Consider the following 52914-nt stretch of genomic DNA (forward strand, 5'->3'; position numbering starts at 1 on the left):
ATGTCTATAGCAGTATTCTGTGAACGAACTCTATTTGGAATAGGTGAAACGAATTTTTAAAAGGCTATTAATCTGGAACTGAGAATCGTAATTTGTTTGGTATGGTAAAGGGTATTGGGTACTGTTTGGCCTTTATGTCAGTTTTTTTCTCGCGTTTAAAAAAATGACGAAAAGGGCAAGCTATTCATGAGGTGGTAAAGGTGTTTGGATTAGGCAAAAAACGTAGTAAATTTGGTAAGTGGTTAGACAAACAAGGAATTACACAAGGGGAATTGGAGAAGGCTGCTAAGTTGAGTAGGGGTACTATTTCAAAAGTGTGTAATGATAAAGAATACACACCTAAATTTTCGACTATATCCCAAATAACAAGGGGATTAAAGAAGTTAGGGAAAAACATAAATGAAAATGAATTTTGGATGTAGCTTCACTAAAACCGGTGGGGCTATTTTTATTTTTTTATAAAAATCTCTTCATAAAAGAACGTACATTCGTATATAATAAGAACTAACGTTCTGTTATTTAGGGGGAATAACGGTGTATGACTATTCAATATTGCCAAATCGAATTGTTTTATGTGTAGATCTTCGTTCGTTCTATGCCAGTGTATCGTGCATCAAAATGGGATTAGACCCACTTCATACTAAATTGGCTGTAGTTGGTGATGTGAATAGGAGTGGTTCAATTGTTTTGGCTGCAACTCCACCATTAAAAGCATTAGGCGTTAAGAAAATGGCGAGATTGTATGAGATACCACGTCGTAAAGATATCCTTGTGGTAAATCCAATTATGAGTACTTACATAAAATGTTCTAATTTCATTACTAAGTTGGCTCTACAATACGTGCCAATTGAGGATTTTCACCAATATTCCATCGATGAGTTCTTTATGGACATTACGGATAGTATTCATTTATTTGCTAATGATCCATATGAATTTGCATTGAAATTCAAACGAGAGATATATGCTAAGACGCGAATTGAATGCACGATAGGAATTGGTCCAAACCCTTTAATGAGTAAGGTTGCCTTAGATGTAGAAGCGAAGAAAACGAAAGATTGCATAGCATACTGGAAATACAAAGATGTACCCATAAAATTATGGCCAATACGACCGCTTAGTAAGTTTTGGGGGATTTCGGGTAAGACAGAAGCAAAGTTAAACCGAAAAGGCATTCACTCAATCGGAGACTTGGCGCAATATCCACTCAAATATTTAAAACAGAGCTTCGGGGTCATTGGCGAAGAACTACACTTACATAGCAACGGCATTGATTTTAGCCGAATATCAGAAAAATACGTTCCGGCAACAACTTCTATTGGTAAAAGCCAAATACTTATGCGTGATTACACCATAGAGGAATTCCCAATTATTCTACTGGAACATATCGAGGAAGTTTGTTATCGAATGCGAAGGCAAAACAAACTAGCTCAAACTATTCATTTTTCTATTGGTTACAGTAAAAATTACGCTGGCGGTTTCAGAAAAACTCACACTATGAACCGACCAACCAATTTGACAATGGATATATATAAGATTTGTACATACTTTTTACATGAGTTTTATACTGGGGAACCCATTAGAACTATCAATGTTTCTTTAACTAACTTAATCAATGAAGGCGAAGAACAAATCTCACTATTCGATAACGTAATACAACGCGAAAAAGAAATGAAACTAACTAAAGTAATGGACGAAATACGCACTAAATTCGGTAAGAACAGCATATTACGAGGGATTTCGTATACAAATAGTGCAACAGCAAGATACAGAAACACATTGCTAGGGGGACATAAAGCATGAACAACGCTAATATGCCAAAAGGACGAGGAATGGTTAAATGGACTCCATTCGCAGCGATGCCAGAACAATTCGCTGGTATCCGTGAGATTATTAAAGACAAGGCAAAAGTAGAACGCCCTACATTAACCCAGGAAGAGCAAGAACGTATTGAGAATATGCTTTTATGTTCGCTACTTTCTGAAGAAGAAATATTGATTACATATTATGAAGATGGTTTTTTACTTACTAGCTATATGACCGTCATTGATATTGATCCGTTAAATAAATCTATAATTTGTACGGATGCATTTTATAATAATATGACGTTGAAATTTATTGATATTATTGATGCAAAATGAAAAAAGGCCGTCCAACAGGACGGCTTTCGTTGTTTACTTTTTAATATACTCGTACCACCATTGCCTTTCATCCATCCAAGCTGTAATTTTATCTAGTTCGCCATTAGGTAGTATCTCAGTTTGTAAATACGCTAAACCAGTTAGTGGATCAGATACAACCTGACCTTTAGTTCCGCGCTCATTCATAGCATTTACGACTTCCTGGACTAGTGAAATACCAAATCCGCCAGATTTAACATATTGATAGCCGCCATTGGCAATAGCTTGTTCTGGTTGTTTTTCTCCAGTAAACCAAGATAATGATTTACTGCCAATCAATTGGTTCAAATCACACTTACCAATACCAGGTACATTACCTGTCTCTGTGTATTGCCAAATATCACATGGATAAGCTGGCTTGTTACCGCCATAACGAGGAATCCATACAAAGTCAGCTTTTACATTAGCCATGCCAAACGGAGCATACATATGATGGCCAACATATAAACCGACTTTCTTGGCTCCTAATCGGCGTAATTCATCAATAAAGGCTTGCGTACCCGCTCTCATATCATCCATTGTTTTTACTTCTACATCAGCAACCCAAACTGTGGCACTCTTGTCTCCGCGATTCCAAAAGTCCCTAGCTTCTATACGTGCATCATTTTCAGAAACGAAACGACAGAATGCATAATTCCCAAAAGGAATACCGTGTTGCTTCATGGCTTGTACATATCCTTTATATAATGGATCCACATAATTAGAACCGTCTTGTACACGAGCTATAATAAAATCAATGTGTTGTTTTGCTACAGGCCAATTAATATTACCATTCCATTTTGAAATATCTATAATGTGTCCCATTATTTATCCGCTCCTTTGTTTTGTTTATCGGCAAACCATTTACCTGCTGTAGGGTTAGATACAACACCTGCAGCAATCAAAATGTATAGAATCATATCTACATATTCCTGATATCTTCCTAAATTAAAATGAGGGACAGTATCCATTAATACCATCCCTAACAGTGCGAACAACGCTACCCATAATCCATAATTCTTGAATTTCTCTTGCATCATTATTTCCTCCGTTTCCTTGTATCAGAACGTTTTATTTTTGCTTCAATTTCACTTGCCACACTTTCCAGTAACCATGTTGGAATCCATTTATCCCAACCGACACGAACGCAATTAGCTGTGAAACTATTGAAAATATGATATGTTAAACCGCCTGTTACCATAAAAAAGAAGAAATCGGGTAACTTGAATGCGATATCAAACATGTGAGCTAAACATGGCAGTAAAAAAAGCACCACGGTACGCGCGATGCCTTCTACTCCATATGCTGATGAATATGATCCATCTAATTTAGATGCCTTACTTCCAGTAATCCAATCTAAAGTTACTACCATCATCAGAATACAAATCCATATTAAGTTAGATTTTCCGTATACAATACTTAAAAATGTTCCTAACCCTCCACCAACTAATGAACCAAGCTTAAATGTTGTAGAGTTGAAAACGTCAATTATATTAAGACTTCTGAAAATATCATGCACTCGCTCCAATTATTCACCTCCTTTTAAATATAAAAAAAGACCAGCTTACTGCTCTGTTTGCTTTGTATTTTCTGTTGTTGGTGTTTCATTCATCAATTTCCTTACCAATTCTTCTAGTGCCGCGATTCGGTTATCTTGATCCACCTCCTTAAGCTTTTGCTCTTCAAGTTCTTGCTTTAACATACCAATATCAAACTGCATATTGTCCATTTTCCAGTCTAGTTCTTGTACGGATTGTATTGTAATAGAAACTGAACTATATAATGTGATTGCATCTTTCTCAGGGGTGGTAAATACTCTATCGCTATCCTCGGCAATCATACCGTAGTTTACAGGTAAAATGTCAATCTCGCCCGCATTGTATTTTTCAACGTCTGCAATTAAATTATATTGCTTAATTTTTACACTGTTCACTTTTTCAAGCGCTGAGAAAGGTAAATCCTCTATATTAGTTTTAATCTTACGTGTAGACGTAGGTACGAACTCTAGCGCATACATTCTTCCTTGTGCTGATATATTCTCCGTAGCTCGCAGTGTTCTCAGTTTAATGTCTCGGAAAGCGTCACCTGTCGCACTTTTAATCTGTAATCCTTCACCAACATAATCAGGATGCCTTGCCATTCTAAACATAATCTGATTTGCAAAAGTAAAATCTACATCTCCTTGAGCAGTTGGAGCTAAGTCTTTAATTGTCATTGCAGGGATTGACCTATTATCACTTGTATAAAATTTAAAGTAGCCACGTTTAGCGATAAAGTCCATATCTTTAGAAGCGCTCAAGGTTACAAATCCTGTAATACTACTTGTGGAACTAGCAGTAAGAGAAATATTACCATTAGTGTTAGTTACGCTCATATCCCCTACAGAGTTAATTTGCATTGCTCCATCATATCTGTAGAAATTGATATAGGAAGATTTAATTACGTCATTTCCATTACGACCTGTAGCAATCCCAATCGAAGCCACTGAGTTAGTGAATACGTTTGAATTTATTGTAGTTTGGTCAATTACTAATGATCCATTTAACGTCCCTGTAGTCTCATAATCATTACCAAGAATTAAAGCGGACTGAACATTCCCATCTGTACGCTCAATGAATCCTAAATAACCTCTACTACGTCCACCACCGTATACAGTTAAATTCTGTGCATTTAAACGAATTTGATTGGCGCCTGAACCTGCAGGAGCGGTTTGAATTGTTACCCCTTGCAAAGTCTGCGCTTTAAGGTGTTTTGCTTCAATGTAACCATCAAGATAAATCTTACTCGCTTGAATCAACACAGATTGAGCTGTTTGGTTGATTGTAGAAGAAATTTCGTTATTTTTAACTCGTAAGTTAATTTCATCACTCATTAGAGATAACTTAGAAGAATGCGAATCTACTATAGCTTTACTTCCAAAACGTCCATCGGAATCTACTTTATTGTAAACATCATTACTCTCTGCCTTTAAGTCAATACGATTAGATTGCTGATTGATACTTGTTTCAAGAGTAGATACTTTAGAGTCGAACTCAGAAGTAGCCACTTTCTTTGCTATCTCTCCAACAAGTTGGTCATAGTTAGCGTAGTCTTTTGGGTTTTCCATGAAAGCACTAGGAATCTTCCCTTTTTGGAGTTGCGGTTGAGACATCCATAGTCTACCGTTACGGGTAATAGTTACAACACCTCGAACAGCATTATGAGCTGCAGCAGGTGCAGGTAAAGTTGCAGAAACAAACACCCATGAGTTATTAGCTAATATAGGGACTAGTTGTACAGCGCTATTTGTTACCAAAGTCCCACCATTGTAATAAGCTATTTGTATATAAGCTCCACCGTCTAGCAAGTCTTTATTATCTGTATAGAACCAGGATGAAAATACATAGTCCCCTGAATTAGCTTGACTGGGTGCATTTTGATACAAACTAGCAGGTGCATTTGCTGTTAATCCGGTAGTTTCTAATTTCACTGAGTTATATCCATCATGGTTGCGAGCCGACTCAGGCGTAGCTTTAAAATTTGTACCGTTCGCCCATATCCCCCATTTAGCGACACTAGGAGTTCTAGATGTGATTACTCCTGTAGAAGCGTTTATTACTCGATCTTCAAAGGCAGTATTAAATAGTAAGTTTGTGCTTCCTAATCCACCAACATATTCCTGCATTTGCGTATCAGACACTTTAGACTTGATTTGATTATTCAGCTGTGAGATATCGGTTGTGTTTTGCTGAATAATCTCCCCATGTTTCCCTTGTGTCTGGGATATCGTTGTAATGGTTTGAGAATTCGAATCTGCAGTCTGTTTAACTTGATTCAATGTAGATTGCATTGTATCTTGATCTTTTTTTACATTGGATACAGTAGTCGTAACACCCTCCACACTTTTCTCAATCTCCGTAGTTTTAGATTGAAAAGTCCCTTGTGTTACTCCGTCTTCTGGAGCAAGATTCCAAGCTTCAAGTAAGTCGCCAAATGTAACCATTATTCCTGTAAACGTTGCATCTACAGTAGTTGTATTAGCGGTTGCTATATTTACACGTACCTCTTTCAAAGTACCTGTATATTTAGTCGTATCAAATTTAACTGAAATTCGTTTCCAACCATTTGTTACCTCTTTTTGTGGAAAAATAGAATAATAGTATTGTTCTTTTCCATTTTGGTCATAAGTAAACCGCATGTACAAACGGGGATACTCAGATGTAGAGGTTACTGTTTTTACATCCACATAGCAGGAAGCAACCCCTTTTTTATTTATAAAAGGCTCTGTCTGTAAAAGCTGAGTGACAAAAGCGCTATTACTTGTTAATTGCAGACCTTTCTTAATTTCTGGAACATTTGGTAATGTAACATCGACAATTTTAGTAGTAACTGCATTTGTGATTCCAGTCCATCCGTTTTTATCATTTGAAAAATCCGAGTTAATTACATAGTTTCGAACATTAACTTCTCTTGTCTCTAAACTTGTAAGTTTTTCAGTGATTTTTCCTGCTTCCGCTTTAATTTCAGTTGTTGTTTTCTTTAGTTCGCTTGTTGTTTGCTGCACTTCCGAAATCGTCTCTTTTGTGCCTTCTACAGTTTGTTCGACTGTATTTAATTTACTGCTAATTTCAGTGTCGTTTTTAGTTAACGCTTCAATGGATTGTTTAAATCCATCTGAAGTTTGCTCTATTTGAGTCACTTTCTTATTAATATTACCTTGTTCGTTTTGCACTTCAGAAATTGTACGGCTAACCCCCTGCAAGCTTTCATTCACTTCATTGAATTGTCCTGTCGCCTGATTTTGTGCATCTTGAACCTTTTGATTCAATTCTGTTTTAGTATTTTCAATATCTTTTTGAACATCTTTAATACTTTGCTGCAATGGACCTGTATCCGGAGTAACCCTTTGCCATTGCCCATCTTTCCAAAGTTTCTGCACCTTATTTTCAGGATCAGAACTATCTATCCACAGAGTTTTCCCATCACGTAAATTCTCAGTAGGGGCTGTAGGTTGCTCGATAATATCAACCATATTCTGCTCCATATACTTTTGAGTAGCAGTTGCTAAATCTTTGGCAGTTTGAGATTCTTCGACAGCTTCATTCGCCTTATTTGCTGCATCATTTGCCTTTTCTTCTAAAGCAGCAAACCATTCTTTCGATACTTTATCGTTAATCATTGAAAGCATCTTTTGATACAGTTTTCGCAACGCTTCATCTTGGTCAACTATTTCCACATAGTTTCCGAATGTATGTTTATTTTGATGCTTATCCTTGTAGGAATTGTCTCCTGCAATAGCTCTTGCTTCCAGGTATAGAGTTGGCGTCATTCCTTCATCGATAATGCGTATTGTGTCGCCCTCACTTACATCCTCATGTTCATATCCAAATACGCTAGATATATCAATGGAATTCACTTCGTAAGTAACGATTGCAGATACGCGCTTTTTCAGTTCCGTTTTTGCTAATGTTAACAATCGGGCCGGAGTAAGTTCGTCTTTTTCAGACTCCGGCGTATAGAATCCGAATAGATGCTTTCCGTTCACATTCCAACGTTGAAATGCTGCGTCATCGACGATATATTGAGATCCGTTATTCACAGATTCAATAGTGATTAACTTGTCATTTCCATCTGCATCTTGTCCTATATAATACGGAACTAATGCCGTAATAATGTTCTCAGAGTTCTCTATACGTTTGATACCTACTAAATCCTTACCAAGAGTAACCTCTTTATTCGTTTCTCTACCACGCTTCTTAACAAGGTCAATGAATCTTCTTGGTTTTCCTGTTCCAATTTCAATTCTGTATTGGATCTCGATGTTGTCGAAGAGAGTTGCGATTTGCTGAACGAATTGTAAAGGGCTTATGAACTTTTCAATCTTAAAAGAACGCTTACCTTCCGCTTCGATAAGACCGATTTCCCACCCGGTACCTGTGATACCGAGTGCTAAATACTGTTCAGCGCTCCAACTTTTAATCTCCTGCGGTTTTATATACTTCTCTTTATCAAGTAAAATCCACTCACCTGATGCATAGACAGTAACATTGTGAGCTTCAGAGTCTTTTTCAATAGAAGTGATTACATAGGGAGTAATAACACCTGGGTTAGTTTCTTTTAATATCAAATTCTTTTGTTGGATATAATCTAGAAACGGAGAATCTTCTAATAGTTTGAAGTCCAGTATGTCAACATTATCTTTAATCTCCCAATGCCTTAGATCATCGAAATAATCTGCTGGCTGAATAGAAGCGATAATTTGTTTTGTTTTAAAGTCTACAATGTGTAAATCTCCGCTTACTTTCTGCATTATTTATATCTCTCCCTGTAAGTTAATGTAGCAGTCCCTATATTGCTAGGACGTACAATGATATTGTTGTCACCTCGCTTCACAATCGGGAATCGACTGAAAATATCTTTCAAACCTATTGCATTTGTACCGTTTATTGTTACTAATGATCTCTCTGTATCTATCTGAACTTTATCCCCTACATCAAAAATATAAGGGGTTTCATCAAGCGTTAATGTATTAATCTTCCAAAACTTCACATCTTCAATAAACGCTATTTCAGCAGGTGGATGTGGACCATAAGCGATACAACCTACAGCTACCTTCGTGACTGGTCTAGAAGTCATGGGGTTGCTATCGGATTCGTCTCTCCAGGCGCGGACAAAACTAGCATCATCTATTTCGGTATTTTTGCGATACTTAGCAAAATAGAAACTCCACTCTTTACCTCTACGCGCTACCGAAACATGCCCCCTGAAATTATTAAATGTATCAGAGTACATGCCCATTTCGTCAGTGATCCACTTTCTAGACCCTCCTGAATCAATAATCGATTGTGCCGTTGTCATTTCATGACTCATATATTCATCAGCCATCGCTAATTCAACTATTACATTATCATTAGCATCTAAAAGCATTACCACCGTTTTCCCCATTCTGCTCCAATGACCAGACTGAAAATACATTTGCACATCAAGTCTAAAGTCTTGAATAACACCACTCGTATTAGGGATAGTTCGTTTCATAAAGGGACCATGCCACTCAGTATCAGTTCCTGTTCCGTATGATTCAGGTGTAAAAGCATATCCTTGCCATACCTTCATATTTCCTGAACTTTTATAAATCCCTATTTGACCAGTTACAGCTGTCCAAGGTGTTAAACTAGTCATTTCGTCCCATATCAGGCGCTCATCTTGCTTTACCACACGAGTTTTAACTCCAGTAGGATAACCGAGCCTAAAATATTCATCATTATTCCATACATCCAAGAATGGGCTAGGGTTTGCTACTTTAATATCAATAACTGGATTCGTTTCTACTGTTCCTTTATTTTCAAAATTAGCTTTTAATTCTTGATTCTGTACTGACATAACTTTAGTTTGAACACCCCCTAATTTATATGGCATAGGGCAGACAAATGTAATCTTTCCTTTTCCTCTGAAAATTAATTCATCTATATCTGCTTCACCATCAATTACGGCCATGTATGTGCGATCTGGTTCATCATCAAAAATTAATTCACAAGGTTGATCTGTCACAAGCCAATCCGCTAAGTCTTCTTTCTTCTTTTGCATTTCGCTTTGGCTACCCGCCTTAATAATGACCGGAACTTCTATTGTTCTTACATTTGTATTTGTTTGTAGGAGATACCCTCCTGCTTTAGAAGGAACCTTTAAGATATCTCTCTCAACAGGAGACCATACCGGTCGGTTAAATCCCATTAAGATAAAAATGTAGTCTTTACGTATCCCATTAAAAGAAAAACTACCTGATGGCATTTAACTACCTCCTTCCTATATTTCATCTATAAAAAACACCTCCCTTAGTTAAAAGGAAGGTGTTACAGTTGGTTTAAATTGTGCCAGACGTTGTTTTCGTCTGTTATTTGTAGTTTCTACAGGTTGCGCTAATGCTTCTCCAACAACCTTTTTATCCAATACGATATACGTGTTACCTTGATCTCTTTGGTTATTATCTGGAGATGTTGTTTTAACTTGTTGCTCTTGTTTAGGTACTCTGTATATAACCTGTTGAGCTGTAGGGGTAACGTTAATCATATCGTTAACGAATCGCTTAGAACTAGCAAATGAAGATTGTAAAGCAGCACTATCGATATCACCGGATACAAGATCACCCATTTGTATATCTTCAGTGATGGCTTGGAAACCATCCATAACCGCCTCTGCAAGTGACTTAGCTTTATTAATAGCAAATTTAGCTTTATCGCCAATACCTAGTCCTAAACCTGTTGTTATAAATCCACCTTGTGCCTTCATAACACGGGAAGGAGAATGGATATCAAAGAAATTAGTGATTGTCTTTTTTATACTAGAGGCTACGTCGCCCATAACCTCTTTAGCATTTTGAAGTTTTGATTTGATACCATTGATTAAACCGTTCATGATATCTTTTCCGGCTCCTAACAAAAATGTTCCGGCGTCCTTAAAGCTATTCTTAATTGCCCCTAAAACTTCTACGACCAATGTAGAGGTAAGGCGTCCAATCGTCTTAAGAATACCTTCAATTAACGCTAGGAGCAGTTGCACGCCTACAACGATAATTTGAGGCAAGTTCTGTACGATTACCTTAGCAAATTCAACGATAAGTTTAAGAGCCATGACTACTAGTTTCGGTATTGATTGAGCGATACCATGGATAAGCATTTCTAATATCTGAATACCTTTTTCTAGGATTGTAGGCAAGTTGTCTACTATTCCTTTTGCTATCGTGATTATAAGTTTGATAGCCATGTCTAGCAATTGAGGGAGCATTTTAACAATCCCATCAATTAGTTTCATAAGAATGTCGATACCCGCTTGTAATATTTGTGGTAAGTGCTTAATAACCGAATCGAGAAACTTATTCATCATGTCGTATCCCATTTGCACCCACTGCGGAAACCTTTGAACAATCCCGTTAATTAATTCTGTTAAAATTTTAATTCCTGCTTCTAGGATTTTAGGCAACATGTTATTGATACCAGTTAAAAGATTCTCGATGATCTGTAAAGCCATTTCTAGTAGTTTAGGAAGGTTGTTAGCAATGCCTTCACATACTTTCATGATAATATCAAGCCCTGCATTTATAAGACTAGGAGCCATTGCGATAACAGCGGTCATGAGAGCATTCGTAGTATTAACGATAACGTCAATAGCCATTTGTACGATTATAGGCAAAGCTGTAACTAATCCGTCTACTAGCTTAGAAATGATATCAATACCAATCTGTATTATCGTAGGTAGCATTCCCACTATCGTTTCTGCAAACTTTAACAAGATGGAGCCTGCAGTCTCTAGAAAATTAGGGAACATATTATTAATACCTTCTACGATTGTAGGCAAGAAGCGCATAGCGGTTATAAGTAACCCTGGCAAGCCTCCTACCAAGAGTGTAATAAGTGTAGGCATAATAGTTGAGAAGATTTGTCCTAGTTGAGAAGTATCCCCTCCCATAGCAAGCCTGATAGCTTCAACAAAGTAACCAATACTAGTCTTAATTTGCTCGATAGCAGTACCGATTAAGATAGCAACGTTCTGGAAACCACCACTCATTGACGATAACCAATCGTTCATGATATCTCCTGTAAGTACAACTTGTAAAATGTATTGCCCCAAATTCAATAAATTCTGACCGAATTCCCCTATTACTGGGAAGGTAGCGATAAAGTTCGCTCTAAATTCAGCAAGAGCAATCCCCATCTGCTTGACACCCATTATCATATTTACAGGCAGTTTCATTAGCGACTCATTAGCGAAGTCACCCGTTCTCGCTACCTCTAGGAAGTACATACCCATGTCTTTCAAGGTAACGCCCATTCGTGCACCTTCAGCGACTGTACTAGATACCCAGTCAATTATTGTTTGACGAATATTAGCTACGCTCATGCCAATTTGCAAGGCGGTATTCTGGAACGGCTCTGGCAGATGAGTTACCCAGTCATTCAAATAATCGCCATCGATAGCGGTATACATTAAGTATTTCCCCATACTCATTACGTTCTGCCCAAATTCTTGAATGGCAGGGAACGTACCTATGATGCTCTCCCTCACGCTACTCATTGTTTGGCCAACCTTAAGTGCCGCCCCCTGAAAGCCCTCTGGTAAATGAGTTATCCAGTCATTCAAATAATCGCCATCAAGGGCCGTATAGTAGAGATATTTCCCCATGCTTACCATGTTTTGCCCAAACGATTGAATTACAGGTATTGATGATAGTATAGAAGTCCGTATATTCGCTACTGATTGACCTACTTTCTCTGCAGTGGCTTGGAATGGCTCCGGCAAATGTCCAACCCATTCATTCATTGCGTCCCCTGACTTAGCGGTCTCATATAAGTATTTCCCCATATTGATCATATTAAGGCCAAACTCTTTTGACTTCTGACCCGCTACATTTAACCCCTTCTGCATAGCTTTAATAGAGTTTTGTACTATATCAGATTTATAGGCATTATTAAGTAGCTCTTTTCCGTTATTTGCAAGGTTCTTACTGAAGTCTTTGATTGACTTAATGGTACCGTCTACAAATCCCTTAAATTTCTCGTTGGTTTTATAAAAGTGTGTGAATCCAACTGTTAACCCCGCTATAGCAGCTGCAAGTATCCACACAGGTGTTGACATCGTAGCAAATGCTGTAACAATAGGCATTATTATAGGCCGTAAAGCGAATAGAATCGCTCTCAATCCTCTAAAGTATCCAACACCAAGACCTAGAGGTAGCATAAGGGCCATCAATGCAGGAACTAACATGATGGTCCCTTGTATGAACCGTGCCATTGCAGGGTGGGCCTCGTTGAATGATATAGTCATTTCTGCAAGCTTTGTAACAAAATTAAAGACAGGCACCATAACAGCGGTAAATGCCTGCCTCATCGGCTCTAGGGCTTTCGTTAATTTCTCAATCATATCGTTGTAAGCTTTGGCATATTTAGGATCTAGCTCCATATTAGCCTTGTGCAGAGCGCCGTACATGAAGTAGGCAGACATTCCGACTCCCATCGCTAGGATAGGCATTCCCATCATGATTGAATTCAACCTCATTGTTTCATCTGTTAGTGTTTTCATACTTGCTTGTGGTCCGTGTAACTCTAACGCTATTTGCGCTGCTGATCCACTACGCGCAACTTTATCAAGGCTGTCAACTAATGCAAGCGCAGGTCTAGCGGTATTGTACAATGGATTTTTCATTTGATCTAAGTTTTTTGTGGTCTTAGATGCCAGAGAACTCATTGCATTCATGACACCCATAGTCTGAAGCATCCCCATCATCGCTAAACGATTGGCGTTTATTTGATCGTCTTGGGACTTCTTCATTGCCTTCCCTATTTCATTAGCTTGATTTATAAAATCTTGATTCGTCCCTTGAAATTCTTTAGAGGCTTGAGCCATCTTATAGAATCCGTAAGTAGCCTTAATTTGATCCTCTTTGAATGGAATCATCGCCATTTTCTGAGCGTGAAAACCTTCCATCATTTCAAACATCATGTTCTGAGCCTCTGCAGACATGTATTTAAACGAACCGCCCATGTCATGCATTAATCCGCCTATCTCATTACCGTATGCTCTGCGATACTTACTAGCGTAATACTCTGAGTCTCCTACCATCCCGTTCATTTCTCGGCCCATCGTATTACGCATATCACGAGCTGTGCGGTTCATATTGGAACCAATTCGCCCTAATTCGTTATTCACTCGTTGCACATCTCGTCTGATATTACCTGATTCTAACCTGGTTTCTATATCAACGCGTCCGTCAGCCATTTGAAGTCACCTGCCTCTTTTGCGCCTCTAATCTTTTTAGGTACGCCTTATACTCCATTTCTTCTCTAATGGCTTTAGCTTCCGGAAGTTCATACCGTTCTTTCATTTTCTTAATATGTTTTCGTTCTTCAGCGTTATACTTATCTTTCTTAGGTATTTCGCACGTTCGATAGTGTATCGCTGTACGCATCGGTGTCTTTTCGGACAGGTTATTAAATAAAGCTAAAAACTCTCCCCATTGCAGGATACCTTGTTGTTCAAATAAATTGATATTGTAGTCATACAAAAAAGACGCAAATATCATTTCTGCGTCTAACGTGAAATTAACGATAGGTATTTCTGGATAACATTCTTCGGTTAACGGATTATCTAACGCTTCCGTCATCTCATTGGTCTTCTTACCTGACATTAAATCAATATTCAATTTATCTTTAAACACATCGACGAGAAGTTTTTCCTTTTGTGATGGATTTAATTGCGCTAAAAGTGCATGATCGACAATAATCATATTTAATGCAATGTTAGGTTTTATCCGGTCTGGCACGTCATTATCATCAAAAAGCTCCATCATTTTTAAGACATTATCGAAGGACAGGTTTAACTCTATTGATTCTCCCGCCCATTCGTAAATGTCTCTATTTCTATCAGTAAGTTTGAACATTACTGATCACCTTACTTTTTAAGGTTAGCAAGATATTTAGATTGCGCTTTATCTGATTTTTTTATCATTTCCTCTGCGTATAAATCATTTAAGTAATGAACAAGACTTAGTAGATTACCAACAGAGCGACCAGCGATATCATATAACTCTTCGAAAGCACCTTCACCTAAGAAGACATCAACAACGTCCTTTGTTATTTCTTTTTGTTTAGCAGTTAATGCATCAATTTCTTTATCTGTAGCATTTTCGAAATCTGGTATGACTTTCTGTAGTTCTTTTGTAGATTTCTCGAAACGTTTTAATGCTTTTTGATATTTATTTAACGCATCATCATTAAATTCAACTTGATAAACCTTACCTGCTACATCTACTTCTTTATATGTTTTCTCAAAATTAAATTGAAATACTTGTGACATATAACCCACACTCCATTTTTATATTTTTATGAATCAGTTTATTAAAAGGTGGAGAGTCGCTTAACACGACTCATCCATACCTTAGGGAGTTGTTACTTCCCCAGCTTTAGTGAATGTTGGAATCCCATCGAATGAAATCGTAAATTCAATTTCACCTTTTGCGTTTGCATCTCCGCCTGGAGCTTTAATTTCTGATAAGGTTGCTCTACCTTCCCACTTGTCACCGTTCGGCTCTGTTACTTCAAAGTCAACTTTACGTTCAGGGCCGACTTTATTTAATTTACTGAAGATAAAGTCCTGTGCCGCATCCCCGTAGAAGCGGTGACCTCCAAATGAGTAAGCTAGCATGAATCCAGTAATATCACGTTCAGCAGCACCGCCACCGTCGTAGTAATACGTTTCTTCTGACTCTTCGTTGTTATCAGGATCTACAGATGTAATACCTTTTGCGATAGGTTCCATTTTTTTCGTACCTGTAGTTGCTGTATTAATTTTAAATTTGTACCCATGGTTTAATAAAAATGCCATTCGGTTATCCTCCTTTTTGTAGTTCAGTTGTAAATAAAGCTGTATATATTTGCTCGTTAGCCTCTGTTTTATCGACCCAATTAGGCTCCACATACTTTTCCATCGTAATGAGCTTGTAAGTAGTATCAATGCTATGGAAATTACGTTTGTGAAGGTTATGAAGCTCGTCCGCAATAGCATCGATGCTTGACATAGCCTCTAATCCATTAGGGCTTTTAACGAGTATTTGAAATTGTTTGCGTATCGTTTCGCCTTCGAAATACTGTTCACCTGGACCGGATGGGGTTATCCGTATAGCGATGCTCTTTCTTGGTGTGCTATTGGTCCCTACATCCAATACATTGGCTTTGATTGGTGCGTAAATAGTACTCGGAGGTAAAACGATGGTTAAATGTTTGATCACGCTTTCTATTAACCATTTCATGTGATCACCTACTATATGTTGTCTTCCATTGTTTGTTTGACGATTCTTTGCCAGTCTCCTATATGAGCAGACTTAGCAGCTTCAAACCATAAGCCCTGCGCATTAGGATTGACGTCTTTTGAGAAGTTGTACTGCGGATTGTAATACAAGCGCCTTGCATACGGCGTATCCCAACCAACATGTCCTTCGCCTGGTCTACTGTACCTGACGCCAGAACGTTTTAGCTCTGTGGTATCTTCGGGAGCATAATAATTACTGTCCTTTAGTACCTGCTGGTCTAATGCGAACTGAGCTTTTTCAACAGCCCCCATGACGTTAGACTCGACTTGAGAAGTATTTACTCGTACGTTAACCCTAATCAACGTAAGTACAACTCCGTATGGTGCGGTCTGTTCGGATTTGTTGTATAAAGTGGTTCAACCTCTTTAATGAACATTTCCTTTCCGTTCCATACAATCTTAGACTTCTCTTTGAAAATCTGATTAGGATGAGATGAGTTGAGAGAGTCATGGAATAGAATGGATTGGAATGTCACACTATCGCCTGTTGTAGCGTTGTACACCTTCTCATTCGGTTGCAGACGTACTCTTTCAATAACAATAGGCGCAGCATATGAAGCAGAACCACCTCCCCAAGTGTCATCCTCACCAATGTATTCATGATATTCAACAGTATGGATTAGCAAGTGCATTGGGATAGGGATAAGATTAATCATCGCGTCTCCACCCCACTGTAAAGTAAACCTGTAGGTTCAAGAAATTTGATTGCTCCGTGAGAGAAACTAGGATCAACAGTTGTCCCACCTTCAGACTTGCCACCTCTTAATAACCCATAACGGAACTTACCTACCTGCATAACAGGCGTCTCTACCATAACGTTACTTGAGGTTTCCCCGTATAAAGCGATGAATTCAGTTTGAGCAGCAGTTGCTTTCATTACTTGTTTCTTAATGAATGGAGCTACCTGATCAAAATCGATACCTTCCAACTTGTAATGGATTATTTGATCAATTACATCAGAGGCTCTTTTAATCATCCGTTTCAGCATCACATCGTCAGCGATAGGAGTCCCTTCGTATTCGTTTCTATAGTAATCTACATCAATATAAGGCATGTAATCACCTACTTCTTAGCAGTTGTTTTAAGCGCCTTTGATTCAGCTAATTTAGCCTCTAACTCCTCGATTTTATCAAGGGCTTGGTTATACTCCTGTACCGAAATGTTACGACCGCCAGTAGCACGTTTAATGATTTTGCCCTCATCGTTAATTTGATCGAAGCCGTCATTCAGATAGCTAGGTAAGAAGTCTTTATCAATGTTTAATACTTTGTTTAAACGTTTTACTTTTACCGTGTTACTCATTTACACCATTCCTTTCATAATAAGAAAAAGAGAAGCTATAAAAGCCTCTCTTACTCAGCAGTAATGTTGAATTTAACGCCGTCTACTTTAGCTCCTAAGATGAATACATCCCAGTATTTGCGCTCGTAGTAAAGGTATTTGCCACCAGTTGTTGCGCTTGGTTGGTCTAAGCTAACGAATTCATATTGCTGTGGAGCAACCATAGCTAGTGGGTGAATTAAGATCATGTTGATTTGTTTTGCAGTTGCATCAGGTACAGCGCCGTTCGTGAAGTTGTAAGCCGTTTTCATGCGTGTAGATGGTACAGTAACGATTGTCACATCATCTAGAGAGTACACGCCACGGTTAACAGCTTTCTCAGCAGTTCCACCAATATCAAATTGACGTTGTAAATCTTTAGCTGCCTTTGCGATTTTTTTAACAGCAGGTGTGATGTAAAGAATACGCCCATCTTGCGGCACTTCTGCTTCATCCTGCTCTAACATCATTTTATCGAATACTTCCAAGAAAGTTTCAGGAGTAAGCACAGTTGTGTCAGCTGTTTTACCTGCTCCAGTAAATTCAGCATATAATTTAGAAGCCATGTATTTGTCATGCTCTGGAACAGCTTCTTCGTCGTTGAATACACGAGTAATGTTAGCGATTGTTAGAGCCATGTTTGTTTCATCAACATCAACTGGATCTACTAATGTACGGAATTCGCGGTCATGCCCTAAAGTTTTTGGTTCGAAAGAATTATCAACACGACGAGTAGTGTTACCAACAACATCACGGTTAACATCAGTGTATCCGCCGACTTTGATACGTGGGATTTGAAGCGTTTTTGGTCCAGTCCATTTCACAATAGAGTTATTTGGTGTGTTGTATAAAGCACCAAAAGATAAGCCTTGAGAAAACTTTTGAACTAATACTTCTTGATATTGTGTTGCATAATTTAATGTAGCCATGTATAAAACATCTCCTTATTTTTAGTATTTTGGCAAAACAAAAAGCCATCTATAAAAGATGACTCATTAAAAACTATTGCTTTTTGACTCCAAACGCCGCGAACCATTTATCGGATTCTGACATTGTTGTTTGTTGGTGATTACCTTGTGAAAATGTAGGTTTCGGCTTTCCTGAATCTATTGGTGGCTGCTCCACTACATCTTTAAAGTGCGGGAAATCAGCTACAACTTGTGCAATAGCTTGCGTGATATCTACATCACCGGTTACTTTCGTCTTCGCAAGCGCGATAACAGCGTCTAAATTCTTCTCTTCTGTAATGCCTGCTTTAATTGCTGCGTTTTCAGCTTGAAGATTGAACAACGCGCCTTCTTGCTCTTTCACTTGGTTCTGATAGTTAGTAAGCTGCTCTTGCTGCTTCTCCTGATCAGTTTTAAGTGTTTCTTGGTGTGCTTTCCAATCAGTTAGTGTTTGTGTTAATTGTTCAACATTTTCTACACCTAACTGTTTTAAGAGCGCCGATTGTTGTTCTTCTTTTGCTGCCTCTAACTGTTCTTGTGTAAATGTCGCAGGAGCAGGAGGTTCAACTACTGGCGGTTCAATAGGTGGAGAAATTGGATTTACTGGCGGTGTTACACTTGGTTCACCTCCTTCCGGTGCAGGTGGTGTTAAATCATTAAAATACTGCATGTTTGTTAAACGTAAACGATATTTATTTTTCATATAAAACACTCCTATACTGTATATATTTTCTCTCTTTCAGGACGTCTTGTTCGACCTGTAGCTTTAATAAAGTCCCTCATGTTAGCTTGACGCTGCGCTACTTTTTGCTTCGCTAACTTCACGCCCTCTTTATCACCAAGCTCTTCTAATAGCATGACTTCACGTTTAGCCTTTTTGATATCCCTTTCAAGGTAACGCTGCCTCTGACTTTCTTTATATACGCGATCATTCTCAGCGTAATCTTGAGGTTCATTCCTTTTCGTTGACATCCCCTCAATATACGGGTATTTAATGTGCCGACAGTTAACGCCAAGTATTCCGGCAGGGTCTCCATAAGAGGTTGTGGACCATGCAGGATACTTTTTACTTTTACCACTCATTGAAAAAATGCGCCCTTGATAAGGTGCGCATTTCGGCGATTCTCTTATAATTTTCCATCTTATAAGTCTGGACTATATCATCACTTTAAATAATAAAGTGTCGTGCGCTTCGAACGGTGATTAAATCCGCCCTACGCCTTTCGGCTAGTCTCTACACTTTCATGTACCTTCCATCTGTAACCATAGGCAGTTCTTGTTTCGCTTTTTCCAGCTTTTCTGATGGTTGCATAATCTGCTTTTATATATTTTGTGTTCCCTTTAATCCATCTAGCTGCGTCTGCTAAACTTTCAAATGTCATTATCGTCTTTAATGTATGTTTGTCTAACATAGTGATAGATTTCATTCTTGGCTTACTAGACTTCCTCATCTTCTCTACACACTCATCACGGAATTTTTCATTACTTTTCATCATTTCTACGTAAATAGCATTAGCTTTTTTTAAATCCTTTTTATTCTGTTCCTTGTATTCTTCGTTTAGAAACCTTTTCTTTTGATTTTCACTACGTTTCTTTCGAAAATCCGGTTCATCCCAAGATTTTCTTAACGACTCCAAAAGTTCTTCTCTTTTTTCTTCCCAAAGTTTCTTTGAGGCTGAAGATATTTTATCTTTGAACTCTTCTGATTGGAAAATTTTCATTAACTTTTCTTTGTAATCTTTATTTTTCCACAATTCTTTTGTTATATGACGCTGTTTTTCTCTATGTTCCTCTGTCCTATGATTGATTGTCATATTTTCGATTGCCTTTTTCATAATTTCATCATCTAACAAAGGATTCCTTGTGTTTAGAGTTTGATTGTAACCGTGATTCGTACTGTCATATAGCAAAATGTAGAAGTACTCTTTATGCTCTAATTCTTCCTTAGAGCAATATTCTAAAACCTCAAAAGAAAAGTTATCTATTCCGTATTTTTTAAAAGCTAAGTAGAGAGGGTAAGAATGATTTCCGTTCATACATCTGTGATTTTCCCAACGTTTTGGGATATTAATACTTTGACCGATATAACATTTTCCGTTTAACTTATTTGTTATTTTATAAATACCTATAGTTTCCGTCATAATATCACCTCTATAGGAATATTATAACATTTTACCTTGTAAGGTAACACACTTAGCACGGGATTGACCTTTTTTGGGGAGGTGTCCCCCGTTAGCAGTAATATTAATTACCACACCCAATAATCAATTGGTTCACACGATTTATAGCGCGCCCGTATGTTAACGCGCTCCCATATGGCTACTTGTTTCAACCAAATCAACACCGTAATCCTTCATTCTTTCGTCCTGCATTTCATTAGCTACGTTATTGCTAGTTGAACGGCATACCATATTTACATAAGCCTCTGTACTCCATTTGCGTCCCGATTTATCAATGAAAGCAGGAATACCTTTATCAGACCATTTTGTAACAACTTGTCGTACTGCTTGCTGCTGCGTTATGGTACCGGTGATTAACTTTCCAACAACTTGATTCAGTGCATCTCTGTAAATTTGTTGAGCAAAACTTAACATCGTCGTATTGACGAGGTTTAAGGTACTGAGCGCTTGATTTACGTATGCATTCAGAATACCGATTAAAGCAGCGTTAGTGGTAATTGGTGGCGCTACTTCTAATAAACCTAACTTCACAGCTTGATTGTAGATATCTTCATGATCAGCAATAGCAGCAGAACCAGCAGCTTTGAGCATTGCTCTTACTTCCTTTACTGTTTTACCGCTATGCTTCGCAAGAGTCTCTAATTGTTGTTTATCTAAGGTACCTAACTTATTCAGTTGCACCATGCGCCAGTGTTGATATTGGTCGCCATTTTCAGCTGTTAACAATAAGTCCATGTCTCTTTTTAGCAATCTAGCCATATTTAAAAGCAGCTCTTCTTCTATTGCATTGTAAATATCAACTACGAATAAAGAAAGCTGCTGTGATTTTTCTGGAGGTAAAGCCATTTATTAATCACCTCCGTTATTTTGCTGTTGCGGATTCCCTTCTAAATTAAAGAAGTCTACGTTCTCAGGCATAGCCATTCGGTTTTCTTCTGTTATCTGTTTTAGAAGTTGCTGTGCCTCTTCTTCAGAAATGCCGTGAACCTTCATAAGAGCTTTCACTCGGCTTGTTAATTGATTAGTTACGAGTAGAATCTGTTTGTTAATTTCAGCTGTCTGATCTTCTGCGATAGAATCATCAAACGTTACAGTTACTTCGTAATCTTCATTAGTGCTGAATGTTCCATATAAAGCGGCGATATCAACAATAACGTCTACTAAGTCCCTAATACAATCTTCTAATATCGTTTCGTGAGATTGTTTCGTTTTGAATGTCTTAGAATTCTCGCTAACAACCTCTGTTGCTGTTTTGACCCCTTGACCATCGAAACTAAATGCTCCGGCAGAGAATCCAGTTTGCATTGCCAAGTAATTTAATAGGGCATTAATAGCAGCGGTATGCTCTTCCACTCTCAACTCGACTGAAATGTCCTGGATTTGCTGAGTGTCTTCTAGTTTCATAGCCTCATATACTTCGTCACTGGAATCAAAGTAACGATGTTGAGCACCTGTGATTGGATCGACAACATGTTTGATAGCAGAAGCAGGTACAATAATACGCTTCTTGCCTAACACGAATTCTCTTTGGAAACTATCGAATGCAATATCAAGAGATCTCAATACATCTAAAGAATTACCATATATCGAGATGCCCAACGGAGAATATAAATCCAGGTTATTAGCTGTATTTGGTCTGAAGTAGACGAACGTAGGGCGAGATAAGTTATCTATCCTAACCTCTTCTTCTAAGTTCTCATACAGTTCTTTCAACCCAGTTTTAACGCCTAATTCACCTTTATTACGGCTTACATACAGTTCATTTTTGATTACGTGCTGCTTCTGCCCTTCTTCGCCATGTTCGAGTAAATGCCATTCTAAAAGCGTGTAATATTTACCTGCCTTTGTAGACTCATTAATAAACACACCTTCTGTTACCTTATTGTTATCCCATGATACAGGCACGAAACAATCAGCAGTAACAAATGATAATTTTATCTCGCCATCGTGGTACACCTTGATTACCATTCCGCCAAGAGCTAACATGTATTCCAAGTATCTTTGGAACTCTCTATTGAAGTTATTATCATCTAAAACATTCTTAATCTCTTTAAATAACTGTTCATCAGAGATATTAATAGAGCATTTCTCATTGAAGATAAGAGAAGACATCTCTTGCGTAATGACTTTCGCCATATTGAGCGATGCCATTTTACGCTGCTTCTGCCCTTCAATCGTTTGGTATTTCAAGTTATGCCATTCAGCGAAATGACCGCTATAGATAGCCTTCCAAACGTCTATCTGCTTGTACGATTCCTCATCTATGACAACCTTCCGATTATCGGTAACTTTCTTAATACCGGAAATTAAGCCCATTTTGTACAGCAGCTCCTTTCCTTTATTGATTAACCATGTAAACACTATTTATCACCTACTTTACATAGTTGTTATAGAAGTAGTTCCCTGCGTAGCGTGTTTCATCTAATGTATGGTTGTAATTATCGATTGGCGTTCCATTGTCTTGGCGTACGTACATGCCTATCTCTTTTAAGAAATGGTAATGATCGTACTCGTCACACTCTACAAGGTAGAACTGCTCATTCGTAATCAAGTTTTGAAGCCTTTCAATCCCTACTTCCAATCCTTTAGCAGAACCACTAACATCATGAGCATTATTATCCGCTCCGGTTGTATTGATCCCTAATAAATGAAACTCTTCTCTCAATGACTTACAAGCCGGATCCACAAATACCTCCGTATAACGCATTTCAAAGCGTTTCACACACCATTCCATAAACACTTTAATTTCTTTTGCGTATACAGACATTGCTTTAACTTGCCCTGTCTCAGCTCCACTGTGATAGTAGTTAGCTACACGGAACAACCTAAATTTATTTTGGAATCTCGATACAATGTAGCAGCTGCAACTTGTAGCATCACTTTGCCCACCGTCAGCAGTAAAGAACATTTCGTATCGATCACCTAAAACAACATGTTGGATGTTTTTCTCCATGTTAAACATAGAGTAAATAACACCTTGTGGCATTACACGTTTACCGTACCAATCTCGTTCCAATAGATACGGATTCTTAGAGAGAACCTCATGTATTTCCTGCTTACGTTGTTCAGACAATATAGGATTATCATTAGGAGTCCAGTGCGTCCAACGTGTATTCTGCACATCAAATACTTCCGATATAACGGGATGATTAGGAGCAGGAGGGTTTAAATCTGCTAAATGATAACGGTCCTGCGCTGCAAAGGTACGACGGAAACATTCTTGTATCATACCCATGTTTAATAAGTTGATTTCACAGAAGACTACACTTCCAAGTGACATACCTGTAATTGCGCCAACACTGTTACTTTTACCGCCGCCCTTGTAATAGACGCGTTTCACTCCTTTTGGCGTGTGTATTTCAAGGTGCGAACCTAATTCGTTGTGCTTAATCTCTGCTAGATTACCGAATATGTGTTGTAATCCAGTGCCGTCACCGTCTATAAATAAACGCTGTGCTTGCTCCTGGTTATAAGCGACAATTAAATGATTTGTATCTCTGGTCCACGACAAATAATCAGCATAGCGAAAATGCCCTGCTGTTGTTTTACCTGATCTGGGTGTTCCTTCTAATACATCGAATGTGTAATTGTATGGTCTATAGATAACTTCCAATTGTTTAGGGGAAAACTTAATCGCTGTTTTGTTCATATTGTTTACGCCCCTCTATTAATGCATCTAACAATGAAGTATCTTTCGTTTGACCTTTAAGTTTAGCAGCACGAATTTTAGCAAATTCAGTATCAGCTTTAACTTTCTCGATCTGTACCTTTTGCATTTCTTGGTTCATCTTGTGGCGCTCTTCCTCAATTTGCTTCTTGAAGTTGTCAGGAACTAAATCGAAGTACTGAGATAGTTTATCCAGAGCTTTCATCTTATCGGCAAGCTTAACTGACACGCCATCTTTTCCTTGTTTAACTTCAGTAATAATAGAACCATCTACCAAATCCGCCTCTTGTAAATCAACAAAGTTCATCATTCTAGTGAATTGATTCCCTTCATCATCTTGAAACTCAACTTCCCTTTGCCCAAAAGTCACGTAGTTAGTAATATCAGCAAAAGCAATCTTAATGTACTCTTTCAGCACATCCATTGCTTCAACGAACACATTCTCAACTAGCTCACCTTTAAGCTCTTTTATATAGGAAGAAACTCGGTCACGCCTTAACAATCGACTAGCCTGTACGTGAGCACCATCTTTGGAGTAACCTGCCTTCAATGCAGCTTGTGTACCATTGAAGTATTTCACGTAATACAAACAAAAGAGCCGTTCCTTTTCGGTCAGCTCTTCATCCTCTAAAATCTCTTTTAGTTTTTCTTTCGTTTTAGGATTTTTAACATTAGTAACGCTCCTTTTCGCAATAGTAACGTTACCATTCATTTGCTCATCCCATTTATCTTGTGATTTCCACTTTCTGATTTGTGAAGGCTTGAGGTTTAACTCAGCTGCAATATCAATTAATGGCTTCTCACCTTTACTTGCTTTGTATATTTCAAATGCTTTATCTCTGTCTGGGCTACGTTGTCGTGCCACGACCACCACCTCACGATAATCTCTTTTAGTATTTTATTTATTCTTTTAAAAACTCATTAATTGTTTTATCCAACACACTGATAAGAGCCTCTCTACATTGTTTTGGCGTCATATCATCATTTAGCTCATTATGTAAATCCACAGCCTTTTCTAATTTCTGTGGATCAATGTATTGTTTCACTATTTCCAATCCAATAACATTGTTAATTAAGTGACCGACAACCACTGTTTGTTCTTGTTTATTTAGCTTCATTTGTTTAACTCCTCTCTATGATAATCCCTAATTTAGTATTGAAATTCTCTAAAACACGATGTATTATATTTTCGGGTCTTGCTCCATAAATCATTATCAGGAGAATCTGCAGATTTGCAGGTTCTCTTTGTCAAATAAAAACATCCATTATATGAACACTTCATGTTATTATGGTAAAGCTGTATTAATTCAGATTGATATGTAGGTGAGACTAATGGAAAATAAAGAACATGAACAAAAATACGATCTAAGCAAGGTATACACATATGCTGAGCATCCCGACAAAATCAGCGGTCGCTGTGATAATTGTGGAAATACCGCATTCAAAAGTTCCGTTAAAGATTTCATCTATTTAAGAGAATGCCGTAAATGCGGCATGAAGAAAAGTATCTAGCCCATGTAGGGCTTTTTTCTTTATAAAATAAAAAAGCAGCATATTCGCTACTGCAATTGCTCAACTATTTCATTAAATAACTGTTGCCCTTTTTCGGGATATCTTTCTAATCCACCATCAGCAAAGTATTCACCTTCACTATTTATCATCTCAATTAGTACTTCACCCTTCTCCCAAACTTGCAAAGAGAATGCTACACATGATTCAAATTCTTTTAACGCTTCTTCTCTGTCTGATGTAGCTAACATAATATCCGTATCAGCATGGTCCCATATCATAACTGTATAGATCAGCACGAAATCACCTCAAAAGAATCTTATTTTTAAAAATCCATAACGAAATTCGTTGTATGCATGGGAAATGAAATAATATTCATAATTAGTTTACATAATTATTCCTATCGGAAGTCATGAAATCGGGAAATGACCGTGGTTGAGCGATTCTTGTTTTTACCCTTTATACAAGTTTTATACAACGTTGATTTTACGCCATTTTCAGCACCTAATCACCGTTATTTCCTGCATAAACTTCACCTTGTTAACTATCTGTATTTTTGTTCAATCAGGTCACGGGATAGCTACTTTATATATGAGACCATTTTAAAGGAGAGGTTACTATGAAAATAGAAATCAAAGATAAACTAAGCATTACTGTTTCGCCTGAATTCATAGCATCTACTGGCAAATTAATCACAGCTATCAGTCAATTAATCGCCGCGCTCCACCTAGCAGGAATCATTTGATTCTTGCTTTTCTTTTTTTGTTCGTAGTGTTCGTTTGTTTTGTTAATAGACTTTACACCGGCCCAAATAGAAAGCGAACATAAAAAAGTAATACAAATTAATGTTGTCACTGTAATAATTACAAATCCATTCATCCCTTCACCCCTAACAAGTAGTCCTAGCTCTAATAAGCATCGGCTTACGGTTCAATACCTGCGATTTAATCGATGAAACGACCTCTTCAAAGATTGGGCACAATATAAACTCTACATATATCAACATTACCTCATCCCTTTTCTTTCATCTCTTTCAATTGTTCCATTTCTTTTCGCAATGATAATTCAATTTCACGATTCCTTTCCCGTTCATTTCTCTTTTCTAACCAAGAGCAGAATACAATTCCGAGCAAAGAACCCACACAACAACCAATCAAGAAATCTAACCAATGCAATTCCTCACTCCTTCTCCCTAAATGCAACACGTTTGCGCTTATCTTTCCTTAACAACAAACAAGACGCCACCCAGATCACGGCAGCGCCTGCTATAATTGCTATTGGTTTAATCATTTATATTCGTGTTCCTCTACATATCGCTTTGGTAATTTCATTTACATCTGTAGTGGTTTTAATTACTGGACTGAAGTTAAATGTCTGAACAGGTTTATTCCCAAACCTCTCCATAATCTTCTCTAATTTTTCAAACGCTTCTACACACTCATTAGCTGCAGCAGTTAATTCTTTAATATTTTCATTCGCTTCTTTTGTATCAACATCTACCTTTAATGACAATCCATTCTTTTGCTCACTCATCATTATCCTCCTAACCAAATGTCCATTTTATTCAAATTTATATGCGGATAAGGATTTGCACCTTACATGACAATGATTATAGTGTCAGTTTATTAAACCTGTTAACAAAGTTCATTGTCAGAGTGATGACACCGCACTCCACACTGTTACATGTGTTCGTCTACCTATTCCGCCACCGCATAAATGTTTAATGTGTAATTTCTATATAACAAAGAAAAAAGCACCCGTTATGGATGCTTTTAATTATTAATTTCAGCGTATCTTTCTATGTATCCGCATTCTAAACACATATGATCATAAGCAGCATGTTGAACAATAGAACCATTTTTCATATAGAAAAAATCATTCTTCTGATCACCTTTAACCATACCGCCTTTACACTTTGTGCATATTTTACGAGGTTCATGTTCTTTATCAGAATCAAAACCTTCTAAATATCTTTTGGTTAAACTCATATTCTTCCACCACCTTTATCCTATTATAACAAAAAGAAACCGCTACAATAGTAACGGCACTTTTACGGCTTATAAAAATATTAAAGGGGATGGGAGAAATAATTCACGTTCGAAACATAAGGGGATATGTTTGTGTGAATCAAAGATTAAGATTACTCTCAACCTTCTCCAAGCCACCGCATCAACTAGTATGGCTACACGCCCTGTGTTCAGTGACTGGGAGAAGAGCGAGAATTCATCTTCTCAACTTTATAGTCCTCTTCTCGTTTATACTCCGTAGAGTTGGCCAATACTTCAGCTTTCGCCTTTGCAAGCCAATATCGAATTATAAAGGATTTATATCAAGACGTATGTGTTTCTTCCGACGCCTTGTTTGAACCAATATACTAGAGGGACGGAAGGGTAATGTTTCCGCTGTATTGGCTCAAACAAAGAGCGGAACTCTTTGCCCTCGTTTTGGTCATTAATAAGAATCGTGAGTAATTACTAATGTACGAGATCACGTATACTGTTTTAGATTTTTAGAACGGCATTCATTCAATCATGAAAACCATCCCCATTCTTAGAAATCAACATAACAGGAATATTGAATTTTATATCAATATTCAATACAGAAGGTGGATTCTGTATTGATGAATTGATACAAATTAGAAACAGTATGACGAATGCGAGTTATCTCACACCCGCCACACTGGAATATGTCATTGTAATACATTCATTGGTCTTTTCGTCTTTTGCGGGTTCGTACCGCCTTGCCCGCCCTACTATGCGGTATACGTTACCGTGACATTCTCGCATAAGAACGTTTCACTTATAGGTGTACTAATCCTCTTCGATATGCGGTTGTCAAAGGGCTTGTACCTATAATTTACCGTTATTTTCATTTGCAAAAACTCCCCAAAAAATATGCTATTTCTCTGCGTTTTCTCTGCCATTTTCAAATGATTCCTAATGTAGTAGCGATCAGTTTAATTGCACTCTTCTTCTTCTCGTAAAAGTATGAGTTCTTCATCATCAATTCATTTTGTACGAATGAATCTTTAACTGGCTTGTTATCTAAGAACTTCATAGTAATGATATTTCTTTCATCTTCATCCAGGATGTTATGTAATGCCTTTTCAATTTGTTGTACCTTCATCCTACTCGTTACCCTTGAATCACGTAATTCAGGGAATAAACTGATCCCTTCTTGCTCCACTTCATTACTAAACCGCATCTTAAGTGCTCTGTATTCCTTTAATACACTTACTACTTCCTTTTGTACTTTCTTATCATCGATATCCGGTAATAATGTTAATTGTCTCTCCATGAAGGAATCCCCCTATTTCGAATTTGTCTTTTTACATTCACATCAGGTACGTGAAATTTTACTATCTCTTTGTTGAATAAGGGAACGATGACTACAATACAGCCCCCACCACACTGTTAGTCATGGTTCCGCTATCCATTAAGCTGTCTTTTGCCCAACTGTTATTCCGCTACTAAACCTCCACCCGTCATTTAAATGGTCCATTAACTCCTGATACGTAAATACATCGAATACCGTAACGCACTGATTATCTCCAAACCCTGATTCTTTTCGGAACAACATATACTCTCTTGTACCTTCGTATCTTTTTATAACGCTCACCCCTTAATTTCTTTTATAAACACTTCAACACGCGGTTTCTCTGAATACCATTTACTCACCTTTAGATCCACTACCTGGCTGTCATCATGCCATATCACTTTGTTAAGTGCATCCTTCACTCCTTTTACATAATTATCAACGTCAGGTTTTGTTGTAGGTCTCAGCAACCCTTCTTCTGCTGCTAATGCTTTCTTTTTGGAGAAGGATTTGAGAGAAGGCTTGTACACCTTCACCTCAAGTTGTAGCGGTCCTTCTAGCAAACTTGCAGGAGCAAACTTTGCTGCAATTGCACTAACATATCGTTTAAAGTCCCTGGACTTCTTTGGATCGTACATTCTAACTTTCCCATGAACCGTGCTTGCCCTAGGTCTACCTTGGGCCACAGGTTCTGTCATTATAGTGAATTGAATCATTACTTCTAGTAACCTCACTTTCTATTAAAAGGATTATTTTGTTGAGTTTTCTCTTTCTTTTCTAATTTCTTCCCACGCTTCAGGATCTTCACTTCTCAAATCACCGAATCCAATTTCTTCATCTTGGTTCATATATTTATTCCAATACTTGTTGCACGTTTCGCACCAGTAAGTAGAATTGAATCCATCATCATCTACGCTTTTTACAACCTGTAACGTTTCTCCCTTTTCGAACTTTCTAGCACATCCCCAACAATGTCTTTCTTTACGAATTTTTACATCTTTGCAATTAAGAACTGCCATTTCCCTCTATCCCCCTGAATAAAACTCAATATTCCGTCAATACTGTAGACAACCCATTTCGATCCATATTCCATGAGTGGAGCAGTTAGCTTTTGCTAGCTGCTCTTTTTTATATCAGCTTTTTCCTTACAATTCTCGCAATACACCATATCTCCAATAACAATTGCAGTTTCTTCATATTGTGGATTTCCACATTGACACTCCCACCACCAACCATCAGCAAGATAAGCTTGCTTTGGTATCTGATGTTCGCTACCATATCCATCAGCCCATTTTGCTCTTCTAACTTCTACCGCAATGAAGTCTATATCAAATTCACACATTCCCCACTGCCTAGCTTGTCCAGCTGTCTGAGCAAAGGATATTCGCGAATACTCTCCATCACTGACTTGATATGCTTTCATATCCATTCCTTTACCTCCCACCGAATTTAGTTTCATATTTTAATTGACTAATTATAAATTCAATCGCTTGTTTTCTTGGTAGACCTGTATTTTTAATAAATTCTTCTAATATTTCTTTAAGCTTTTCTTCCTTATCCATTTCTATATTCCCCTTTTCTACAAAATGAAATTTTTATACTACTCTTCCTCATAACCCATTCTCTCGCCGATAAACCTTGCTATATTAACAGTTAATCCGTTGCCAGCCTGTGCATACAATTGATTCGATGATGTCACTTCTTTTGCTCGATCAAAGTACTCATCCGGTATGCCCTGTAATCTCCATGATTCTCTTTCCGTGAGCCAATATAACTTTCCATCACGTAAAGTAACTTGCTCCCTGGACCTCAATAATGTTTGGGCCACACCATGACCTACGCGGCCCCTTCTTGTTTTAGATTTTGGATTCGATATATTGATAGCGTCACCAACAACACCGATGTCATATCCTTGCTTAGTAGCTTGTCTTACTTTCACATATTCTTTCGTTACTTCTAAAATGCAGCTGTTCTTTTCTGTATCAACTAAATATTCGTCTGACACCTGATCCTCTAAGATATCCTGCAATGAATATTCTTTTCCTTCTTTGAGGGATTCCAACCTCTGTTGAGGTGATAACATCCCATTCCGCATCATACCCGACTCCATCCATTTCAGCGAGAATACGGGCAAAGTCCCATCCTTTATTGACTGATAATGTGTTATCAACGTTTTCAAAGAGCAGGTAGGCAGGTTTCTTATGTTCAGGTACTTCTTTGATGAGCCGGATAACTTCTGTAAATAGTCCTGATCGTTCTCCATTAAGTCCTTTTTGTTTTCCGTTTTTTGATATATCGGTACAAGGAAACCCTGCTGTCCAAATATCAGCCCTCGGAATAGTAGTTCCTTTTGCGTTTCTGATATCATGTTCCGTCCACTCCCCTTCTGTATCGTGCATTGCTTCGTATGTTTCCCTTGCCGCTTTATCCCATTCGCAGAAACCAATACAGGTATGTCCGGCTTGTTCTAATCCAATTCTCATCATGCCCACACCGGCGAATAAATCTATAAAAGTAAGACTCATATCACCATCTCCGTTCTATACCAATTTGGTTGTGATAAAATGGACATTGCTTTTAGTAACATATCCGTTGAGAAATGTCCGAAGTGACAATCTTGCTGTTTAATTCCTAATAAAATTGCTAACCTTCTATATGCTTCATTTCTGTTCAATATCTTGGTTTTCCAAATGACATCGAATAAATCATGACAAGCTTTTTTAAGTATTTTCATTTCCCTATTCGCCATTATTCCTAAAGGTCTTGTTGTGCCATTATGAGTACCTACACTCGCCTTACACTTCCTACATAAGTAACACTTTCCATTACCGTATTCTTTTCCGTATAGTTCCTTATTAGATGTAAATACTACTTCATTCCCGCAAAACGGACATTTCTTTGGTATCTCCATTTCTTCCCCCATCTTCCTATTAAAATAACGCTTTGGTTTAAATGTTGAGCCAACCTTCGTACTCTCGGATTAATTTTTGTAAAGCTTCTTTTGTCATATGTGGTGCAAGCTCTTTATTTACAAACCTTATAAAATCCATAGGCTGTATATCGTAACCGCCACCAACGCCTTCCTCGGAACATAACCATTTTTCAGCCGCTTCATCTGCCATGTTGACTAACTCTGCTTTTGTTCTAGACATACTTACACCTCCTTTTCCACAAAATTCAAATTTTGTCTTACTTTACGCCCGTAGATCCGAACCCACCTTTTCCACGCTCACTATCCGATAGCTCGTCCACCTCAACAAAATGAGCCGTTACTACTGGTGCTATGACGCCTTGAGCAATCCTTGTTCCTTTTTCGATAACACTTGCCGATACAAACTCTTGCTTTTCTTTATCAAATCTTACTCCTAGATCCTTAGACATAATATGATCGACTATTACCCCAACCTCGCCACGGTATCCGCTATCCACCGTTCCAAGAACAACTCTTAACTTTGTATTACGCGTCATACCGCTACGCGGGCGCACCTGCAATTCATATCCTGGTGGAATCTCAAATGCCAATCCAGTTGGTACAACCTTCGTTTCACCCGGCCAGATAATCGTGTCCTCTGCTGCTACAAGATCAAAGCCACTATCGCCAGGTTTAGCGTACTTTGGTAAATCCACATCTTTTAATCTCTTAATCTTCACTCGTAAATTCATTTCATTACGCTCCTTTTAATGAACTTTCAATCCGTTCCTTACGTAAAACCAAATCCTCTAAATTACCTTCTGTTTTCTTTCTCTCAAGCCCTAACATATTTAAATGTAGTTTCATGTTGCTTATATCTGAATTAACACTTTCTAATTCTGATTCGAGTTGAATTCTCGTTTCTTTCTTCATGCAATCCCTCCTACAGTCCTAAGTGCTCCATGATCTTGCCAATGTTCTCATCGAAACCTCGATACACGTTTCCACCTATAATGAAAGTTGGTAAAGTATTAGATTCATAAACTTTAGTCAACACTTGTCTATGCATTGGAACTTCATCAACATTTAATTCTTCAATATCAACCTCAACTGGACAATTTTTCAACATTTCCTTCGCTCGCTTACATTTACCGCAATTATCACCTGTATACATAACGATCTTATTTGCCATTCTCTTCAGTCTCCTTCGCTTCTGCTAATAGTTTAGTAATTTCAAACGTCCCATGCTCTGTATATTTCATTGTTCTTCCTCCTTGTATTTAGATAAGATAGTTGTTAATGCAATTGCCGTTCCTTCATTCGCGATCCATTGCCCTTTGTAATACCCAGAAAGTCCTAAATCCTCGTTATCATAAGCTATATCAGCTTTCTTTCTGTTCTCCACTGCTGATTGTTGTAAGTGTTCTATATACTCTTCAATCGCTTCTCTCATTCACTCCATCTCCTTTAATTAATTCGAATAGTTCCTGTTCACTCATTTCATAAAGCTGACGTCCTGTTTTTTCTTCTTTGTAAATACCCTTATGCAATAGGACGTCTATGAAGATTTGTTTCCTGTCCATATTCCCTCCGTTACGCTTGCCTTCTTAAATTTAGAGATTTTCCCTTTCTATAAAAGTCATTATCAGCATTTGCTCTTTTAAGTGTTTCCTCTAATGTAAGTAACGGTGTTGTTATTGCCGTTTCGTTATCCCATTTACGTTTTTTTCTTCCTAACAACGCATGATAGTTAATCCCATTAGATTCCGCTATTTTTATTTCTTCTTCTGTAAACGGTCTTTTTTCTCTTCGTAATTGAAGCGAAAGTTTTTGCATTTCTCTTTTGCTCATTAATGGAGCAGTTGCCGCTTCTAATGGTGTCATTCCTTTTTCTCTTCGCTTCCTGTATGTTCTCGCTGAAATTCCATGTTTTGTAGCAATTTCTTTATATTCTTTCCAACCCGTTTCTTTTGTTTTTCTTACCGGTTCTGTAATCGCTCTTTCTTTTTTCCAACGATACCCGTATACCCTTTGTTTCAAAGTCGCTTCGCTAATCCCATTTGCTTCTGCTTTTTCAAAATCTGCTGGAGTGAGGTAAAAATCACTCATAGCTAACTCCCCTTTCTAATCCAATGCCATTATTTCTTCCCTTGTCCGCTCAGAATGTTTTATCTTAATCTTCTGAATACCCTTACCATGCTCTTTCACTGCCGCGCCCCATGCTTCGCTTTCTGTATTCACATCAAACCAATCTATTTTTTGTCGCTCATCCTGATCGTAAAAGTGAACTTCGTACGTTATAGCGCTATGCTGCAAGAACTTATCAGCTGTACTTGTTGCTGCATAATCGAAACTTCCCACAACATCCTCTAGTGTTAGTTGTTTCATGCTCCCAACCCCATCGGACGAGATTTAATAATATTTTTGTCTGCCTGATCCATAATCAAAGCGGCAATTTCTAATTGATGTCTTCCCAACTCTTTTGCGATTTCAAGGATTCCTTTGCCTTCCTTCCACATTTCTTGAAATCGAATCACTTCGCTCTCATCAAATACTAGGTCCAACTCTTCTAAAGCAATATACAAGTTACGACGCGATTTCTTCATGTACTTCCTCTGTTGCAACGCCATTGTGTAATTTTCCTTTTCCAAATCCGTTCCAAGTCTTGGCATCCCATTTCCCCTCCAGTTGTAATTGATGAATTTCTCTTAGCTCCGCCATAACGGCATGACGCCTTCTATCCACTTCTTCAGGACTGCGATTCCCTGCTTCGCAAATACATGACCCAAACTGATACATGCCCGTTCCAATATCGTTCTGAATAACTCCCGTTCCGTTACATGCACACATCTTAATTCCCCCTTTTAAAATGGCAATGCTTTTCTTCTGTAATCCTTTGTATCTTTGAAAACCAGCGCTTTAAAATTATTGAAGATACGCGATACAATCCGTTCATCGTATGCGCCCTCTAGACGCTCTCCTGTAAGGTTTGTCGTAAAGATAGTAGATTTACCTTGCCTTCCGTCGAAAACATCGAATAGCACCCTATTAATGAAGTTTGTTGCTTTTGTATTGGCATCTAATGCGCCTAACTCAGCTCCTAAATCATCGACTATTAATACTTCTGCTTTTACTAAACTTCTTATAATTGCATCTTCAGTTAATGTAGAATCTTTACTAAACGTACTTTTAATCTTCCGTAGCAACTCGCCGACTGTAACAAAGACAACTGACTTCCCTGCTCCTGCAAGTTGATCCGCTATAGCGTAAGCAAGGTGTGTTTTCCCTGCCCCGCAATTTCCTGCCATAATCGTGTTAAACACTTTTCCATTGAGATAATCTGTTGCGATGACCTTTGCAAGTTCCAAGTTCTTTGCTCCTTCATCGCTAGTAGGTTTGTAATTATCAAAGTTCGCTTTCTTAATGTTGCTATCAGCAATCATGCTTTGTTGATGGAACATGAACTTTTTCTCATTTGCTTTATCCGCATCGTATTTCGCTTGCTCTTGTTGCTGTAGCTTCTTACTTTCGTTTTCAAGGAAGCAACGAGGGCAAACAACTTGTCCACCGAACTTCATCTTATTCATGCCGTGCGTATCGCACACATCAGAATCCATAGTCATATTCACCTTTTTGGCTATATCGGTTGGTATTGCTGCCGCCGCTCTCTGCATTGTTCTTCGCTCCCTTTTTAGATTTCATCTGAATAGTTAATTGGTCGAACTTTTCACGTAACTTTTTAGGAGATAAGATATTACCTTGCCAGAATGGATCTGCTTGGCACCAATCAATAACATCTTTAATCTCTTGCGGTTCTCTGTTATCACGTTCTCGCATTAATCTAAAGTCATTTGCCCAATTATCGAAGTTAGGTTCTTTTTGTTTAGGATTGTTACCCTTAATTTTTTCAAACAAATACTTAGCCCCGTTGGTGTCGCAAGTTTCAAACTTGTGACGAGAAGGTTTTTCCTTTGTAGTAATCTTTGTTGTAGTCTCTGTAGTAATCTCTGTTAAAGAATTAACCCTTTCGGTAAGTTCCATTTCACCCAAAGGGGGATTTGGATTTTCCCCAAAGGTCAAAATGGATTTTACCCTTTGGGTAACTTCGGAAATATTCAATTTAATATGATTAGTAGGAGCACCATTGAACTTGAATTTTTGAACTTCTACAAGCCCCTTACTTATAAGGATCTTAATCGCCCTGTCATATTGTTTAGGTGTAATTCGAATCTCGTCTTTCCAATCTTCGCGGCTCTTTGCTAACCAAAACTCGCCATTCTTTTTAACTCGCAGCTTACTCTTACCTTGTTCATTCGGCATGTACCAATAAACAATCTGCCCTAGTAAAATACCTGCGATTAAATCTTCAGTTATATCTACATAAGCGAGTCGCACCATATATCCGCTTCTTGCAAATGTTTCTAGTTGAAATATGTTGCTACTCATTTAGTTCACCTTCTTCATTTCCGTTTCATAGAAGCAATCCGTTTCGTCTATTTCACCTGTTCTATGAACACTTTCTGTATTTACAACTCTTCTTGCTGGATAAACGCATTCGTAACCTTTTTTAGACCATTCGTATATTTTGAATCCGATTTCCGTTTTGGTTTCACCACGAACATATTTGTTCTCTTTCGTCTTACTCGGAATAATGAAGCTATATCGTTTGGATCTGTACACTGTTTTCATTACGCATTCTCCCTTTCGCATACCGCTATATCGCCTTGAATTTTAATGATTTTATATCCTGGGTAGCGATCAGGAGTAATGTACTCAATCGCCTTTGCTTTTGCTTCTTTTTCATTTCGTGCGCCCTTCCATACCCACGCCGGAAGGACGACTTTCGATTGGCTTTTATCTAACATAGGTTTTTCACTCCTTATCCTGCTTGGCTATACTGTTTTTCCCATCCCATTAGTACTTCAATTGCTTTTGATGCAACCTGCGAACTAATCTCGCTTAGGTTGTCAGTTCCGATATTCCCTTTCAAAGTATCTTCAATCGTTTGTTTATCAGCTTTCGCTAAAACTGAAATGTGTGCTATTTTCGCATGTATCATTTTCATTTGTTTCTCTGATGCTTTATTAGCTTGTCCGTTGCTTTGCTGCGGTTTATTTTGACTGTTATTGTTATTAGGTTGCTTTCCTTTTGGATTTTTCGCATCAGCATCGTCTTCGTCAGTTGGTATTCCAAAAAATTTAAGCAAGAAATATCTCTCGGAATAAGTTAGCGCTGATCCATACGCTTTAGAAACGTCGTCCTGTTGCCCGAAGAATTTCCAAGGTATTGTTTCTCGCTCTTCAGGGTTTTCAGCATTTATCCATTCGTAGAATCCGTCACCTTCGATAACAAAATCTGTTATCTCTCTTCCTTTTTGGTTTTTATAGCTGTACTGCCAAGTTTTATGCTCGCCCATTTTAGGCATTAGGATGACCTGTAACTCATCCATGTTCTTTTTAATTTTGTGGAGTATTTGAGAACCCGTTACGTAGTCATATCCGTAACTTTTCCCGTTTTTTTTGAATACATCTATGTCTTTGCGAATTGCGACTAACTTTTGCCAAAGGTTCATCGAATCCTCACTCCTTCAGATTGTTTCAACGTAATTCCATCCCACTGCATTCCATCTTTAACCGCTGCAAGTAATAACTTCTTATCAACTTTAGGCGGCTGGGGAATCATGTATTCCGGTGGTACAACAGCATCTTCTGCGATATCTAAGCTTGCAGGGTTCTTTTGAATACCTACTGTTACGATTGTTCCTTTAATGCGTTTTAAATCAGTTGCTACCATTTGTTGATACAAGTAATCTTTTAGTCCCTTGCAATTGTTTTCTATTGCCTTTCTTCGTTCTGCTAGGCGCTTTTCTTCTGCTTTGATAGCATCCACATCAGCTTCAAGGTTACGGATTACTAAAGCTGTGTTTTGTACTTTATCCTGGATACTTTCCTCAATTGCTTGTAGCGTATCTGCTAATGCTGATGGATCTACACCATCTTCAATCATCATTTGTAACTCTCTATAATTAGAAGTAAGTTCATATAATTTCATTTTCATATCCTCCTAGAACGGCATTTCGCCATGTGGTTTATTTGTTAAAACTGTGATTACATAATCGAGATCTAACTTTCTTATACTGTCTTTCTCTTTATCAGACATTTGTTTTAAGGTTTCGATTGCACGTTCTACTTGTTTATCTTTAATTTCAACCACATCGCTCACCCCATCCGATCGTTTTTCCGCAATCCACACAATAGTCATATTGTGGTTCCATGACCGCTTCCCCTGGGATATATCCGTAATGTGTATCAATGTTTTTATGCTTACAGTTAGCTTGCTTTTCTTTCTTTTTTTGTTCTAAAACCACTGAGCAATACTGTTCTTCATGTATTTTCGCTCCATGTTTCGTTAATAGACGCTTACCGCAATGGTCACATTGATATAGCGTTTGATTAGTAATAATCTTCATTTCCACATTCCTCCTTATTTACTTGGAAGAAACGACTGTGATATAATAGTGGTACATAATAATTTAGTCGTTTCACGGACCATTCGATTAGGCGTAGTCGAATGGTTTTCTTTTGTTTTGATGCTTTCACGCATCGGAATATCCAGGAACCTGTTTGTTAGGTGGGGGATACCATTAGATTCCTGAATATTCCGACAAGCGAAGGCTTGTCTATATTTGTAAAATAGTTGTATAATTATCCCATAAGGTTGGTGACTCGACCTTATACCCTTATACAATGAGCCACGAGCCTTCACAACTCTTGGCTCTTTCCTTATTTAGCTAGAGTTATAAACTCCTTATGCATTTCCTCAACCTTATCTGCGCTGTTATGTATCCCTCTAGCTCGTAAATCACGTATCATTTTGATGATGTTTACTTTCTCTTCTTTGTCCCGCTGCTGTTTATCCATCCATTTCATCCTTCATGATTCTTTTATCTATCCGATCCATCAAATAAATGAATCCTGCAATCCCGATAACTACCACCAATACCATGAAGTGTGAGAATGTACTTTCTTCCATCATTTAAACCGCCTCCCTATCCATTTCTGGAATGATTCCGCGTTTCGTTAGAAGTTCGTGAATGAAGAGTCTTCCTTTTTGCGTCCAACGAGTATTCATTTTTACTGATCTGCTACCATCTGAATGTGTAACATCGACCGTTTTCGATTTTGTGTAGCCTTGATTGCGATAGTTGGCATATAGTAACCATTGGTCATTCAATTTGTATTGAATCTTTTCTTTGTTTAAGATTTTGTTTAAGTTCTGTGCAGATAATCCATAATCAGCTGCTATTTGCGAGACTGTTACTGTATCCTTCGATTGAAGAATTTGGTCTAGGTATGTAATCTTTGATGCGTTTTCTGCAATCTGTTGTGTTAACATGAGATTCTTTTGTTCAGCAACCTGTCTCGCTTGTTGTTCCTGCTTGAGCTTTGATGCAAGACCGATAATTAAGTCTGGATCTTGAAGTAGAGCATTGATTGTATTTGGTGTCATGTATGCTCCATGTTTTCTAATAGAAGGAAGCACTTCGATTGCTAACCAATCTTGAAAAGCCTCTGCGATTTCGTTACTTGTTTTGAAAGCTAGCTTGTACACTAAAGGTTCTGGAATTAAATCTCCTTTCGCCACTTGTGGCGAATTCTTAGGAAGATAAGAATTAACCCTATTCCATCTCACATACTTTCTTCCGTTTTTGACATCAACTATCCCTAAACTCTTAGCAACTTGTTCTACATCGAACAACACTTCGCCATTTTCGAATTTTGCTGATACCTCAAAAATTTCATTTTTAAAATTTTGTAGTTGACTCATAATATCACTCCTTTTTATTTGTTCGAAAAAATCGAACTTAATATTTAAAAAAATATCTATTTTAATGTTATTAAGTTCGATTTATTCAACCTTTTTAAAAAGTTCTTCCACAGGTACTGAAAATACTCTAGAAATAGCAAAGGCTGCTTCTTTTCCGGGTGATTTAGTACCCTTAACATATTCACAAACCGTGCTTTTAGAGCGTTTTATCTCTTTAGCTAGTTGTATTTGTCTCATTTCGTTTTCATCAAGCAAAGCCGACAATTTTTTGTTATCAAAAATCATTTTCCTGTTCACCTCGCTTACAAGTAATACTATATCAAAAAGTTCGAAAAAAGTGAACTATTTTTTAAAAGTTTTTTATTTATTTTATTTCTATTAATCACACTATTAGAATTTATAATCTCAGAAAAGTTTGCTCTGAGCGAACTTTTATAATAAAATGAACTTAATTACTGTAACACTACTACAGTAATACTATGATATTAGTAAATTTACTTATTAACTGTACGAATATACGTTTCAATTTAATTATAAAGGGTGGATTAATTATGCGTGGGGATAGGGTAAAACAATTAAGGAAAGAAATGAAGTGGACGCAAGAAGAATTAGGAAATCGCGTTGATTTAAAGAAATCGACAATATCAGAGATAGAAAATAATAAAAAGGACGCTGGCAGAAAAGCTATTACAAAAATTGCTACAGTTCTAAATTGTACAACTGATTATTTATTAGGACTATCTGATGATCCTCAACTAAGTGGCGATCAATATTCTGATTTACGTAAGAAATTCGATGTATTACTTGAAAAATTAGAACAAAAACCTAAACACGAACAAGAGATGCTATATAAAATGATGCAAGCAGCTCTTGGTTCAGATGATTAAATGATTGTCAGCGAAATGCTAACAATCATTTTTTTTGTCCATAATGTGTAACTCTATATTAGAAACTTCTTGTTTCTTGTTCTCATCACTTGTGATTTCTCCCATTACAAGTGTCTTCCATAATACTTCAGCTAAGTTCTCTTTTTTCATCCCTAAAACCCCCAGTTTTATCTATGTAGTTTGTGAATAATTCACATTCTTTCTCTTTTTGTTTTTTTTACTAAAAACAGAAAATCCCCATAACGCACGAAATGCGACCATCTTTTTCAAGACGATCGCATTTCTATAATTATATATATTTTACCAGCCTACACCAGGATCAGACATCATAACAATATTTTCTTGTGGCGCAGCTGTCGGCTTTTTATCTTTGTCTGTAACTGGAGAAAATAGTAATGCTCCGGCTACTACTAGAGTTGGGATAATAGCTAAAATCTTTTTCATTAGACTTCACCTCTCATAAGTATATTATACCATTTTTTCAAATGAGACCCAACTCTTTTTTTGGAAATCTAGCATAAAATAGCGAGTTTTTTTCCTCAAATTTTCGTAGCCCTTGCTTTATAATTTCTCGGTCATTTTTAGCCATTCCTAAGTACACTAACTGAAACGACGATAACTTACCATTCTGTTTTTCGATATCAGCTAATGTTTCAATTGCCCTGTCATAATTTCCTGTTCTAAATTCAAAAAATGCACGTTCTCCATCTTCCATAATTCCTAATGTACCTAAATCGCGATTGTGATAAATTTTCAAAAACTGTATCGTTTTAATGATTGCTTGTTTCTTTTTAACGACTTCTTGATTGATATTGTTGTTTAGTATTTCTAAAGCTGCATTAAATAATGCCAATGATTGTTCGTAATCATCAAATATAAAAGATTCAGCTTTTAACCATAGTGCTCTTGCTTTATTTAACACTAAATGCGGTTCATCTTCACATAATTTAAGTAACTTATCACAAAGCTCCCTTGTTTCTTGGAGTTGATCACTCGTCAAATGGATAGCGGCACGTCCTTCTTTGATACGAACTCTATAACATTTCTTTATAAATTTATTTTTGATTCGAGATACCTTTTTCGCTAATTTACCCATACGTTTTTCTAACAATCTATAATCCCCTAATTGATATGAAGTGTAACAAAGCAGTATATCAATTAGTATTTGCATCTCCGGATTCTGGTTATTTTCTTTCATATCCTCAAGAGATTCATGATATTCCAATAAATCAATTTCACCTTGTGATTTTAGGTGAATCAGTTCGTACACAGACGCCCACTCTGTATTTTCATCTGTATCAGAAGACTTTTCTTTTTCAACTAAAGATGCAGCTAAGTCGATTTCACCTCTTAAAGTTAAATACTCTAATGCCTCTCGTGCATTCTCTGGTTTAGCAACATCTAAATACATTTCTAACATTCTACGTCGTGTTCCGTGATCTTCATATAACAAGACAAGCGTTTTGGTAAGATAGCATAAACTAATCTCTCTTTCACCACGAAATACATCTGAAACACCACTAACACTAATTCCCCAAACTTTTGATAATTTAGTATACGTGATTTTTCGTGACGCTAATCCAGTATCTAATTTAACGATCAGCTTATTTAAGACTTTAGCTTTTTTCTGTTTTAACAAAAGCGCTTTTTCTTCTTTGCTAATTTTTAAAGTATCATGCATGGTATTTGCTCCCCTTTTTTCGGAACAAAAGACACGTTGTACCCTGTTTTTTACATTTAAGGAAAACGCGTCACTATATCTAAGATGTGTGTTATAATTATGTATGAGACTTATGACAAGTGTTCCCCTAGGCACATTAGGGCGGACGGTGTAAGGGTGTTGGTAGCACCACTTGCACAGTCATGGGTCTTTTTTACGTCCGTTTATTTTAATGTTTTCATAATACCACATTTTTCCCAAAATTCAGTCGTGTAGTTATCAGACAATTGTTGAGAAAGTTGAGAAACCGCTGTATACCAACGTTTTTAAGCGGTGTAAAAATAAAATATGCAAATATGCATGGAACGTATAAAAGACTTCACATGCATATTTTACCACAAAAACACGAACTTTTGTTCTATTTTCTTTTTTAAAAAAGAAACTTATACTACCATTTTATCATTAAAGGTAGTTAACCGACCATAAATAGTAGTATAGTTGTTTAGTATTTATACTTTAAACTATGAGACACTTTGGACAGATTCTAAAAAAACTAAGGAAGTCACGCGGCTTAACTCAAGAGCAACTTTCCCACAAGTTAAACTTGAGCAGGAGCCAAATCAAGAATTGGGAAACTGATCGATACCAACCAGATATAGATACTTTGGTTATTATCGCATCCTTCTTCAATGTCTCGGTAGACGTACTTATCGGCTTCAAGAGCGATTTTGAAGATGAACCACTACAAGAACTATTATCTAATGTTCAAGCAACGTATACGGCGTTAAATGAACATCAGAGAGAACGTTTTTGCAAGCAAGTTTCCGTATTAATCGATATGCTTGAGGATAATCAAGATATATTCTGATTTAAGTACATTGTAGAAGAAATGTTTTCCAATGGAAAGAGGTAAAATTTTACATAATTTTACCAATCCTACCAAGAGAGCCATTCGGTTCTCTTTTTTTATTTTCATTCGACAAAATATGACAATATACAAATAATTTGTTTGCTAACATGAGATGAGAAATTTTACGTTTTAGCTTATATAACTAATACATAATGGGGGTAACACAATGAAACGCACATTACTTACAGCATTAACATGTAGCGCATTACTTATGGGACTATCTGCTTGTGGTTCAAATGATAAGACTACAACTGAATCAAAATCATCTGAGCCAACTTACAAAAAAGAAGAGACAAAACCTAAAGAAAAATTCGCCTTTCAAGATATGACTACAGATCAATACCTAAAAAACTACAACAAGATTAAAGATGAGTTAGCTGGCCAAGGCATTCAGGTACTGCCTTTTAACCTTGAACTTGAAGAAAGTACTAATACTCATCGATTTTATTACACAAAAGAAGAAGACTATGCTAAAACAGATACCAAGTGGGTTAGTGTGAACTTAAGAAGAGACGGCAAGACAATTGACAGTATGTTATATAATGGAGCGCCAGACCTTAACACTATTAAAGCTATGATCAAAGCTACGGGGGTAACATGGTCAGAGAAACTAGAAAAAATGGTCGAAGGAAAAGAATCTAATAAAGATAGTGAGAACATGATGGTTGACGGTGTAAGAATTTCTATTTTCGGAAGTCCTACAGATATCAATGTTTCAATAGATGCACCACCAAGTGCTTAATATAAGTACCTAACAGCATACGAAAGTATGATTTTTCTCAATGTCTAAAACAACTTAACATGGTAAAATAATATTGGATGGGATTCCAATACATATTATTAAAATTAAAGTGGTTCAAGTCGGAGGAAGGCACCTTAGGGTGTCTTTTCTTTTAATAAAAAGACGCATAAAGCGTCTTGAACTTGCTATTTTACTATTAAATACTTGCTTGTTGTCGTGCTTCTTTATCTAATAAATCTTGAGAAACAACAGCCCATCGTCCATTAGATAATTCAAAGACAGCTTCATCACAATCTTCTACCATATAACCCATTACAGTTTGTCCATCCTTTAATTCTTCTGTAGTAACTCTGCCCATTTTTAATAATGTCTCAATAATTGCTTCCTTATCTTGATCATCAATAAAATAATAATTAAAAATAGCTTCATCATTTTCAAATAACATTATTTCTTCCCAATCTAATATATTAACATCACATTCAAAATAATTAGAAATCACTGCGATATCGTCTTCTGTAAAACCTTTTTCTTTAAGTTCTATCTCTAATAGCATATTCATTCAATCCCCATTTCCATTAATTTATCTAATACTAGGATAACACCTTCATATCAACTTTTGTTGACGAGTTAACAAACTTACCTAAATAAATTTCACGTACTATATCTGTTGTGTAAAACCAAATTCAGTAATAAGGCCTATTCTACCATTCGTCCCCTTATCCTCTAACCAAATAAGTTATAATTTCTTTATTTATTCCTCTATCTTAGTGAGTAAGTCCCCCAGGTCTTAAACAATCTCATGTTTTTCTGCTTTTCTTCGTATTTAAGCTTGACTGAAGGCCTTGAAGGTTTTTATCATGTGGGAACGATTATGGAATACGGCTGGAAGGCAGATTTATCCCCTACTTTGAAAGATCACAAAAAAAGTAATCAATCAAAATAGATGGATAAGCGTCTTGTTTTCGCCATGCGGTCACTTATAAGGTATCCGTATGTATAGACCCTGTTCACTCAGCGATTTTCACCGCATACATCCTTTTCCTATGGCTTGTCCTTGTAATATCGTCCCTACACGACAAACTGAATGTACTCCCTAGCACCTTGATGCTAACGATAACCACCCGAACCTTTTAGAGAATCGTCCCTGGGCAAGTTCTCGCCCTCCCTCACCAGAAGAACAGGATTCCAATGAGGGGTGCTGTTTTTGTAGGCGCATACTCTGTACCCCCTGCACGACCAACAGCTAGCCACGCACGTAACACGTTCCCTCTATATAGAAGCACGGGATTACGGCTTATCAGTTTTTATTTACGTGGTTTCAGGCAATTCCACGCGAACAAAAACAAAAAGGCATCCCAAATTCCTAAATGGCCTGTAGATCCACAAGACTTCTAGGTTTAGAGATGCCCGTTATATATCTTTTGGACTATAAATTAATCAAAACTAGTATTTACTAGTTGATATTTATCCAAACAATAGATAAAATGGGTATATCAAAGAAGCCTCGTGAAAAGGCATAGTTGTTTAAGGTTAGTGGTGGTACACTTCTTAAACGTTAACACTGTCGGTTAATACAGTTAATTTCTAGCCAAGTGGTGGTACACTTGCTAGAGCTAGTCATTCCCGCTAAAGGTTGGTAGCCATTAGCATATGGGAGTGGCTTTTTGTTTTGTGTTCATATTTAATTGTTTTTTTATATCTTTCAATCTTCATGATTTTCGTTTATGTAAAATATCAAATTATGTTTTGTTTTGTAGAATGTTGCTTGTTGTGTACTACGTTACAACAAGCATTATCCTTTGTAAACAGCGAATTTGCACACTTTCTGAATAATATCCCTATTTCCCTATTTCCCTATTTCCACTTATAGATATAGGGATATTTCCCCTTTTCCCTATATCTATATTTCCCTATTTTTATTATTTTTGCGTCTACTATCTCCTCTACAAAAATTCAGATTTATTACTTAAATTCTTCTACTTCATACAACTGAAAAATCTTTTAATATCAACGTTTCTGTTATTAATTACTAACTCTATGATTCTATTGCATAACCCTAATATCATTGTTATAATTTCTTTAAAGATATAGAAATATCCCTATTTCTATAGTTAGAAATATCCCTATTTCCCTATTTCTATTTTTCCCTATTTCTATAAAGGGATATAGGGAAATTTCAAAAACTATAACTGGAGTGTTAAAAATGGCTATTACAATTACGGTAGGTAATTACAAAGGTGGAGTCGGTAAAACCACAAATGCTGTATTGAACTCTTATGAATTTGCTAAAAAGGGCAAGCGTACATTACTTGTTGACCTGGATCCACAAAGTAACGCAACAAAATCTTTAATGCTAACAAAGTCGATCCTTAATCCTGATGAAATCGTTACTGTTGAAAAGACATTAATGAAAGGTATACAAGAGGGGAACTTAGATGGCTTAGAAGTAGAAATTACAGATAACTTATATTTAATTCCTTCTTACGTTGATTTCCAGGACTTCGCAAAATTCCTTTATAAAAATTGTTCTTCGGAAGCTGAGGAAGATTATTACTTTAGAGGATTGCTTGAAAAGATAAAGCATAAATACGACTACATATTTATCGATGTTCCTCCAATGTCATTAGAAGTTACAAAGAACGCCGTTGTAGCTTCTGATTATGTTCTAATCGCTCTACAAACACAAGAACGTTCTCTTACTGGTGCTGAGAATTATGTTAATGAGCTTATCAAGTTAAAAGAGCAATATGACCTTGATATTGAAGTAGTTGGTATTCTTCCCGTCCTATTAAAAAACAACGGTAAGGTTGACGAATATATCATGGAGAACGCTCGTGAAATTTTTGGTGAAGAAAACCTATTCAAAAACATCGTCCCTCAAATGGAGCGTATTAAACGATTTGATGTTAATGGTATTACTGAAAAAGATAGACATGATATGAATGTAATTGAACTATACGAAACAATTAGTGATGAATTATTATCTCGTATTGATATGTTTGAAAAAATGAAGGTTGGTGTGTAAAATGGCGAGAACTCCTGGTTTACTAGGTAGAAAGAAAAGTAACTTTGAACCTACTGAGCCTTATGTACCAGAGCAAGGACAAGATACAGTGGAAAATAACGAGGTTCCAGTTACTCCTTCTCAACCTAAGACTGAAGAAAAACAAGTAACTCGAAAAGAAAAAAGAAACGAAAAAGCTGAATCAAAAAAGAAGTTTAAAAATCAGCAAGGTAGCATTAAAATTTCTAATCAATCAAAAGAAGAATTAGAAGTATTAATGAAACTTACAAACACAAAATTCGCTTATGAAATCATTGATTTACTTATAGACCGCTATGTAGAAAATGAGCTAACACCTGAACAGAAAAGGAAATTCAAGTTGTTAACAGAGATTTAAAAATATAGAAATATCCCTATTTCTATAAAGGGATATTTCTATATTTTCGTCTTCCCTTCTATATAACAAGCGAAGTAGTTTTATCAGTTTAAGATAAAAAAACTAAATAGGAGTGGTGTACCTGTGGAAAATAAGAGTAATTCTTTTGTAGTGACTTTGACGCCTATTACCGAAAGTTCAGATTCAACTATTCAAAGTAATCATACTGACATAGAAAAGGAAAAGCTCTTTGAAAAACCTAAGAGAAAACTTACTACGAAAGAGTTGCCGAAATCTTTCCGTGTCTCATTAGAAACACATACAGCAATTTCAACACTCGCTACAATTGAAGATATGAAAATTTATGAAGTAATAAATATGTTAATCGAAGAAAAAGTTGCCGCATTACCTGCACCAAAACAAACTCTAGTAAGAAATGCTGTAAAACAAGTACTTGAAGTAAAGAAAAATCAAGAATAGGTATGAGTTAATAAAATTATTTCTGCAAGAAAATAAGTCCTACTTTTTGTAGGGCTTATTTTTTATAGTTAAGTTCTCCTCATAACCACCACTAGCTCGTTTACAAAACTTTCCTTATTGGTAGTTGATAAATATTGGCTTATTTGTCTTATAAGTTAAATTGAAAACAATTAGATTCTAAAATATTTCAGTTCTTTTTGTATGATATTCAAAGCAAATCCCTCTCGTTCTCGAAAGGGGTTATTTGATTCGTTCGAAGATAAGCTCAAAATATTGCGCGTATCCTGCGATTGATGGTGCAAAGATTTGAACAAATTTCCAACCGTCTTCAGCATGTTCGGCAATAATACGCTTATAATCTTCTTTAGGTTCCCCTTTCCAGTTATTAACTTCGACTTTCACGAATTTGTAATCGTACATATCCTTTCCCCCTTTTCCTAATTGTACCATTCCGAAGAATCGATTTGTTATGATTTTTGGATGTATATGGTATTCGCATTTAGTTAATATAACGTAACATTATCGGTAGCAACAAAAAAGGTGAATCCCTACTTTCAAGAGGAATCCACTCTTTCTATTTCTACAACTCTATTTTTATACGTTCCTCTTCTTGCTCTTACCAGTACCTCCACCATTGGCTTATTTACATACTTTTCGTTATTGGAAGTTACTTTTCAAGTATTAATAGACGGTCAAGTTCAGTTTTGTGATAACTCCACACGCTCAAAGTGTTCAACTGTTGGAAATGGATCATAAAAGTGATGCAATAATGCTTTCCACTCTTGATATTGTTCAGATTGACGAAATCCTATTGTGTGGTCTTCTAAAGTTTCCCATCGCACAATGAGCAAATATTTTCCTTTCTGCTCCATACAACGTTGTAATTCATGATTTATGTATCCTTGCATGGAAGAGATGATTGAAGATGCTTGCTTAAATACTGATTCATACTCCGTTTCCATACCGTCTTTTATTTGCAACATGACTGCTTCTAAAATCATTTTGAAGTCCTCCTCTTCTTGACCTCACCAGAACCGCCACCACGGCTTTTTCTTCTCTTTCGCTGCAGCAACCTCATCCCGAAATTCCTGCATCATTCTCTTCGTTTCCTGCATCTCACGAAGTGTCTTCATAAGTGTCTCATCCCGCGCTTCCAATCGCTTTTCCACTCGCTCATTATGCGCTTCTACACTCGCTTTGATTTCCTCGTTACTCTGCTTTGCCTGCTCACTCAATCGCTTCTCCATCGCTAACATGCTCTGATTCATTTCTTGCGCCATAACGCTGTACTGTTCCTGTAGTTGCTGTTTAATATGGAATGGCACTAAATCCGTTTCCTCAACCTCTTCTTGAATCAGATCCGGATTAACTTTCTCTATTTGCTGCGCTATCATCTTCGCTGCCTTCTCTAGCGTCATACCGTCATGCTTACTCAGCTCAATTAATTTCTCAATCACCATAATGTCACTGTCTGTGTATTGGCGTCTGCCACGATTATCTTTCTTTACTGCGAATCCTTCACGTGACAATACTTCCATGTACTTTCTAAGGGTGCTATCACTTATTCCTAGTCGTTTGTATACTTCACTAGCAGAATAAACAATTTCGTCCGTCATAGCGTCACAACACCTCCTAATGAGAGTATTCCATGAGGGGTGAAAAATTCCTGCGAGTGACTTTCAATTAATGAACAAACGCCTTGGTGTGATATAATAAAAATAAGAAAATTAAGAGAAATTATGAGAGAAAAGAGGAAAAGCAATGGCAGTAACAGGGGAATGCGCTTTATGTAAAAGAGAGTCTGAACTTAAACTTAGTCATATTATTCCTAAGTTTATATTTCGTGCGTTGAAAAGGGATTCTTTTACAGGGAAATTAAGATTATCTTCAGAACCAAATAGATCTATACAAGATGGTGAGAAAATGCATCTTTTGTGTGGAGAATGCGAGCAAATTTTTAGCGACTCAGAGAGAAGGTTTTCTAACGGGATATATGTACCGTTTAAAAACGATGGTTTTAATAATACACTAAGGTACGATGGAGATTGGCTGTGTAGATTTATCACTTCTGTTAATTGGCGAATTCTTTATTTAGATATTAAGTGGTTAGAAGAAGATACAAGCCGCATTGACGAAACGAAATTATCTTTACTAAAGAAAACCGAAAAAATAATGCGTGAGTATTTATTAAAACAACGTATGAATATAGATTATATAGAAAATCATATCTTCTTCTTTGATACGGTTGAACAGGCTGTTGGTGTCACAAATCCTCATGCGACCATGCAAGGTAGCGTTTTTGGATATAGCGTAGGGAAAGACGATAGTTACTATGTGTTTACTAATTTAGCAGGAATTTGGATTGTAACTATTATTCAAAAACACCCAAAAGAGAAATGGCGTAATACTTTTGTGAAAAATGAACCAGGTAGATTAAGACCCCCTCAAAACATTGAAAGCCCAGTTACTTCAGAGATTGAGCATATAGAAGGGTTAAGAAATCAATTTACAGAGGGCTTATCAGAAAAACAACAGAAACAGATAGAAGATAAGATTTTAAATGATATAGAAGGGTTTATGAAGAGCAATAGTTATAAAAGAATTATGATGGACCGAAAACTAAAATAAAAAAGCCCTGATATAGGGCTTTTGATTCTATATTGCACATTAAATTCATAACATGTATATTGTCTGTTACCCTTGTAACTCTTCCTAGCATTGGCTTTACAAACTGGGTGTGCTGTTTAGTTAAGGAAGAGTTACTATTAGATTGCTTTAGCAATCTCAACAAGCAACCTCATAAACAACGGAATCATTTGAACTACAATATAACCAATCCCTGCACGACTTATTAGCGAGAATCCGCGCTCCTGGCTACCTACCATAATAAACAAACCACCGCATAACGCTACAACGGATGCAATTGGATAGGATACTGCCTTAATCAAGAAGATAACTGGCTCAAATGCATTTACAATGCGATTATATAATTGACCGTCTATATAATTTTTAATTGCTCCATCATTGGAATGTACGTCTTTAAATACTTCATTTACATCTGGATTATTACCATCAGCAAATACATGAGGAATATCTATAATTTGACTGAATATAATAGCACTGCCGATCACTATACTTATTCGCGCCGCCACGGGTGCGTATTTTTTTGCTTTCTTTTTGAACAAGCCCCACTTTTTCTTCGCGCCATAGTTACCATCCATAAAATCCTTGATGCTCATTGTCTCTGCTGCCATATGGACCATCTCCCTATTTTTAGTGGAAATCAGTAACCGTAAATATATTGCAATCCAATCCTTCGCAAAGCTTCTGGAGTTGTTTTCTGCGGTATTCCGTCGTGGTGTACCAGATAAATTTAGGAGGCTTATCAAATACATTGCATTCAATTAATTTGCGATACTTCTGCATCTTGATACGATTCGCGCTCATCTTTTGCTCATGATCCACCTCTACAATGTGATAACGGCCATTATCCGTGAATAGTGCATCTGCAATTATAGAAACGATACCTTTAACATTCATTTTCACTTCTTGTTTCCACGTTTTCGGACATTCGTAAGCAATGTAGATATCATTTCGCATGATGTAGTGGCGGAACTGATTAGAACGCTTGAGTATCTTCTTACTTCCGATACGTTCGCGCCCTTCCTTGTTGAGATAGTACACTTTCTCTCCATCCCTAAAGCTAGAAACATATTCTTCAAGAGATTTCATTACACGGGAAGCATTTCTGTCACCCCCAAGATCATGAAGTACCTGGATTTGTTTTCTACTAAGAAAGCCGAGTTTCTTCAAGCTCAAGAGTATACTTTCTGTTCTCGCTTCCTTCATGGCTAGTTTTTGCATCTTCATGCTCCTTCCTCGCTCTTATGTTGATATGTGGCTTTATGATGTTATCAATCTGCTTATTATCGATATAGACAGTCTGTAAGACCTTCTTTTCGTTCGTTTGATATATAGCCCTCCCTTTTATGTTGGGAAGACTCTCTGCACCGCCCTCATCTAATACGGCACGGCTCCCTGCCTCTGTTTGTAATCTAAAGCAAACACGAGCACCAATATTTTGACGCAGTTGTGACGGCATAGCGCTATTCGTCGGATATTGGGTTGCATATATTAAACGGAATCCAGCCGCCCTGCCACGACGACCAATATCAACAATAATGTCCTGGCACTCCTGGTATGGCGCTATATCGGCTGCTTCATCTACGATTACAAAATACCGTACTGGATCCCCGGCTTCTTTTATATCTTCGTATCCTTTTTCTAGTAAGTATTCGTTTCTAGCATTCAGTTTATCTTGCAATTCCTTTAGAGTCTTAAGGGCTTCCTCTGGATTCTTCGCAATTGATTCGACTTGGTTTAAGAATCGGTAACGGTTGAAAGAGAGACCACCCTTCAAATCTATAAGGAATAGCTTTATATTTTCTGATTGGTTGCGTACCAAGGATGTAATGATGAGCTTTAGTACATTAGATTTACCCATATCCGTCATGCCGGCCGAAATCATGTGTGATAACTGGTCAAAGTCGTGTTTTACTAATCCGCCCCTTGTATAACCAATAGGCACTTCCCATCCTCTGCACTGCCTCATCATATCTTCTTCAAACTTCACAAAATTAGGAATCCCTTTCTCGTAAACACGTATTTTTAACAAACCATCATAAGACAGCTCAATTTCCTTTCTAACGAGTTTTTTCTTGTTTATGATGTTTTGTATTTGCTTTAAGATATCTTTTCGCAGTCGAAGAGATTTGAAGTCTTGTAGTTTAAAATCATAAACTTTGCTCTTGTGGTTTAATCCATCCTCTAAATGTTGTATTTTTTGTTCAAAATCGGAGAAGCTAAGACCAAGCGGAATCCTATACGCATATTCAACTCCCCAATCATTCCTTGTCTTACGGAGTAGCTGTATAGTCCTGGTCTCTTTCCCTTCTTTTACTTTTAATCCGCAGTTAGCGCATATTCTTTGAATCTTGGAGGCATCATTTGTCGCTCCTTTTTGATGCATTTTTGATAGAAAGACTACACCACCAACTGCAGCTGAACTTACTAACTCAAATATCAATGTTCAAACACCACCCTTCTTTATGTATTCTGCAAGAATAGTCCCTGAAGATTAGAAGAGATAAAAACAGCTATGAATCATTGAAAATACTATTTTTTTTC

At 37.1% G+C, this 52914-nt stretch carries 76 protein-coding genes and 3 pseudogenes; 11 read left to right on the forward strand and 68 right to left on the reverse strand.

Features of this window, described 5'->3' with window-relative positions; all coding sequences use genetic code 11:
- The first annotated feature begins 200 nt into the window (after positions 1 to 200).
- From ACZ76X_RS27915 to ACZ76X_RS27925, 3 genes are all read left to right on the forward strand, one after another.
- Entirely contained in the window at positions 201 to 422 is a 222-nt protein-coding gene (locus ACZ76X_RS27915) for a helix-turn-helix domain-containing protein (RefSeq protein WP_000467326.1), read from the forward strand.
- Positions 423 to 534: 112 nt separating this feature from the next.
- The gene (locus tag ACZ76X_RS27920; protein ID WP_479852350.1) at positions 535 to 1800 is read left to right on the forward strand and encodes a Y-family DNA polymerase; all 1266 of its coding nucleotides are present in this window, start codon (positions 535 to 537) and stop codon (positions 1798 to 1800) included.
- Positions 1797 to 2138: a YolD-like family protein gene (locus tag ACZ76X_RS27925; RefSeq protein WP_479852351.1), complete on the forward strand. Its 342-nt coding sequence runs from the start codon at positions 1797 to 1799 to the stop codon at positions 2136 to 2138. Before ACZ76X_RS27920 ends, ACZ76X_RS27925 begins: the two co-directional genes overlap by 4 nt.
- Positions 2139 to 2171: 33 nt before the next feature.
- Here the strand turns inward: ACZ76X_RS27925 and ACZ76X_RS27930 are convergent, their stop codons facing one another.
- From ACZ76X_RS27930 to ACZ76X_RS28040, 23 genes and pseudogenes are all read right to left on the reverse strand, one after another.
- A complete protein-coding gene (locus tag ACZ76X_RS27930; protein ID WP_479852352.1) occupies positions 2172 to 2981 on the reverse strand; it encodes a GH25 family lysozyme in 810 nt (269 codons plus the stop codon).
- On the reverse strand, positions 2981 to 3193 hold the full coding sequence (locus ACZ76X_RS27935) for a hypothetical protein (RefSeq protein ID WP_098413398.1): 213 nt from the start codon (positions 3191 to 3193) through the stop codon (positions 2981 to 2983). Before ACZ76X_RS27935 ends, ACZ76X_RS27930 begins: the two co-directional genes overlap by 1 nt.
- 2 nt (positions 3194 to 3195) lie before the next feature.
- A complete protein-coding gene (locus ACZ76X_RS27940; RefSeq protein ID WP_098235000.1) occupies positions 3196 to 3684 on the reverse strand; it encodes a phage holin family protein in 489 nt (162 codons plus the stop codon).
- Between the two features lie 36 nt (positions 3685 to 3720).
- Positions 3721 to 8445: a phage tail spike protein gene (locus ACZ76X_RS27945; RefSeq protein ID WP_479852353.1), complete on the reverse strand. Its 4725-nt coding sequence runs from the start codon at positions 8443 to 8445 to the stop codon at positions 3721 to 3723.
- The gene (locus ACZ76X_RS27950; RefSeq protein ID WP_479852354.1) at positions 8445 to 9923 is read right to left on the reverse strand and encodes a distal tail protein Dit; all 1479 of its coding nucleotides are present in this window, start codon (positions 9921 to 9923) and stop codon (positions 8445 to 8447) included. Before ACZ76X_RS27950 ends, ACZ76X_RS27945 begins: the two co-directional genes overlap by 1 nt.
- Positions 9924 to 9971: 48 nt before the next feature.
- The gene (locus ACZ76X_RS27955; protein ID WP_479852355.1) at positions 9972 to 13904 is read right to left on the reverse strand and encodes a phage tail protein; all 3933 of its coding nucleotides are present in this window, start codon (positions 13902 to 13904) and stop codon (positions 9972 to 9974) included.
- On the reverse strand, positions 13897 to 14565 hold the full coding sequence (locus ACZ76X_RS27960) for a Gp15 family bacteriophage protein (RefSeq protein ID WP_479852356.1): 669 nt from the start codon (positions 14563 to 14565) through the stop codon (positions 13897 to 13899). The genes ACZ76X_RS27955 and ACZ76X_RS27960 overlap by 8 nt, the downstream gene beginning before the upstream one ends.
- Before the next feature lie 11 nt (positions 14566 to 14576).
- Positions 14577 to 14981: a hypothetical protein gene (locus tag ACZ76X_RS27965; RefSeq protein ID WP_322364950.1), complete on the reverse strand. Its 405-nt coding sequence runs from the start codon at positions 14979 to 14981 to the stop codon at positions 14577 to 14579.
- 81 nt (positions 14982 to 15062) lie between these two features.
- Positions 15063 to 15509, reverse strand: coding sequence for a phage tail tube protein (locus ACZ76X_RS27970; protein WP_479852357.1), 447 nt, complete (start codon positions 15507 to 15509; stop codon positions 15063 to 15065).
- Positions 15510 to 15513: 4 nt separating this feature from the next.
- Entirely contained in the window at positions 15514 to 15933 is a 420-nt protein-coding gene (locus tag ACZ76X_RS27975; protein WP_479852358.1) for a minor capsid protein, read from the reverse strand.
- Between the two features lie 11 nt (positions 15934 to 15944).
- Complete coding sequence (locus tag ACZ76X_RS27980) at positions 15945 to 16295, reverse strand: minor capsid protein (RefSeq protein ID WP_479852359.1); 351 nt, start codon at positions 16293 to 16295, stop codon at positions 15945 to 15947.
- Positions 16292 to 16648 carry a putative minor capsid protein gene (locus tag ACZ76X_RS27985; RefSeq protein ID WP_479852360.1) on the reverse strand — a complete coding sequence of 119 codons (357 nt, stop codon included), beginning with the start codon at positions 16646 to 16648 and terminating at the stop codon, positions 16292 to 16294. The genes ACZ76X_RS27980 and ACZ76X_RS27985 overlap by 4 nt, the downstream gene beginning before the upstream one ends.
- The gene (locus ACZ76X_RS27990; protein ID WP_479852361.1) at positions 16645 to 17046 is read right to left on the reverse strand and encodes a head-tail connector protein; all 402 of its coding nucleotides are present in this window, start codon (positions 17044 to 17046) and stop codon (positions 16645 to 16647) included. Before ACZ76X_RS27990 ends, ACZ76X_RS27985 begins: the two co-directional genes overlap by 4 nt.
- Positions 17047 to 17054: 8 nt before the next feature.
- Positions 17055 to 17294 carry a hypothetical protein gene (locus tag ACZ76X_RS27995; protein WP_479852362.1) on the reverse strand — a complete coding sequence of 80 codons (240 nt, stop codon included), beginning with the start codon at positions 17292 to 17294 and terminating at the stop codon, positions 17055 to 17057.
- A 50-nt stretch (positions 17295 to 17344) separates the two neighbouring features.
- On the reverse strand, positions 17345 to 18241 hold the full coding sequence (locus ACZ76X_RS28000) for a capsid protein (RefSeq protein ID WP_479852363.1): 897 nt from the start codon (positions 18239 to 18241) through the stop codon (positions 17345 to 17347).
- Between the two features lie 73 nt (positions 18242 to 18314).
- Positions 18315 to 18962 (reverse strand): hypothetical protein, encoded by a 648-nt coding sequence (locus ACZ76X_RS28005; protein WP_479852364.1) that lies wholly within the window; start codon positions 18960 to 18962, stop codon positions 18315 to 18317.
- 11 nt (positions 18963 to 18973) lie between these two features.
- A pseudogene (locus ACZ76X_RS28010) lies at positions 18974 to 19378 on the reverse strand (phage minor capsid protein); the annotation flags it as partial.
- Between the two features lie 95 nt (positions 19379 to 19473).
- Positions 19474 to 20400 (reverse strand): GIY-YIG nuclease family protein, encoded by a 927-nt coding sequence (locus ACZ76X_RS28015; protein ID WP_479852365.1) that lies wholly within the window; start codon positions 20398 to 20400, stop codon positions 19474 to 19476.
- A gap of 162 nt (positions 20401 to 20562) precedes the next feature.
- Positions 20563 to 21285 (reverse strand): annotated as a pseudogene (locus ACZ76X_RS28020) (phage minor capsid protein); the annotation flags it as partial.
- Positions 21286 to 21288: 3 nt separating this feature from the next.
- A complete protein-coding gene (locus tag ACZ76X_RS28025; protein WP_479852366.1) occupies positions 21289 to 22800 on the reverse strand; it encodes a phage portal protein in 1512 nt (503 codons plus the stop codon).
- A gap of 10 nt (positions 22801 to 22810) precedes the next feature.
- Positions 22811 to 24088 (reverse strand): PBSX family phage terminase large subunit, encoded by a 1278-nt coding sequence (locus tag ACZ76X_RS28030; RefSeq protein WP_479852367.1) that lies wholly within the window; start codon positions 24086 to 24088, stop codon positions 22811 to 22813.
- Complete coding sequence (locus ACZ76X_RS28035; RefSeq protein ID WP_479852368.1) at positions 24069 to 24971, reverse strand: terminase small subunit; 903 nt, start codon at positions 24969 to 24971, stop codon at positions 24069 to 24071. The genes ACZ76X_RS28030 and ACZ76X_RS28035 overlap by 20 nt, the downstream gene beginning before the upstream one ends.
- 37 nt (positions 24972 to 25008) lie before the next feature.
- Complete coding sequence (locus ACZ76X_RS28040) at positions 25009 to 25224, reverse strand: hypothetical protein (protein WP_479852369.1); 216 nt, start codon at positions 25222 to 25224, stop codon at positions 25009 to 25011.
- A gap of 214 nt (positions 25225 to 25438) precedes the next feature.
- Between ACZ76X_RS28040 and ACZ76X_RS28045 the strand changes: the two genes are divergently transcribed.
- The gene (locus tag ACZ76X_RS28045; protein WP_479852370.1) at positions 25439 to 25618 is read left to right on the forward strand and encodes a DUF8096 family protein; all 180 of its coding nucleotides are present in this window, start codon (positions 25439 to 25441) and stop codon (positions 25616 to 25618) included.
- Between the two features lie 47 nt (positions 25619 to 25665).
- On the opposite strand, the gene ACZ76X_RS28050 is transcribed toward ACZ76X_RS28045, so the two are convergent.
- The 35 genes and pseudogenes from ACZ76X_RS28050 to ACZ76X_RS28220 all read right to left on the reverse strand — a co-directional run bounded on the left by ACZ76X_RS28050 (position 25666) and on the right by ACZ76X_RS28220 (position 39953).
- Positions 25666 to 25914 (reverse strand): hypothetical protein, encoded by a 249-nt coding sequence (locus tag ACZ76X_RS28050; protein WP_479852371.1) that lies wholly within the window; start codon positions 25912 to 25914, stop codon positions 25666 to 25668.
- A 406-nt stretch (positions 25915 to 26320) separates the two neighbouring features.
- The gene (locus tag ACZ76X_RS28055; RefSeq protein WP_479852372.1) at positions 26321 to 26494 is read right to left on the reverse strand and encodes a hypothetical protein; all 174 of its coding nucleotides are present in this window, start codon (positions 26492 to 26494) and stop codon (positions 26321 to 26323) included.
- Between the two features lie 131 nt (positions 26495 to 26625).
- The gene (locus ACZ76X_RS28060) at positions 26626 to 26790 is read right to left on the reverse strand and encodes a hypothetical protein (RefSeq protein WP_479852373.1); all 165 of its coding nucleotides are present in this window, start codon (positions 26788 to 26790) and stop codon (positions 26626 to 26628) included.
- A gap of 115 nt (positions 26791 to 26905) precedes the next feature.
- Entirely contained in the window at positions 26906 to 27148 is a 243-nt protein-coding gene (locus ACZ76X_RS28065) for a hypothetical protein (protein WP_479852374.1), read from the reverse strand.
- A gap of 239 nt (positions 27149 to 27387) precedes the next feature.
- Positions 27388 to 27603, reverse strand: coding sequence for a hypothetical protein (locus ACZ76X_RS28070; RefSeq protein ID WP_426991026.1), 216 nt, complete (start codon positions 27601 to 27603; stop codon positions 27388 to 27390).
- A gap of 937 nt (positions 27604 to 28540) precedes the next feature.
- Positions 28541 to 28912 carry an ArpU family phage packaging/lysis transcriptional regulator gene (locus tag ACZ76X_RS28075; protein ID WP_479852375.1) on the reverse strand — a complete coding sequence of 124 codons (372 nt, stop codon included), beginning with the start codon at positions 28910 to 28912 and terminating at the stop codon, positions 28541 to 28543.
- 138 nt (positions 28913 to 29050) lie between these two features.
- The gene (locus tag ACZ76X_RS28080; RefSeq protein WP_171902521.1) at positions 29051 to 29191 is read right to left on the reverse strand and encodes a hypothetical protein; all 141 of its coding nucleotides are present in this window, start codon (positions 29189 to 29191) and stop codon (positions 29051 to 29053) included.
- Between the two features lie 38 nt (positions 29192 to 29229).
- On the reverse strand, positions 29230 to 29646 hold the full coding sequence (locus tag ACZ76X_RS28085; RefSeq protein WP_479852376.1) for a RusA family crossover junction endodeoxyribonuclease: 417 nt from the start codon (positions 29644 to 29646) through the stop codon (positions 29230 to 29232).
- A 33-nt stretch (positions 29647 to 29679) separates the two neighbouring features.
- Positions 29680 to 29949, reverse strand: coding sequence for a hypothetical protein (locus tag ACZ76X_RS28090; protein ID WP_479852377.1), 270 nt, complete (start codon positions 29947 to 29949; stop codon positions 29680 to 29682).
- 95 nt (positions 29950 to 30044) lie between these two features.
- Positions 30045 to 30359, reverse strand: a complete 315-nt coding sequence (locus ACZ76X_RS28095) for a hypothetical protein (protein WP_479852378.1) — start codon at positions 30357 to 30359, stop codon at positions 30045 to 30047.
- A gap of 4 nt (positions 30360 to 30363) precedes the next feature.
- Positions 30364 to 30492, reverse strand: coding sequence for a hypothetical protein (locus tag ACZ76X_RS28100; protein ID WP_479852379.1), 129 nt, complete (start codon positions 30490 to 30492; stop codon positions 30364 to 30366).
- Between the two features lie 38 nt (positions 30493 to 30530).
- Positions 30531 to 31455, reverse strand: a pseudogene (locus ACZ76X_RS28105) (DNA cytosine methyltransferase).
- Complete coding sequence (locus ACZ76X_RS28110) at positions 31452 to 31841, reverse strand: zinc-finger-containing protein (protein WP_479852380.1); 390 nt, start codon at positions 31839 to 31841, stop codon at positions 31452 to 31454. The pseudogene ACZ76X_RS28105 and the gene ACZ76X_RS28110 overlap by 4 nt, the downstream one beginning before the upstream one ends.
- 37 nt (positions 31842 to 31878) lie before the next feature.
- Positions 31879 to 32082, reverse strand: a complete 204-nt coding sequence (locus ACZ76X_RS28115) for a hypothetical protein (RefSeq protein ID WP_479852381.1) — start codon at positions 32080 to 32082, stop codon at positions 31879 to 31881.
- 37 nt (positions 32083 to 32119) lie between these two features.
- Positions 32120 to 32593: a dUTP diphosphatase gene (gene dut, locus ACZ76X_RS28120; RefSeq protein WP_479852382.1), complete on the reverse strand. Its 474-nt coding sequence runs from the start codon at positions 32591 to 32593 to the stop codon at positions 32120 to 32122.
- 4 nt (positions 32594 to 32597) lie between these two features.
- Positions 32598 to 32774, reverse strand: coding sequence for a hypothetical protein (locus ACZ76X_RS28125; protein WP_479852383.1), 177 nt, complete (start codon positions 32772 to 32774; stop codon positions 32598 to 32600).
- A gap of 10 nt (positions 32775 to 32784) precedes the next feature.
- Positions 32785 to 33033, reverse strand: a complete 249-nt coding sequence (locus tag ACZ76X_RS28130; protein ID WP_479852384.1) for a glutaredoxin family protein — start codon at positions 33031 to 33033, stop codon at positions 32785 to 32787.
- 66 nt (positions 33034 to 33099) lie between these two features.
- Positions 33100 to 33294, reverse strand: coding sequence for a hypothetical protein (locus ACZ76X_RS28135; RefSeq protein WP_479852385.1), 195 nt, complete (start codon positions 33292 to 33294; stop codon positions 33100 to 33102).
- Positions 33278 to 33424 carry a Fur-regulated basic protein FbpA gene (locus ACZ76X_RS28140; protein WP_098682014.1) on the reverse strand — a complete coding sequence of 49 codons (147 nt, stop codon included), beginning with the start codon at positions 33422 to 33424 and terminating at the stop codon, positions 33278 to 33280. Before ACZ76X_RS28140 ends, ACZ76X_RS28135 begins: the two co-directional genes overlap by 17 nt.
- 10 nt (positions 33425 to 33434) lie before the next feature.
- The gene (locus tag ACZ76X_RS28145; RefSeq protein WP_098682013.1) at positions 33435 to 33950 is read right to left on the reverse strand and encodes a hypothetical protein; all 516 of its coding nucleotides are present in this window, start codon (positions 33948 to 33950) and stop codon (positions 33435 to 33437) included.
- Positions 33951 to 33965: 15 nt separating this feature from the next.
- Positions 33966 to 34229 carry a hypothetical protein gene (locus ACZ76X_RS28150; protein ID WP_479852386.1) on the reverse strand — a complete coding sequence of 88 codons (264 nt, stop codon included), beginning with the start codon at positions 34227 to 34229 and terminating at the stop codon, positions 33966 to 33968.
- Positions 34226 to 34471, reverse strand: a complete 246-nt coding sequence (locus ACZ76X_RS28155) for a helix-turn-helix domain containing protein (protein ID WP_374058681.1) — start codon at positions 34469 to 34471, stop codon at positions 34226 to 34228. The genes ACZ76X_RS28150 and ACZ76X_RS28155 overlap by 4 nt, the downstream gene beginning before the upstream one ends.
- Positions 34428 to 34691: a hypothetical protein gene (locus ACZ76X_RS28160; protein ID WP_479852387.1), complete on the reverse strand. Its 264-nt coding sequence runs from the start codon at positions 34689 to 34691 to the stop codon at positions 34428 to 34430. Before ACZ76X_RS28160 ends, ACZ76X_RS28155 begins: the two co-directional genes overlap by 44 nt.
- Positions 34692 to 34705: 14 nt before the next feature.
- Complete coding sequence (locus ACZ76X_RS28165) at positions 34706 to 35464, reverse strand: ATP-binding protein (RefSeq protein ID WP_479852405.1); 759 nt, start codon at positions 35462 to 35464, stop codon at positions 34706 to 34708.
- A complete protein-coding gene (locus ACZ76X_RS28170) occupies positions 35448 to 36287 on the reverse strand; it encodes a conserved phage C-terminal domain-containing protein (RefSeq protein ID WP_479852388.1) in 840 nt (279 codons plus the stop codon). The genes ACZ76X_RS28165 and ACZ76X_RS28170 overlap by 17 nt, the downstream gene beginning before the upstream one ends.
- Entirely contained in the window at positions 36288 to 36530 is a 243-nt protein-coding gene (locus tag ACZ76X_RS28175) for a hypothetical protein (protein WP_479852389.1), read from the reverse strand.
- Complete coding sequence (locus tag ACZ76X_RS28180; protein WP_170959492.1) at positions 36530 to 36706, reverse strand: hypothetical protein; 177 nt, start codon at positions 36704 to 36706, stop codon at positions 36530 to 36532. Before ACZ76X_RS28180 ends, ACZ76X_RS28175 begins: the two co-directional genes overlap by 1 nt.
- 14 nt (positions 36707 to 36720) lie before the next feature.
- Positions 36721 to 37413, reverse strand: coding sequence for an ERF family protein (locus tag ACZ76X_RS28185; RefSeq protein ID WP_479852390.1), 693 nt, complete (start codon positions 37411 to 37413; stop codon positions 36721 to 36723).
- The gene (locus ACZ76X_RS28190) at positions 37410 to 37892 is read right to left on the reverse strand and encodes a siphovirus Gp157 family protein (protein ID WP_479852391.1); all 483 of its coding nucleotides are present in this window, start codon (positions 37890 to 37892) and stop codon (positions 37410 to 37412) included. Before ACZ76X_RS28190 ends, ACZ76X_RS28185 begins: the two co-directional genes overlap by 4 nt.
- 12 nt (positions 37893 to 37904) lie before the next feature.
- Complete coding sequence (locus ACZ76X_RS28195; protein WP_176543948.1) at positions 37905 to 38054, reverse strand: hypothetical protein; 150 nt, start codon at positions 38052 to 38054, stop codon at positions 37905 to 37907.
- Positions 38047 to 38310, reverse strand: coding sequence for a hypothetical protein (locus ACZ76X_RS28200; protein ID WP_479852392.1), 264 nt, complete (start codon positions 38308 to 38310; stop codon positions 38047 to 38049). The genes ACZ76X_RS28195 and ACZ76X_RS28200 overlap by 8 nt, the downstream gene beginning before the upstream one ends.
- A 313-nt stretch (positions 38311 to 38623) precedes the next feature.
- Positions 38624 to 38761 (reverse strand): hypothetical protein, encoded by a 138-nt coding sequence (locus ACZ76X_RS28205; protein WP_176523131.1) that lies wholly within the window; start codon positions 38759 to 38761, stop codon positions 38624 to 38626.
- Positions 38754 to 38876 (reverse strand): hypothetical protein, encoded by a 123-nt coding sequence (locus ACZ76X_RS28210; protein WP_479852393.1) that lies wholly within the window; start codon positions 38874 to 38876, stop codon positions 38754 to 38756. The genes ACZ76X_RS28205 and ACZ76X_RS28210 overlap by 8 nt, the downstream gene beginning before the upstream one ends.
- Entirely contained in the window at positions 38877 to 39668 is a 792-nt protein-coding gene (locus ACZ76X_RS28215) for a phage antirepressor KilAC domain-containing protein (RefSeq protein ID WP_479852394.1), read from the reverse strand.
- An 81-nt stretch (positions 39669 to 39749) separates the two neighbouring features.
- Entirely contained in the window at positions 39750 to 39953 is a 204-nt protein-coding gene (locus ACZ76X_RS28220; protein ID WP_479852395.1) for a helix-turn-helix transcriptional regulator, read from the reverse strand.
- A gap of 266 nt (positions 39954 to 40219) precedes the next feature.
- Between ACZ76X_RS28220 and ACZ76X_RS28225 the strand changes: the two genes are divergently transcribed.
- Entirely contained in the window at positions 40220 to 40555 is a 336-nt protein-coding gene (locus ACZ76X_RS28225; protein WP_098313049.1) for a helix-turn-helix domain-containing protein, read from the forward strand.
- An 18-nt stretch (positions 40556 to 40573) separates the two neighbouring features.
- On the opposite strand, the gene ACZ76X_RS28230 is transcribed toward ACZ76X_RS28225, so the two are convergent.
- The 3 genes from ACZ76X_RS28230 to ACZ76X_RS28240 form a co-directional block, all read right to left on the reverse strand.
- Positions 40574 to 40705: a hypothetical protein gene (locus ACZ76X_RS28230; protein ID WP_257206035.1), complete on the reverse strand. Its 132-nt coding sequence runs from the start codon at positions 40703 to 40705 to the stop codon at positions 40574 to 40576.
- Positions 40706 to 40855: 150 nt separating this feature from the next.
- Entirely contained in the window at positions 40856 to 40999 is a 144-nt protein-coding gene (locus tag ACZ76X_RS28235; RefSeq protein ID WP_479852396.1) for a hypothetical protein, read from the reverse strand.
- Positions 41000 to 41036: 37 nt separating this feature from the next.
- Positions 41037 to 42236 carry an AimR family lysis-lysogeny pheromone receptor gene (locus tag ACZ76X_RS28240; RefSeq protein WP_479852397.1) on the reverse strand — a complete coding sequence of 400 codons (1200 nt, stop codon included), beginning with the start codon at positions 42234 to 42236 and terminating at the stop codon, positions 41037 to 41039.
- Between the two features lie 502 nt (positions 42237 to 42738).
- Between ACZ76X_RS28240 and ACZ76X_RS28245 the strand changes: the two genes are divergently transcribed.
- Together ACZ76X_RS28245 and ACZ76X_RS28250 are read left to right on the forward strand one after the other, a co-directional pair.
- Positions 42739 to 43083 carry a helix-turn-helix domain-containing protein gene (locus tag ACZ76X_RS28245; RefSeq protein ID WP_400576433.1) on the forward strand — a complete coding sequence of 115 codons (345 nt, stop codon included), beginning with the start codon at positions 42739 to 42741 and terminating at the stop codon, positions 43081 to 43083.
- Positions 43084 to 43291: 208 nt separating this feature from the next.
- Positions 43292 to 43867, forward strand: coding sequence for a hypothetical protein (locus tag ACZ76X_RS28250; RefSeq protein WP_479852398.1), 576 nt, complete (start codon positions 43292 to 43294; stop codon positions 43865 to 43867).
- Between the two features lie 196 nt (positions 43868 to 44063).
- On the opposite strand, the gene ACZ76X_RS28255 is transcribed toward ACZ76X_RS28250, so the two are convergent.
- A complete protein-coding gene (locus ACZ76X_RS28255) occupies positions 44064 to 44426 on the reverse strand; it encodes a hypothetical protein (RefSeq protein WP_479852399.1) in 363 nt (120 codons plus the stop codon).
- A gap of 1644 nt (positions 44427 to 46070) precedes the next feature.
- On the opposite strand from ACZ76X_RS28255, the gene ACZ76X_RS28260 reads away from it, so the two are divergent.
- The 3 genes from ACZ76X_RS28260 to ACZ76X_RS28270 all read left to right on the forward strand — a co-directional run bounded on the left by ACZ76X_RS28260 (position 46071) and on the right by ACZ76X_RS28270 (position 47727).
- Positions 46071 to 46892 (forward strand): ParA family protein, encoded by an 822-nt coding sequence (locus tag ACZ76X_RS28260; RefSeq protein ID WP_144474013.1) that lies wholly within the window; start codon positions 46071 to 46073, stop codon positions 46890 to 46892.
- A gap of 1 nt (position 46893) precedes the next feature.
- Entirely contained in the window at positions 46894 to 47268 is a 375-nt protein-coding gene (locus ACZ76X_RS28265) for a hypothetical protein (protein ID WP_479852400.1), read from the forward strand.
- Between the two features lie 156 nt (positions 47269 to 47424).
- Positions 47425 to 47727, forward strand: coding sequence for a hypothetical protein (locus ACZ76X_RS28270; protein ID WP_479852406.1), 303 nt, complete (start codon positions 47425 to 47427; stop codon positions 47725 to 47727).
- Between the two features lie 240 nt (positions 47728 to 47967).
- On the opposite strand, the gene ACZ76X_RS28275 is transcribed toward ACZ76X_RS28270, so the two are convergent.
- From ACZ76X_RS28275 to ACZ76X_RS28285, 3 genes are all read right to left on the reverse strand, one after another.
- Positions 47968 to 48147: a DUF4177 domain-containing protein gene (locus ACZ76X_RS28275; protein ID WP_479852401.1), complete on the reverse strand. Its 180-nt coding sequence runs from the start codon at positions 48145 to 48147 to the stop codon at positions 47968 to 47970.
- A 278-nt stretch (positions 48148 to 48425) separates the two neighbouring features.
- Complete coding sequence (locus ACZ76X_RS28280) at positions 48426 to 48728, reverse strand: antibiotic biosynthesis monooxygenase family protein (RefSeq protein ID WP_098830257.1); 303 nt, start codon at positions 48726 to 48728, stop codon at positions 48426 to 48428.
- A 24-nt stretch (positions 48729 to 48752) separates the two neighbouring features.
- Entirely contained in the window at positions 48753 to 49343 is a 591-nt protein-coding gene (locus tag ACZ76X_RS28285; RefSeq protein ID WP_479852402.1) for a DUF3967 domain-containing protein, read from the reverse strand.
- A 145-nt stretch (positions 49344 to 49488) separates the two neighbouring features.
- On the opposite strand from ACZ76X_RS28285, the gene ACZ76X_RS28290 reads away from it, so the two are divergent.
- Entirely contained in the window at positions 49489 to 50355 is an 867-nt protein-coding gene (locus ACZ76X_RS28290) for a hypothetical protein (protein ID WP_479852403.1), read from the forward strand.
- 137 nt (positions 50356 to 50492) lie between these two features.
- Here ACZ76X_RS28290 and ACZ76X_RS28295 read toward each other — a convergent pair whose 3' ends face one another.
- Genes ACZ76X_RS28295 through ACZ76X_RS28305 form a run of 3 tightly spaced genes read right to left on the reverse strand, consistent with a single transcriptional unit; the run spans position 50493 to position 52813 of the window.
- A complete protein-coding gene (locus tag ACZ76X_RS28295) occupies positions 50493 to 50981 on the reverse strand; it encodes a hypothetical protein (protein WP_479852407.1) in 489 nt (162 codons plus the stop codon).
- Between the two features lie 19 nt (positions 50982 to 51000).
- Positions 51001 to 51546 carry a replication-relaxation family protein gene (locus ACZ76X_RS28300; protein WP_479852408.1) on the reverse strand — a complete coding sequence of 182 codons (546 nt, stop codon included), beginning with the start codon at positions 51544 to 51546 and terminating at the stop codon, positions 51001 to 51003.
- Positions 51518 to 52813: an FtsK/SpoIIIE domain-containing protein gene (locus tag ACZ76X_RS28305; protein ID WP_479852404.1), complete on the reverse strand. Its 1296-nt coding sequence runs from the start codon at positions 52811 to 52813 to the stop codon at positions 51518 to 51520. Before ACZ76X_RS28305 ends, ACZ76X_RS28300 begins: the two co-directional genes overlap by 29 nt.
- Positions 52814 to 52914 lie beyond the last annotated feature (101 nt).

It is taken from the genome of Bacillus sp. BC05(2025) (genome assembly GCF_056725905.1).

What these genes read in the sequence shown, in the direction of transcription:
- ACZ76X_RS27925 (WP_479852351.1), top strand. Translation starts at nt 1,797, where the DNA reads ATGAACAACGCTAATATGCCAAAAGGACGAGGAATGGTTAAATGGACT.
- ACZ76X_RS27930 (WP_479852352.1), bottom strand. Translation starts at nt 2,981, where the DNA reads ATGGGACACATTATAGATATTTCAAAATGGAATGGTAATATTAATTGG.
- ACZ76X_RS27935 (WP_098413398.1), bottom strand. Translation starts at nt 3,193, where the DNA reads ATGCAAGAGAAATTCAAGAATTATGGATTATGGGTAGCGTTGTTCGCA.
- ACZ76X_RS27945 (WP_479852353.1), bottom strand. Translation starts at nt 8,445, where the DNA reads ATGCAGAAAGTAAGCGGAGATTTACACATTGTAGACTTTAAAACAAAA.
- ACZ76X_RS27950 (WP_479852354.1), bottom strand. Translation starts at nt 9,923, where the DNA reads ATGCCATCAGGTAGTTTTTCTTTTAATGGGATACGTAAAGACTACATT.
- ACZ76X_RS27955 (WP_479852355.1), bottom strand. Translation starts at nt 13,904, where the DNA reads ATGGCTGACGGACGCGTTGATATAGAAACCAGGTTAGAATCAGGTAAT.
- ACZ76X_RS27960 (WP_479852356.1), bottom strand. Translation starts at nt 14,565, where the DNA reads ATGTTCAAACTTACTGATAGAAATAGAGACATTTACGAATGGGCGGGA.
- ACZ76X_RS27965 (WP_322364950.1), bottom strand. Translation starts at nt 14,981, where the DNA reads ATGTCACAAGTATTTCAATTTAATTTTGAGAAAACATATAAAGAAGTA.
- ACZ76X_RS27970 (WP_479852357.1), bottom strand. Translation starts at nt 15,509, where the DNA reads ATGGCATTTTTATTAAACCATGGGTACAAATTTAAAATTAATACAGCA.
- ACZ76X_RS27975 (WP_479852358.1), bottom strand. Translation starts at nt 15,933, where the DNA reads ATGAAATGGTTAATAGAAAGCGTGATCAAACATTTAACCATCGTTTTA.
- ACZ76X_RS27985 (WP_479852360.1), bottom strand. Translation starts at nt 16,648, where the DNA reads ATGATTAATCTTATCCCTATCCCAATGCACTTGCTAATCCATACTGTT.
- ACZ76X_RS27990 (WP_479852361.1), bottom strand. Translation starts at nt 17,046, where the DNA reads ATGCCTTATATTGATGTAGATTACTATAGAAACGAATACGAAGGGACT.
- ACZ76X_RS27995 (WP_479852362.1), bottom strand. Translation starts at nt 17,294, where the DNA reads ATGAGTAACACGGTAAAAGTAAAACGTTTAAACAAAGTATTAAACATT.
- ACZ76X_RS28000 (WP_479852363.1), bottom strand. Translation starts at nt 18,241, where the DNA reads ATGGCTACATTAAATTATGCAACACAATATCAAGAAGTATTAGTTCAA.
- ACZ76X_RS28005 (WP_479852364.1), bottom strand. Translation starts at nt 18,962, where the DNA reads ATGAAAAATAAATATCGTTTACGTTTAACAAACATGCAGTATTTTAAT.
- ACZ76X_RS28015 (WP_479852365.1), bottom strand. Translation starts at nt 20,400, where the DNA reads ATGACGGAAACTATAGGTATTTATAAAATAACAAATAAGTTAAACGGA.
- ACZ76X_RS28030 (WP_479852367.1), bottom strand. Translation starts at nt 24,088, where the DNA reads ATGAACAAAACAGCGATTAAGTTTTCCCCTAAACAATTGGAAGTTATC.
- ACZ76X_RS28040 (WP_479852369.1), bottom strand. Translation starts at nt 25,224, where the DNA reads ATGAAGCTAAATAAACAAGAACAAACAGTGGTTGTCGGTCACTTAATT.
- ACZ76X_RS28045 (WP_479852370.1), top strand. Translation starts at nt 25,439, where the DNA reads ATGGAAAATAAAGAACATGAACAAAAATACGATCTAAGCAAGGTATAC.
- ACZ76X_RS28055 (WP_479852372.1), bottom strand. Translation starts at nt 26,494, where the DNA reads ATGAATGGATTTGTAATTATTACAGTGACAACATTAATTTGTATTACT.
- ACZ76X_RS28065 (WP_479852374.1), bottom strand. Translation starts at nt 27,148, where the DNA reads ATGAGTGAGCAAAAGAATGGATTGTCATTAAAGGTAGATGTTGATACA.
- ACZ76X_RS28070 (WP_426991026.1), bottom strand. Translation starts at nt 27,603, where the DNA reads ATGAGTTTAACCAAAAGATATTTAGAAGGTTTTGATTCTGATAAAGAA.
- ACZ76X_RS28075 (WP_479852375.1), bottom strand. Translation starts at nt 28,912, where the DNA reads ATGGAGAGACAATTAACATTATTACCGGATATCGATGATAAGAAAGTA.
- ACZ76X_RS28085 (WP_479852376.1), bottom strand. Translation starts at nt 29,646, where the DNA reads ATGATTCAATTCACTATAATGACAGAACCTGTGGCCCAAGGTAGACCT.
- ACZ76X_RS28090 (WP_479852377.1), bottom strand. Translation starts at nt 29,949, where the DNA reads ATGGCAGTTCTTAATTGCAAAGATGTAAAAATTCGTAAAGAAAGACAT.
- ACZ76X_RS28095 (WP_479852378.1), bottom strand. Translation starts at nt 30,359, where the DNA reads ATGGATATGAAAGCATATCAAGTCAGTGATGGAGAGTATTCGCGAATA.
- ACZ76X_RS28100 (WP_479852379.1), bottom strand. Translation starts at nt 30,492, where the DNA reads ATGGATAAGGAAGAAAAGCTTAAAGAAATATTAGAAGAATTTATTAAA.
- ACZ76X_RS28110 (WP_479852380.1), bottom strand. Translation starts at nt 31,841, where the DNA reads ATGGAGATACCAAAGAAATGTCCGTTTTGCGGGAATGAAGTAGTATTT.
- ACZ76X_RS28115 (WP_479852381.1), bottom strand. Translation starts at nt 32,082, where the DNA reads ATGTCTAGAACAAAAGCAGAGTTAGTCAACATGGCAGATGAAGCGGCT.
- dut (WP_479852382.1), bottom strand. Translation starts at nt 32,593, where the DNA reads ATGAATTTACGAGTGAAGATTAAGAGATTAAAAGATGTGGATTTACCA.
- ACZ76X_RS28125 (WP_479852383.1), bottom strand. Translation starts at nt 32,774, where the DNA reads ATGAAGAAAGAAACGAGAATTCAACTCGAATCAGAATTAGAAAGTGTT.
- ACZ76X_RS28130 (WP_479852384.1), bottom strand. Translation starts at nt 33,033, where the DNA reads ATGGCAAATAAGATCGTTATGTATACAGGTGATAATTGCGGTAAATGT.
- ACZ76X_RS28135 (WP_479852385.1), bottom strand. Translation starts at nt 33,294, where the DNA reads ATGAGAGAAGCGATTGAAGAGTATATAGAACACTTACAACAATCAGCA.
- ACZ76X_RS28140 (WP_098682014.1), bottom strand. Translation starts at nt 33,424, where the DNA reads ATGGACAGGAAACAAATCTTCATAGACGTCCTATTGCATAAGGGTATT.
- ACZ76X_RS28145 (WP_098682013.1), bottom strand. Translation starts at nt 33,950, where the DNA reads ATGAGTGATTTTTACCTCACTCCAGCAGATTTTGAAAAAGCAGAAGCA.
- ACZ76X_RS28150 (WP_479852386.1), bottom strand. Translation starts at nt 34,229, where the DNA reads ATGAAACAACTAACACTAGAGGATGTTGTGGGAAGTTTCGATTATGCA.
- ACZ76X_RS28155 (WP_374058681.1), bottom strand. Translation starts at nt 34,471, where the DNA reads ATGGCGTTGCAACAGAGGAAGTACATGAAGAAATCGCGTCGTAACTTG.
- ACZ76X_RS28160 (WP_479852387.1), bottom strand. Translation starts at nt 34,691, where the DNA reads ATGTGTGCATGTAACGGAACGGGAGTTATTCAGAACGATATTGGAACG.
- ACZ76X_RS28165 (WP_479852405.1), bottom strand. Translation starts at nt 35,464, where the DNA reads ATGACTATGGATTCTGATGTGTGCGATACGCACGGCATGAATAAGATG.
- ACZ76X_RS28170 (WP_479852388.1), bottom strand. Translation starts at nt 36,287, where the DNA reads ATGAGTAGCAACATATTTCAACTAGAAACATTTGCAAGAAGCGGATAT.
- ACZ76X_RS28175 (WP_479852389.1), bottom strand. Translation starts at nt 36,530, where the DNA reads ATGAAAACAGTGTACAGATCCAAACGATATAGCTTCATTATTCCGAGT.
- ACZ76X_RS28180 (WP_170959492.1), bottom strand. Translation starts at nt 36,706, where the DNA reads ATGTTAGATAAAAGCCAATCGAAAGTCGTCCTTCCGGCGTGGGTATGG.
- ACZ76X_RS28185 (WP_479852390.1), bottom strand. Translation starts at nt 37,413, where the DNA reads ATGAACCTTTGGCAAAAGTTAGTCGCAATTCGCAAAGACATAGATGTA.
- ACZ76X_RS28190 (WP_479852391.1), bottom strand. Translation starts at nt 37,892, where the DNA reads ATGAAATTATATGAACTTACTTCTAATTATAGAGAGTTACAAATGATG.
- ACZ76X_RS28200 (WP_479852392.1), bottom strand. Translation starts at nt 38,310, where the DNA reads ATGAAGATTATTACTAATCAAACGCTATATCAATGTGACCATTGCGGT.
- ACZ76X_RS28205 (WP_176523131.1), bottom strand. Translation starts at nt 38,761, where the DNA reads ATGGATAAACAGCAGCGGGACAAAGAAGAGAAAGTAAACATCATCAAA.
- ACZ76X_RS28210 (WP_479852393.1), bottom strand. Translation starts at nt 38,876, where the DNA reads ATGATGGAAGAAAGTACATTCTCACACTTCATGGTATTGGTGGTAGTT.
- ACZ76X_RS28215 (WP_479852394.1), bottom strand. Translation starts at nt 39,668, where the DNA reads ATGAGTCAACTACAAAATTTTAAAAATGAAATTTTTGAGGTATCAGCA.
- ACZ76X_RS28220 (WP_479852395.1), bottom strand. Translation starts at nt 39,953, where the DNA reads ATGATTTTTGATAACAAAAAATTGTCGGCTTTGCTTGATGAAAACGAA.
- ACZ76X_RS28225 (WP_098313049.1), top strand. Translation starts at nt 40,220, where the DNA reads ATGCGTGGGGATAGGGTAAAACAATTAAGGAAAGAAATGAAGTGGACG.
- ACZ76X_RS28230 (WP_257206035.1), bottom strand. Translation starts at nt 40,705, where the DNA reads ATGAAAAAAGAGAACTTAGCTGAAGTATTATGGAAGACACTTGTAATG.
- ACZ76X_RS28235 (WP_479852396.1), bottom strand. Translation starts at nt 40,999, where the DNA reads ATGAAAAAGATTTTAGCTATTATCCCAACTCTAGTAGTAGCCGGAGCA.
- ACZ76X_RS28240 (WP_479852397.1), bottom strand. Translation starts at nt 42,236, where the DNA reads ATGCATGATACTTTAAAAATTAGCAAAGAAGAAAAAGCGCTTTTGTTA.
- ACZ76X_RS28245 (WP_400576433.1), top strand. Translation starts at nt 42,739, where the DNA reads ATGAGACACTTTGGACAGATTCTAAAAAAACTAAGGAAGTCACGCGGC.
- ACZ76X_RS28250 (WP_479852398.1), top strand. Translation starts at nt 43,292, where the DNA reads ATGAAACGCACATTACTTACAGCATTAACATGTAGCGCATTACTTATG.
- ACZ76X_RS28255 (WP_479852399.1), bottom strand. Translation starts at nt 44,426, where the DNA reads ATGAATATGCTATTAGAGATAGAACTTAAAGAAAAAGGTTTTACAGAA.
- ACZ76X_RS28260 (WP_144474013.1), top strand. Translation starts at nt 46,071, where the DNA reads ATGGCTATTACAATTACGGTAGGTAATTACAAAGGTGGAGTCGGTAAA.
- ACZ76X_RS28265 (WP_479852400.1), top strand. Translation starts at nt 46,894, where the DNA reads ATGGCGAGAACTCCTGGTTTACTAGGTAGAAAGAAAAGTAACTTTGAA.
- ACZ76X_RS28275 (WP_479852401.1), bottom strand. Translation starts at nt 48,147, where the DNA reads ATGTACGATTACAAATTCGTGAAAGTCGAAGTTAATAACTGGAAAGGG.
- ACZ76X_RS28280 (WP_098830257.1), bottom strand. Translation starts at nt 48,728, where the DNA reads ATGATTTTAGAAGCAGTCATGTTGCAAATAAAAGACGGTATGGAAACG.
- ACZ76X_RS28285 (WP_479852402.1), bottom strand. Translation starts at nt 49,343, where the DNA reads ATGACGGACGAAATTGTTTATTCTGCTAGTGAAGTATACAAACGACTA.
- ACZ76X_RS28290 (WP_479852403.1), top strand. Translation starts at nt 49,489, where the DNA reads ATGGCAGTAACAGGGGAATGCGCTTTATGTAAAAGAGAGTCTGAACTT.
- ACZ76X_RS28295 (WP_479852407.1), bottom strand. Translation starts at nt 50,981, where the DNA reads ATGGCAGCAGAGACAATGAGCATCAAGGATTTTATGGATGGTAACTAT.